Genomic DNA, 57671 nt, shown 5'->3' with positions numbered 1-57671 from the left:
GCGCGTGCTCAGCGGCACGCAGCGGGGCGCGTTCGGGCGATTGGCGCTGCCGGAGGATTTCGTCGCCGCGTTGCGCGCGCCGTCGGAGGGCTGAGGCGCGCGCTGCGCCCGCGGCGCGGATTTGGTGGACAATCGGGCCTTCCGATCTATGTGCTTCCTAACAGGATGTCAGGTGCCATGAAAGCCGCATCGCCGCCGCCCTTCGAAACCCACGTGGTCGACAACCAGCCGCCGGAGTTCGCGCCGCGCGACCTGTGGGCGGACGACGCGGCGCTGCGCGAGGGCGTGGCGCGCGAGGGCGCCGCCGCGTTCGCCGGGCGCATCGCCGCCTACGGCGCCGTCGCCGGCGGCGAGCAGTACGCGCTGAGCTTCGACGCGCACCGCGACAAGCCGCGCCTGCGCACGCACGACCGCTACGGCCACCGCATCGACACGGTCGAATTCCATCCCAACTACCACCGCATCATGCAGGCGGCGATCGAGCACGGCGTCGCCGGCCTGTCCTGGGCCGAGCGCGGCGCGGGATCGCACGTGGCGCGCGCGGCGCTGAGCTATCTGCACCATCAGGTGGAACCGGGCACCAGCTGTCCGCTGACCATGACCCATGCCGCGGTGCCGGTGCTGCGGCATGCGCCGGCGCTGCGCGAATGGGCGGAGAAGGTCGCCGCCTGCCGCTATGATGCGCGCGATGTCGCCATCGCCGACAAGCCCGGCGTCACCCTGGGCATGGGCATGACCGAAAAGCAGGGAGGCAGCGACGTACGCGCCAATACCACGCGCGCCACGCCGACCGCGGACGGCGAATACCGGCTGGTGGGACACAAATGGTTCTTCTCTGCGCCGATGTGCGACGGCTTCCTGGTGCTGGCGCAGTCGGCGGGCGGCCTGGGCTGCTTCCTGATGCCACGCCGGCTGCCCGACGGCAGCCGCAACGCGTTCCGGCTGATGCGCCTGAAGGACAAGCTCGGCGACTGGAGCAACGCCTCCAGCGAGGTCGAGTTCGTCGATGCGCTGGCCTGGCGCGTGGGCGAGGAAGGGCGCGGCATCGCCACCATCCTGGAAATGGTGATGCTCACGCGCCTGGACTGCATGCTCGGTTCGTCCGCGCAGATGCGCATGGCGCTGGCGCATGCGCTGCACCATGCCGCGCACCGGCGCGCGTTCGGCAGGGCGCTGATCGAGCAGCCGCTGATGCGCAACGTGCTGGCCGACCTGGCGCTGGAGGCCGAGGCCGCACTGGCCCTGTCGCTGCGCGTGGCCCGCGCGGTGGACGCCGGCGGCCGCGGCGACGCGCAGGAAGCCGCCTTCGCGCGCATCGCCACCGCCATCGGCAAGTACTGGATCTGCAAGCGCTCGCCGGCCTTCGTCAACGAGGCGCAGGAATGCCTGGGCGGCGCCGGCTACGTCGAGGAGTCGATCCTGCCACGCCTGTACCGGCAGGCGCCGCTGAATTCGATCTGGGAAGGCTCCGGCAACATCCAGTGCCTGGACGTGCTGCGCGCGCTCTCGCGCGAGCCGGAGACCGGCATCGCGCTGCTGGCCGAACTCGAATCGGCACAGGGCCTGCATCCGGCCTACGATGCCGCGCTGGTCGCGCTGAAGAGGGCGCTGGCGCCGGGCGGCAGCGACGAGGCCGGCGCGCGCGTGCTCGCCGAACGGCTGGCGCTGGCGCTGCAGGCCTCGGTCCTGCTGCGCACCGGCAGTCCCGCGGCCGAGGCCTTCTGCGTCAGCCGCCTCGGCGGCGGGCACGGCCTGGCGTTCGGCACGCTGGCCTCCGATACCGACTGCGGCGCGCTGATCGAGCGAGCGCGGGCCTCGGGGGCGGCCTGATGCGTCATCGGAGCAGAGGCGACGGCACGCAGGCGGGTGCGATGAACATGCGGCGATCGCGCCGCCGGTGGCTGCTGGCGTGCCTGCTGGCCGCTGTGCCGTTCGCGCTGCCGGCCCAGCCGCCGGCGATGGCCGCGGCCGCGCAGCGCGCCGACCGCATCCATGTCGACAAGTCGGAGCGGCGCATGGAACTGCTGCGCGACGGCCGCGTGCTGCGCAGCTACCGCGTGCGCCTGGGCGACGCGCCGGTGGGACACAAGCGCCAGCAGGGCGACGAGAAGACGCCCGAGGGCGACTACCGCATCAGCGGCCGCAATCCCAACAGCCGCTTCCACCTGTCGCTGCGCGTCTCGTATCCCGATGCCGCCGACCGCGCGCAGGCGCGCGCGCGCGGCGTCGATCCCGGCGGCGACATCTTCATCCACGGCGGCAGCTACGCGCAGTCGCTGCGCGACTGGACCGACGGCTGCATCGCGGTGACCGACGCGGAGATCGAGGAAATCTGGTCGCTGGTGCCCACCGGCATCCCGATCGGCATCGATCCCTGAGGCGCGATTTCCGGGCACGCCCCTGCGGGCGGCGGAGAAGCGGCGGCTTATTCCTTCTTGATCGCGTGCCCGCCGAACTCGTTGCGCATCGCCGCCAGCAGCTTGTCGCCGAAGGAGTCGTCGTCGCGCGAGCGCAGGCGTTCGAGCAGCGAGAGCGTGATCACCGGCGCGGCGACGTCGAGCGCGATGGCCTCGGCGGCGGTCCAGCGGCCCTCGCCGGAATCGGCCACCCAGGGCGCGATGCCGTCCAGCGCGGGGTTCTTGCGCAGCGCGTCGGAGGTGAGGTCGAGCAGCCAGGAGCGCACCACGCTGCCGGTGCGCCAGATCTCGGCGACCTGGTGCAGGTCGAGCGCGAACTCGCGCTTGTGCTGCATGATCGAGAAGCCCTCGGCGTAGGCCTGCATCAGGCCGTACTCGATGCCGTTGTGGACCATCTTGGTGAAGTGCCCGGCGCCGCTCGGGCCGACGCGGCCCCAGCCCTTGTCGGGGGCCGGCGCCAGCGTCTGGAAGACCGGCCGCAGGTAGTCGACCGGCGCTTCCTCGCCGCCGATCATCAGGCTGTAGCCCTCCTGCAGCCCCCAGATGCCGCCGCTGGTGCCGCAGTCGATGCCGTGCAGGCCGCGCGCGCCCAGTTCGCGCGCGCGCCGCACGCTGTCCTGGTAATAGGAATTGCCGCCGTCGATCACGATGTCGCCCGCCACCAGCAGCGGCAGCAGCGCCGCCAGCGTGTCGTCGACGATCTTGCCGGCCGGCACCATCAGCCAGAGCACGCGCGGAGCGGGAAGCGCCTGCACCAGGGCCTGCAGCGACTCGGCGGTCTCGACGCCGCGCTGCGCGGCGGCCATCGCGGAGGGGGGGTGGAGCCCGTGCAGGCCGCGCGCGCCCTGTTCGCGCGCGCGCCGCACGCTGTCCTGGTAATAGGATTTGCCGCCGTCGATCACGATGTCGCCCGCCACCAGCAGGGGCAGCAGCGCCGCCAGCGGGTCGTCGACGATCTGGCCGGCCGGCACCATCCCCCAGCGCCCGCGCGGCGCGGGACGCGCCTGCACCAGGGCCTGCAGCGACTCGGCGGTCTCGACGCCGCGCTGCGCGGCGGCCTCGCGCGCGGCCTGTACCGGATCGAAGCCGCGTACGCGATGGCCGCCGCGCAGCAGGCGCTCGGCCATGTTGGCGCCCATGCGGCCGAGGCCGATCATTGCGAGTTCCATGCTGACTCCGGATGTCGGGGGGAAAGCGATTCTCTCACGCCGCCGGTGAATTCCCCGCCGCGCGAGGGCACGGCGGGGAGCGCGCAGTGTTGTGCAGCGCGGCGTTGCGCAGCGGCCGTCAGTCCAGGAACTGCAGCCGCGCCAGTTCGGCGTACAGGCCGTCCTGCGCCAGCAGCTCGGCGTGCGTGCCCTGGGCGACGATGCGGCCGCGGTCCATCACCACGATGCGGTCGGCCTTGAGCACGGTGGCCAGGCGGTGCGCGATCACCAGGGTGGTGCGGCCGGCCATCAGGTTCTCCAGCGCCTGCTGCACGGCGCGCTCGCTCTGCGCGTCGAGCGCGGAGGTCGCCTCGTCGAGGAGCAGGATCGGCGCGTCCTTGAGCAGCGCGCGGGCGATGGCGATGCGTTGCTGCTGGCCGCCGGACAGGCGCGCGCCGCGTTCGCCGAGCTGCGCGTCGTAGCCCTCGGGCAGCGCGCGCAGGAACTCGTGCGCCTCCGCGGACGCGGCCGCCGCCTCGATCTCGGCCTGGCTCGCCTCCAGGCGGCCGTAGCGGATGTTGTCGCGGGCGCTGGCGGCGAAGATCGTGGGCTGCTGCGGCACCAGGGCGATGCTCTCGCGCAGCGCCGCCGGGTCGAGCGTGCGGATGTCGACGCCGTCGACGGTGATGCCGCCCGACTGCGGATCGTGGAAGCGCAGCAGCATCGAGAACACGGTGCTCTTGCCGGCGCCCGAAGGGCCGACCAGGGCCACGGTCTCGCCGGGCGCGACGTGCAGGCTGAAGTCCTCCAGCGCCGCCGCGTCCGGCCGCGAGGGATAGTGGAAGACCACGTCGTCGAAGCGCAGCTCGCCGCGCACCGGCCGCGGCAGCGCCGCCGGATGCGCGGGCGCCCGGATGTCGGTGCGTTCCTCCAGCAGCTCGGAGATGCGGCTCATGCCGCCGGCCGCCTTCTGCAGCTCGTTCCAGGTCTCGGCCAGCGCGCCGATCGAGCCGCCGCCGAACAGCGCGTAGAGCACGAACTGGCCGAGCGTGCCGGCGCTCAGGCGCCCGTCGATGACGTCGTGCGCGCCGGTCCAGAGCACCAGGATGATCGAGCCGAAGACCAGCGCGATCGCGGTCGCGGTGACCAGCGACTGCATGCCGATGCGGCGCCGCGCGGTGGCCACGGTGGCGGCGACGGCGTCGGCGAAGCGGCCGCGCTCGAAAGGCTCGCGCGCGTGCGCCTGCACGGTGCGGATCGCGCCCAGCGCCTCGGCGGCCAGGGTGTTGGCGTCGGCGACGCGGTCCTGGCTCTGCCGCGAAATCCGGCTCAGGCGCTGGCTGCCGAGCACGATCGGCAGCACGCACAGCGGAATGCCGATCAGGGTATAGCCGGCCAGGCGCGGACTGGTGACCACCAGCATCGCGATGCTGCCCAGCACCATCACGCCGCTGCGCAGGGCCACCGACATGCTCGAGCCGACCACGCTGCGCAGCAGCTCGGTGTCCGCGGACAGGCGCGAGACCAGCTCGCCGCTGCGGGTGCGTTCGTAGAAGGACTGCCCCAGCCCGACCAGGTGCGCGTACAGCTGCGTGCGCAGGTCGGCGACCACGCGCTCGCCCAGCAGCGAGACGAAGAAGAAGCGCGCGGCGGTGGCCAGCGCCAGCGCCACCGCCACCAGCAGCAGCAGGAAGAAGGTGGCGTCGATGTTGTCGCCGCTGGAGAAGCCGTGGTCGATCATGCCGCGCACCGCCAGCGGCAGGCTCAGCGTGGCGGCGCTGGAGGCGGCCAGGGCCAGCAGCCAGGCCACGAACAGCGCCTTGTGGCGCAGCACGAAGGGCCAGAGCGCGCCCAGGCTGCCGAGACGGGGTTTGGGCTTGGCGGGAGACTCAGGCGTTGCCGACATCGAGGATCCTGGTGGGGCGCGGACGCGGAAGCCGGGCGGGCGCCCGGACGCAGCGGCGGCGGTTATGGCTGGCCGAAGCGTACCCGGTCCCGGGTGGCGTCTCGCAACAGCGTTTTCAAGGCGTCGACGCGATCGGCGGGCAGGCGCAGGCGCAGCACGGCGCCGCCGACGTCGAAGCGTTCCTCGAGTTTTTCCGCCGCCAAGGCGCCCAGCGCCGCGTGCACGTGGCCGAGGTCGTCGAAGCCGGCGTGGACCTCCAGCTCGGCCAGGACGATCAGCTGCACGCGTTCGGCGCGGCGCAGGCACTCGGCCGCGGCGCCGCCGTAGGCGCGGATCAGTCCGCCGGCGCCGAGCTTGATCCCGCCGTACCAGCGCGTGACCACCACCACGGCGCCGTCGAGGCCCTGGCCGTCGATGGCGGCCAGAATCGGCCGTCCGGCGGTGCCGGCCGGCTCGCCGTCGTCGCTGGAGCGGTAGTGGTCGCCGATGCGATAGGCCCAGCAGTTGTGGGTGGCGTCGGCGGCCGAGACCGCCTCGACGAAGGCGAGCGCGGCCTGCGCGCTCGCCGCCGGCGCGGCCTGGGCGAGGAAGCGGCTGTGCTTGATCTCCACCGCATGGCTGGACGCGGCCGCGAGCGTGCTTCTGTCCGGCACGCCGCCGCCGGGCACGTGTCTGTCCGCCGCCATCGGCCTATTCCGGCAGCAGTTGGCGCAGGTCGTCCGGGATCTCGGCCTCGGGATAGCGGCGATGGTATTCGCGCAGGCTGTCGCGCGCGGCGTCGCGCTCGCCGCGCGCGACCAGTTCGCGCACGCGCCGCAGCCAGGCCTCGCGCACCTGCGGGGAGTCGGCGGAGGCGGGCGGCTCGTCGTCGAGCGGCTGGTCCTCGAAGCCGCGCACGACGCGCGCGCCGCTGACCTCGATCCGGTCCAGTTCCTTTTTCTGCTCGGCTTCCTGGCGCGGGGGCGGCGGAGGCGGAGGCACCGCGGCGCCGTACGCGCTGGCGGCCGCATTGCCGTCGGCGGAGGCATCGGCGGACGGCGCCACCGCCTCGGCCTGCGCAGGGGCGCGGCGGCTCTTGGCGCGCTGTTCGAGCGGTTCCATGGCCGGCGGCACCGCGGACAGTTCGGCCGGCATCTGCGCCGCGTCCCGCGCGGAAGCCTGCGGCGATGGCGGTGCCGGCGGCGCGGGGGGTGGGGCCGCGACCGGCGCCGGGGGGATCGGCGGCGCGGTCACGACGCGCTCGAGATCGGGTGCCGCGTCGGCTTGCGCAGGTTCGGGCGGCGCCGGCGTGTCGATGATGGCGGCCTGGGCGGCGGCCGCGCCTGGCTCGTCGCCGTTCTGTGGGGTCTCATGGGCCTCGGCGGGCTGCTCAGCGACCGGCGCCGGCTCGATCACGGGCGCGGCGTCGGCGGCCTGCGCGTCGGCCTCGGGCGGTGCCGCGGCATCGGCCGACGGGCCGCCCGCGGCTCCCGCGCCCGTCGGCGGGATCTCCGAGACGCTGACGATCTGCAATTCCTCGCTCGGGCGCAGCTGCCAGGCCAGGCCGAAGGCGAGCGCCAGCGTCGCGGCGACGCCGAACACAGCCGGCCAGCGCCGCCGCGCGCGCCGGCGCGCGGTCGCGGCGCGCGCGGCCGTCGAGGGCGGCGCAGGCTGCGGCGCGGCGACCGCCACGCGCGCGGCGCGCAGGATGCTGGCATCCAACGCCGGCGACGGCCCGCGCTGCGGCGCGGCGCGGGCGATCTGCGCGGCGAGCTCGCGCTCTTCGGGCGTCAACGCCGCGTCGGAATCGCGATCGGGGCCGGGAATGTCGTGCGGGGTGTTCATGCGTGCGAGGCCTCGGCGGGCCCCAGTCGGGTACGGAGCTTGTCCATCGCGTAGCGCAATCGCGATTTGACGGTTTCGCGGCCGACGCCGGTGACGGCGCCGATTTCCTCCAGGGTCAGTTCCTGCTCCAGGCGCAGCAGGATCACTTCGCGCTGTTCCTCGGGCAGCTCGTCCAGCGCCAGCTGCACCAGGCGCCGCTGCTCGAATTCCGACAGGCTACGCTCGGGCGTGTCGGGATCGGGTATACGCGCGGCGCGCTCGTCGGCGTTGTCCGGCGCCGGCGGACGGTGCTTGAGCGCGCGCCAATGGTCGCCGAGGCGGTTGTGGGCGATGCGGTACAGCCAGCTGGAGAAGGATCCGTCGGGTTTCCAGTCCAGGCGCGCGGCGATCACGCGCTGCCAGACGTCCTGGAAGAACTCGTCGGCCAGCGCCGCATCGCGCAGCTGGCGCAGCAGGAAGCGGTGCAGGCGCAGGCGGTGGCGGGCATAGAGCTGCTCGAACGCCGCCACGTCGCCGCCGGCGTAGGCCGCCATCAGCGATTCGTCGCTGGTGTCGTCATTGACTGCGGCGCTGGCGGCGGCGACATCGTCCATCCGCGGCAGGGTAAGCGTTGCCGCGCCCCAGGTGAAGCCCGGGGCACGGGCGCCGACGGGCCGCCGGCCCCCGCCGGCGGCGGCCGGGACGGGGGCGGCGAGGGCCGTGGAGTGCGCTGGCAGCGGCATGTGCTTGCGAATCGCTCGTTCGGGCCGGCCGGATTCACTCGGCGACCATGCCGACCTTCGGCGCGTCGCCGTCGGTCAGCGCGCGCGCCTGCTCGACCAGCTGCACGAATTCGGCGCGCTGCTGCGTGCGGTCCTCGCCCAGCGCGCCGCGCGCCTCGCGGGCGATGTCGCCCCAGTTCCAGTTCGCCAGGTGCGTGCCGCCGCGCAACGCGTCGGCGTAGGCGGCCACGGCGGCGGCGAAGCGCAGCGTCGGGCTCGGCTGCGCGCGCAGCGCGCTGCGCAGGATCGGCGTGGCGATCAGCTGGCTGGTCTGCTCTCCGGGACGCTTGTAGCGCAGGCGCAGTTCCGCCAGCTCGCCGGCCTTGGCGCCGGTCGCCGGCCCGGCCTCGGTACCGTAGCGCAGCGGCGGCAACTGCTCGGCGCCCGAGCCCGCCGGCGTGATCTCGTACAGGGCCGTCACCTCGTGCCCGGCGCCGATGTCGCCGGCGTCGACCTTGTCGTTGGCGAAGTCCTCGCGGCGCAGCACGCGGTTCTCGTAGCCGATCAGGCGGTACTCGGCGACCTGCGCCGGATTGAATTCGATCTGGATCTTCACGTCCTTGGCGATGGTGAGCAGGGTGGCGCCCATCTGCTCGACCAGCACCTTGCGCGCTTCGCGCGGCGTGTCGATGTAGGCATGGTTGCCGTCGCCGACGTCGGCCAGCTTCTCGGCCATCGCGTCGTTGTAGTTGCCCTCGCCGAAGCCGAGCGTGGTCAGCGCGATGCCGGACTTGCGCTGGTCGGCGACCAGCGTCTCCAGCGCGCCCTGGTCGACGGTGCCGACGTTGAAGTCGCCGTCGGTGGCCAGGATCACGCGGTTGACGCCGCCGGCGACGAAGCCCTGCCTGGCCGTCGCATAAGCCAGGCGGATGCCGTCGCCGCCGTTGGTGCTGCCGCCGGCCTGCAGGCGGTCGAGCGCGGCGAGGATCTCGCCCTGCCGGTCGCCCGGGGTGGGCGGCAGCACCAGGCCGGCGGAACCGGCATAGACCACGATCGACACCTTGTCCTGCGCCCGCAGCTCGCGCGCCAGCTGGGTGAAGGCCTGCTTGAGCAGCGGCAGCTTGTCGGGCGACTCCATCGAACCCGAGGTATCGATCAGGAACACCAGGTTGGCCGGCGGCAGCGTCGCCTTGGGCACGTCGTAGCCCTTGATGCCGACCATCAGCAGCTGGCGCTTGCCGTTCCAGGGGGCCGGACTGAGTTCGGTGGTGACGCGGAAGGGCGTCTGCCGCGACGCCGGCGCCGGATGGCCGTAGCTGAAGTAGTTGATCATCTCTTCCGCGCGCACCGCATCGGCCGGCGGGCGCACGCCCTGGCGCAGCATGCGGCGCACGTTGCTGTAGCTGCCGGTATCGACGTCGATGGAGAAGGTGGAGACCGGCTGCTCGCTGGCGCGGTGCACCGGGTTGTCCTCGTGATCGGCGTACTTCTCGGTATTGCTCGGCTGCCAGTACGGCGGCGGCGCCGGCATGGCGAGGGCGGCGGCCGGCGCGTAGGCCGGGGCGCCGCCATCGGCGACGGCGCGCTTGCTGCGCTTTGCGCCGGTGACCACGATGCGCTCGAGCGAGCGCTGTTCCGCCAGCGGCGCCGGCGGGGCGGGCGGAGCGGTCGGGGCGACGGCCGCGATATCCCGGTCGGCTTCGTCGGCGGGCTGCCGGGCGGTCGGTTGCTGTTTCTGGGCCGGCCCGACGGTCGTGCAGGCGGAGAGCGCCAGGGCGCAGAGCAGGGCGGAAGCGAGCGTGCGGCGTTGCATGGGTGTCTCCCGGAATGGACGGGAGAGCTAACGCGCGGCCGCCGCGAACGGGGTTGGCGATCGCGGCGCGCGGCCGCGATCGCCCGTTCAGGGCGCTCCGCGCCTCCGCCGTGGCGGACGGCGCGGACGCAAGCGGCGACTAGAACCTGAAATCGACCTTGGCGTAGTAGTAGCCGCCGTTGGTGCCGAAGGGCAGGGTTTCCCAGCCGTACTTGAAGCCCATCTGCGGGAACGGCGCGCCGCCGACCGGATCCCACTTGTCGGGATAGGCGTCGAAGACGTTGTTGGCGCCGACGGTCAGCTTGAGGTTCTTGTTGAAGCGGTAGCCGACCGCGACGTCGCCCAGCCACTCGCCGCCCCAGGTCTGCTTGACCAGGGTGAAGCCCTTGCCGGCGACGCTGCCGAAGTAGTTGGCTCGCGCCAGGAAACTCCAGTTGCCGGTGGTGTACACGCCCTGCAGCACGTGGTGCGCACGCGGCTGGCCGCGTTCGACCAGCAGCACCTGCTCGTCGCCGAACAGCTTGTCGACGCCGATGATGTCCGACTGCGACTTGCGCTTGGTGACCTCGGTCTTGTTCCAGTGCACCAGCGCGGTCAGGTCCAGGCGCGAGCCGCCGTCGAAATCGATGCCGTGCTCGGCGACGATGTCGATGCCCTGGGTCTTGGTGTCGATGGCGTTGGTGAAGAACTGTGCCTGGCCGACGCGGAAGGGTTCGAGCACGCCGCGGATCGGGCAGTTGCCGTTGTCGGGCCGGCAGGGCAGGTCGTCGGTGCCGACCGGCTCGGGGCCGATGCTGCCGGAGAAGATGATGCGGTCCTTGATGTCGATGCGGAACACGTCGACGGTGAAGGTGGTGTTCTCGCTCGGCTTGTAGACCAGGCCCAGCGTGCCGCTGGTGGAGGTCTCCTCCTTGAGCGGCTTGATGCCCAGCGCGCGCGTCACCGCGCTGTCCTGGCGCGCGGTCAGGGTGTCGGTGAGGTTGCCGGCGGTGTCGAAGTTGGTGGACACCTGGCTGTAGAACTGCTGCTGCACGCCAGGCGCGCGGAAGCCGGTGGACAGCGTGCCGCGGATGGCGAATTTCTCGGTGGCGTCGAAGCGCGCGGACAGCTTGCCGGTGGTGGTGTTGCCGAAGTCGGAATAGTCCTCGAAGCGCACCGCCGCGCCGAGCAGGAAGCGCTGGGTCAGCTTGGCCTCGGCGTCGAGGTACACCGCCATGCTGTGGCGGCCGTCGTCCACCGCGGTACCGGGCGTGAAGCCGGGGAAGCCCTGGATGCCGGGAGGCGCGACGGCGCCGCTCGGGGTAAGGATCGGGATCGCGCCGCTGTTGGTGCGGCCGTAGCTGTAGGAGACCGGATCGCCGGCCTTGATCTTGTAGTTGTCCTCGCGCCATTCGAAGCCGGCGGCCAGCGACAGCGGATTGTCGTTGAAGCCCTTGACGGTGCCGCGGAAATCCAGGTTGAAGGTGGTCTGGTCGAACTGCAGACCGCCGGTGTAGGCGCTGTTGGGCGACTGCGCATAGATGCCGCTGCCATCGGGCTTGGGCTCGTACCACCAGCTCACGTTGATCGAGTTGCCTTCGGCGAAGTCGAACTTGCTGCGGCCGCGGTTGACCGACACGTCCCAGTCCCAGTTCTCGCCCAGCGGCGCGCGGTAGCCGAAGGCCAGCGACGCATCCTCGACGCTGGTCAGCAGGTTGGGCAGGAAGCCGTCCGGGTAGACCTCGGGCACCGCGCGCTCGTCGCCGGCGGCGCGGAAGATGCCGGAGGAGTCGCCCTTGCGCTTGGAGTAGCCGCCGAACCAGTACAGCTCGCCTGGGCCGATCGGCACCGCCGCGTTGGTCCACAGGTAGGCGTCGGTGGAATCCGCGTCGCCCAGGCGCAGCGCCACGCGCGGCGGGTTCAGGTCGAGGTTCGGGCCGGCGCGGTTGGTCTCGCCGCGGTCGCGGTATTCGAAGGTGAAGTTCAGGAAGCCGCCGTCGGCCAGGCCGAAGCCGGTGTTGAGGCCGCCATGCAGCACCTCGCCGTCGCCGGCATAGGTCTGGCCGACTTCCAGCGATCCCGAGGTGTCGGTGCTGCGCTTGAGCACGATGTTGATGACGCCGGAGATGGCGTCGGAGCCGTACTGCGCCGCCGCGCCGTCGCGCAGCACCTCGATGCGTTCGATCGCCGAGATCGGGATCGCGTTGATGTCGGTGCCGGCCGAGCCGCGGCCGATGGTCTGCTGCACGTTGACCAGCGCCTGCTGGTGGCGGCGCTTGCCGTTGACCAGCACCAGCACCTGGTCGGGGCCGAGCGCACGCAGCGTGGCGGGGCGGATGATGTCGGTGCCGTCGCTGACGAAGGTGCGCGAGAAGTTGAAGCTCGGCTCCAGCATCTGCAGCGCCTGGCCGATTTCCTGCACGCCGGCGCTTTGCAGCTGTTCGCGGCTGATCACGTCCACCGGCGCCGCGGCTTCGGCGGCGGTGCGGCCGCGCGCGCGCGAACCGATGACCTCGATGGTGTCCAGTTCGGTGGGTTGCGCGGCGGCGGGCGGTTCGGCCTGCGTGGCCGTGGCCGTCTCCTGGGCGGCGGCGGGCAGCGCGGCGAGCAGTGCGAGGGCGAGCGTGCTCAGCGGCATCAACGCGCGTGCGGACGTGGCGTGGCGTTTGGACATCTTGGATTGGACTCCCGGTGGCAGCGCGCGCGAACGCCGGCGCCCGGATGGGCGCGCTCCCCGCGATCGCGGCGATGTGATGGATCCCCCTGCGCGCTAGATAGCATCCGCGTCGGCGATTGTGAAGCCGCGTTGACGCGCCATGCGTGTGCAGACGCAGCAATCATCGGAAACCGGCATTACACGCGCAGAAACGACATGCGCAGAATCATCACGATCGATGTGTAGACGAGGTGAAGGCGCGTGTCCGGCGATGCGCAGGCGCGCGACGCGGATCGTCACGCGCGCGCGAGGCATCGCCGGGATGTTGCGTGTCGGCCGTCACGGCGCAACGGTGCGCCGTGACCGTCCCGTCAGCCGCGGATCACCAGCAGGCGCGGCTCGGACATGTCCTCCATCGCGTAGCGCACGCCCTCGCGGCCGAGGCCGGAATGCTTCACGCCACCGTAGGGCATGTTGTCGACGCGGAAGCTCGGCACGTCGCCGACGATCACGCCGCCCACCTCCAGCGCGTCCCAGGCGCGCATGGCGTGCGCGAGGCGGCCGCTGAAGACGCCGGCCTGCAGGCCGAAGTCGCTGTCGTTGACGCGCGCGATGGCGTCCTCGAAATCGTCGAAGGGCTCCAGGCAGGCGACGGGACCAAAGGCCTCCTTGCGGTACAGGTCGGCCTCGCGCGGCACGTTCTCCAGCAGCGCGGCGGGCAGCAGGTTGCCCACGCGCTCGCCGCCGACCAGCACCTTGGCGCCGCTCTTCCTCGCGGCCTTGATCCAGGATTCGACGCGCCTGGCGGCCGCTTCGTCGACCATCGGGCCGATGAAGGTCTTTTCCTCGCGCGGATCGCCGGTCCTGAGCCCGGCGACCGCCGCCTTGAGCTTGCGCCGCAGCTTCTCGTAGATGTCGGCATGGACGAGGATGCGCTGCACGCTGATGCAGCTTTGTCCCGACTGGTAGTAGGCGCCGAAGACCAGGCGCTCGACCACGGCGTCGAGAGCGATGCCCGGGTCGTCATCGACGATGCACGCGGCGTTGCCGCCCAGCTCCAGCGTCACCTTCTTGCGGCCGGCGCGCGCCTTCAGGTCCCAGCCGACCAGGCCGCCGGTGAAGCTGAGCAGCCTGATGCGCTCGTCCTCCACCAGCAGGCCGGCGTCCTCGTTGCTGCAGGCCAGTACCGAGAACGCGCCGGCGGGCAGGTCGGTCTCGGCCAGCACCTCGCCGATGATCAGCGCGCCGATCGGCGTCTTCGGCGCCGGCTTGAGCACGAACGGGCAGCCGGCGGCGATGGCCGGGGCCACCTTGTGCGCGACCAGGTTCAAGGGGAAGTTGAACGGCGTGATGAACGCGCAGGCCCCGATCGGCACGCGCTTGACCATGCCGCGGTAGCCGCGCGTGCGCGGGGAGATTTCCAGGTCGATCACCTCGCCGCCCAGGCGCGTGGCCTCGCCGGCGGCGATGCGGAAGGTGTCGATCAGGCGGGTGACCTCGCCGCGCGCGTCCCTGATCGGCTTGCCGGCCTCGATGCACAGCGCCAGCGCGAGTTCCTCCTGGCGCTCGCTGAAACGGCGCACGCAATGCTCGAGCACGTCGCGCCGCGCGTCGTGCGGCATCGCCGCCATCGCCGGGGCGGCCTTGTGCGCGGCGACGATCGCCTTGCGCACCGCGACCGCGTCGGCGAAGGCCACGCGGGTGGCGCGCTTGCCCGAGTACTTGTCGAGTACCTCGAGGTCGGCATTGGCGGCCACCGGCTTGCCGGCGAGGTAGTAGGGATAGCGTTTCTTCAGCATGCGGGATCCGTTCGATGCGCGGAGGGGGCGTTCCGGCCGACAGGATCGCGCATGCGGCGTAAAAAGTCAGTGTGAAAATCCGGCGCCGCTTCGCATCGCCGAGCCTCGGCGGATCTTGTCAGCCGTCCTCGTCCCGCGCGGGGGATTCCACGCGCACGCGCAGATGCCCGTCGCTCAGGCGCGCATCGAGGCGATCGCCGGGACGCGCGTCGGCGACCGCGCGCACCACGCGGCCGTCCTCGTGCCGCAGGATCGCGTAGCCGCGCGCCACCGTCGCCAGCGGACTCACCGCCTCCAGCGAGCGCGCCAGCCCGCGCGCGCGCAGCGCCTCGCGCTGCAACTGCCGGACGATCGCCGCGCGCGGGCGCGGCGCGAGCCCGGCCAGCCGTTCGCGCAGCAGCGCCAGGCGCCGCCGCGGGTGCGTGGCGCGCAGCACGGCGTCGGCGTGGCGCAGCGCGGCGAGGTCGCGATCGGCGCGCGCGCGCCAGGCCGCCGACAGGCGCCGCAGCGCCTCGCGCTGGCGTTCGCGCAGCGCTCGCAGCCGCGCCTGCGGGCGCAGGGCGTTCAGCCGCAGCGCGGCGCGGTCGGCGCGCTGCATGGCGTTGCGCAGCCGGTGCAGGTGCAGGGTCTGCAGGCGCCGCTGCAGGCCGGCGAGCCGCGTCAGCAGGTCGCGCCGGTCGGGGGCCAGCAATTCCGCGGCGACCGAGGGCGTGGGTGCGCGCAGGTCGGCGGCGAAGTCGGCGAGGGTGAAATCGGTCTCGTGGCCCACCGCGGACACCACGGGCGTGGGCGAGGCCGCGATCGCGCGCGCCAGCGCCTCGTCGTTGAAGGCCCACAGGTCCTCCAGCGAGCCGCCGCCGCGCGCGAGCAGCAGCGCGTCGTAGCGGCCCGAGGCGTTGGCGCGCGCCAGCATCGCTGCGATCTGAGCGGCCGCCGTCTCGCCCTGCACGGGCACCGGCAGCACGTCCACCTCGAGCAGCGGGAAGCGCCGCGCCAGCACGCTCAGCACGTCGCGCACCGCCGCGCCGCTCGGCGAGGTGAGCACGCCCAGGCGGCGCACGTAGGCGGGCAGGGGGCGCTTGCGCTCGGCGTCGAACAGGCCCTCGGCCTGCAGCTTGGCCTTGAGCTGCTCGAAGGCGCGGCGCAGGGCGCCTTCGCCGGCCTCCTCCAGCGAATCGAGGATCAGCTGATAGTCGCCGCGCGCCTCGTACAGCGTGAGCCGGCCGCGCGCGAGCACGCGCAGGCCCTCGCGCGGCTGGAAAGGCAGCCACTGGCTCTTGGGCTTGAACAGGGCGCAGCGCACCTGGGCGCGCGCGTCCTTGAGGGTGAAATACAGGTGCCCCGAGGCCGGCCGCGACAGGTTGCCGAGTTCGCCTTCCACCAGCACCACCGGAAAGGCGTCCTCCAGCAGGCCGCGCGCCAGGGCATTGAGTTGGCTGGGGGTGAGGACGTCGCGGGAGGAAGGCTGCATCGCGACAGCCTAGCAGGCCGCTGGAAAACAGGCCGCCGGTGGGATGGCCGCGACGACCAGGCAAAGCGCGCAAGGGCTCGATTCGGCGCGAACGAGTCCGGGCATGGACCGGGCCGGCGACATGAAAAACGCACGGCGGGTGCGCTTTGAGCAATCCGCCGGATCAGGACGCCGCCGGCGTCATGCCTCAGGCGATGGCGGACCAGGCGACGGCCAGCACCTCGCCGCGCGCCATGCGGTTCAGGTGTTCGGCGACCACCGGCTGCAGTTGCGCCGCGCGCGCCGGATCGGCGGCGTCGATGACCGCCTCCAGCGCGGCGTCGGAGGCGTCCAGCCGCACCTGGGTGTGCGCGTCGAAGGCGATGCGACCATGACCCTCGCCGGATTCGACCTGAAACTTGTGGCCCCAGTGGGCGCACAGGCGCTTGACGAGGCGGGCGCCGTCGGCGGTGGGGATGGAGGCGGACGTGGTGGCCATGAACGGTTCCTGCGTGGGGGGCGTTCCCCTACATCTGGGGCGCGGCGGCGATTGCAAGGCCGGCCGCGGCACCGGGGCGGGAAGCTGCGTTGCAGACGCCTCCCCGCTTCCCGCATCGGAGCGCAACGGCGGCGCGCGCGCGGATTCCGGCGTCCATGTCCCAGGCTAGAATGTCGCCATGAACGCCCAGTCCTTGCCTTGCCACCGCGATCCCGCGCCGGCCTTCGGCCCGCAGCCGCGCCGCGCCACGCGCCAGGTGCGCATCGGCGGCGTGGCCGTCGGCGGGCAGGCGCCGGTGGTGGTGCAGTCGATGACCAACACCGACACCGCCGACGTCGCCTCCACCGTCAAGCAGGTGGCCGAGCTCTGGCGCGCCGGCTCGGAGCTGGTGCGGGTGACGGTGAACAATCCCGAGTCCGCCGCGGCCGTGCCCAGGATCGTCGAGAAGCTGGCGATGATGGGCATCCAGGTGCCGATCATCGGCGACTTCCACTACAACGGCCATCAGCTGCTCGCCAACGAGCCGGCCTGCGCGCAGGCACTGGCCAAGTACCGCATCAACCCGGGCAACGTCGGTTTCGGCAAGAAGAAGGACCTGCAGTTCGCGCAGCTGATCGAGTTCGCGATCCGCTACGACAAGCCGGTGCGCATCGGCGCCAACTGGGGATCGCTGGACCAGGCGCTGGCGGCGCAGCTGATGGACGAGAACCATCTGCGCGCCGAGCCCTGGGACGCCGGCCGCGTGCTGCGCGAGGCGCTGATCCGCTCGGCGCTGGACTCGGCCGCGCGCGCGGTCGAGCTCGGCCTGCCGGCCGCGCGCATCGTGCTCAGCTGCAAGGTCAGCGGCGTGCAGGAGCTGATCGCGGTGTACCGCGATCTGGCCTCGCGCTCGGACTTCGCCCTGCACCTGGGCCTGACCGAGGCCGGCATCGGCAGCAAGGGCATCGTCGCCTCCAGCGCGGCGCTGTCGGTGCTGCTGCAGGAAGGCATCGGCGACACCATCCGCATCTCGCTCACGCCCGAACCCGGCACCTCGCGCACGCAGGAGGTGGTGGTGGCGCAGGAACTGCTGCAGACCATGGGCCTGCGCGCGTTCACGCCGATGGTCACCGCCTGCCCGGGTTGCGGGCGCACCACGTCGGAATTCTTCCAGGAGCTGGCCAAGGTCGTGCAGCAGCACGTGCGCGACCGCATGCCGGAATGGAAGGTGAGCCATCCGGGCGCCGAGAACCTGACCCTGGCGGTGATGGGCTGCGTGGTCAACGGCCCGGGGGAATCGCGCCACGCCAATATCGGCATCTCGCTGCCGGGCACGGGCGAGGCGCCCGCCGCGCCGGTGTTCATCGACGGCGAGAAGGCGATGACGCTGCGCGGGGAGAACATCGCGCACGAGTTCGTCGGCGTCATCGACGACTACGTCGAGCGCAAATACCGCCGTGCCGCGCAAGCCGGCTGAGGCGTCCTCGGCCCTGCGCGAGGAGGCGCGGGCCGGCGCCGGCTTCCTGCGTCGCCGCGGCTGGCGGTTGCTGCTGCTGTTCGCCGGCGTGCTGCTGCCGCTGTGGCTGTTCGTGGAACTGGCCGACGAGGTGCACGAAGCCGAGGCTTTCGCCTTCGACGAACCCATGCTGCTGTTCGCCCACGAGGTCGCGCGCTCGGGTTTCGACCGCGTGTTCCTGGTCTTTTCCGCGCTCGGCTACGAGTACGGCGTGGTCCCGGTCGACCTGCTGCTGGTGCTGGGACTGGCGCTGCGCCGGCGCCTGGCCGAGGGCATCTTCGCCGCGGTGGCGCTGGGCGGCTCGGCGCTGCTGAATATCGCGGCCAAGCAGTTCTTCGCGCGCGAGCGGCCCAGCCTGTGGGAATCGATCGCGCCCGAGCACAATTTCAGTTTCCCCAGCGGCCACGCGATGGGCTCGATGACGCTGGCCCTGGTGCTGATCCTGCTGGCCTGGCCGACGCGCTGGCGCCGCTGGGCGGTGGCGGGGATGGCGGTGTTCGTGCCGATGGTCGGCTTGTCGCGGATCTACCTCGGGGTGCATTACCCGTCCGACATCCTCGCCGGCTGGGCCGCGGCGGCGGTGTGGACGGTCGGCGTCTATGCGCTGGTGTTCCGCGGCGGGCTGCGGCCGTGGCGGCAGCGCCCGGGCACCGCGCCCGGCTAGGCGTCGCGCCGGGCCGGCGCTACTGCCTGTAGGCCTGTTCGCGCGCCTGCAGCAGGCGCTGGCGCAGATACGCATCGCGGCTGAGGCCGCCGGGGATGTGCGGCATCGCCATCACCTCGGCGACGATCTCGCGTTCGCGGGATTTGTAGTCGCGGAATTTCGGATCGTGCTGCAGCTGCGCGTTCCATTCGGCCTCGCGCCGCTGCGCAGTGTCCCGGTAGCGCTGCACCAGCGCCGCCATCTGCTCGGCGCGCGCCGGCTCCTCGGCGCCGCTGGCCTGGATCAGGGCGGCGCGCAGCAGCAGCGCCTCGCCGGCGGAGAGCTGCCGCGCCCGCTCGTAGGCGTCGATCTGCGCGCTGAGCGCGCGCGCGCGCTCGGAGCGCTGCACGGCGTTCATGGCGGACGCCTCGCGCAGGTAGGCGCGGATGTCGGCGTCGAAAGCCCTGCGCGCGGCGTAGTCCCGCGCCTGCGGCGTGGCCCGCAAGGCGGCGAGCTCGGTGGCGGAGGCGGGCACCGCGGCGGGCGCGGCCGAGGGGCCGGCGTCGGAGAAGGCTCCGGCGGGCGCACGCGTGCGCAGCGCGTGCCAGCCGAACGCGCCGGACACGGCCAGGACCAGCAGGAAGATCAGCAATCGGATTTTAATGGGCGTTCGCGCGGGAGCGGATCCGGTCCGCTCCCGCGCGCAGGGTGGCGTCGCCGGTCAGATTAACTGATCGACCAGCCAATAGAGCAGGTTGAAGGGCTTGTTGCGGTCGGCGGTGTCGTCGTTCTCGGAGGCGTCGAGCACCTTGCCCTGGCCGTCGAGGACGCTGTCGATGAAGTTCTTCAGCTCCAGGTCCTGCGCCTGGATGTCGCCGTTCTTGAAGTCGACGATGGTGGTGCAGTGGCTTTCGTTGACGGCGCGGTACTGCGGGAAATAGCCGCCGAAGTTGTCCAGGCCGTCCAGGGTGAAGCGCAGGCGGCCGGTGTCGACGGACCACTTGGCGTGGATCAGCTGCTCCTTGGTGGCCTGGTCGGGCGCGTTCTCGATTTCGGGATAGAAGCGCTCGTAGGAATAGCTGGAGAAGTTCAGGTCCTGCCAGAAGTGGGTATGGCCGAGGCGGTCCTGGGCGAACTTGCCCGACAGCGCCGGGTACAGCGAGCCGAGGTCGTTGCGGTCGAGCTGGGGCAGCAGGCTCGACAGGTACCACAGCGGCCCGTCGGGCGCGTCCAGGCCCCAGGCGTCGCGAATCTTCAGGTTCAGCGGCTGCGAGGGATATTGCTGCGGATCGGCGTCGAGCGGCGCCGAATACACCGGGCCGGAATCGTCGATCAGGAAGCCCTTGTCGGGGGCGATGTCGTTGCGCAGGCCGACATAGTTGGTCAGGCTGCCGACGCCGCCGGCGCTGCAGCCGGTGGACAGCATCTGCGTCGGGCGCGGCAGGTTGTCCTTCAGCCACGCCGTCACCGCGCGCACGTTGCGCAGGCCGTTGTGGTGCCAGATCAGCGGCGCGTTCTGCCCGGTGGGATCGTCGTACACGGCGACCTTGTCGCCGCTGTAGATGTCGCCAGTGCAGTAGGGCACGTAGACCATGTTCCACTGCTGCGTCTTCACCGCGTCGAACGGGCTGACGCGGGTGACGAACGGGCTGACCAGGCTGGAGCCCGGGTTGAGCAGGCTCATGTAGTCGTCGGGGATGCCGTTGGGGTTGCGCGCGCCGCGGATGCCGGTCTGGCCGGTGCAGCTGGCGTAGTCCCAGCACGCGCCGCCGCCTTCCATGTAGATGATGGTGTTGCGCGTGTTGGCGACGCGGTTGACGAAGAACTTGTACGGCGAGCCGTTGCCGCACACCGCCCCGGTGCCCGGCGCGAGCTGCACGGTCTGCCAGGTGCCGTAGGCGCCGGGACTGAAGCCGTCGTCGAAGCCGGCGGTCGGGTTGCTGAGCAGCGGATAGGCGCCTTGCCGGTCACGCGGCTGGACCTTGTTGTCGGCGGCCGGCGGCGAGACCAGGTTCACCAGGGTTTGCCAGAAGCTGTAGTCGCCCGCCTCGGCATGCGCGGTTTGCGCGGCGAGCACGGTGACGGCGGCGGTCGCCAGGACCAGGGGCAGATGTTGGGGCGCGCGCTTGCGTAGGGCCATGATCCATACCTCCTGAAATGGATTGAATGACAGCTTGGGATGAGACGGATGCGTCGCAGTCCGATTGCCTGCATCCGTGTCGTACGGCGGCGTATGGAGTAGCACCGTCCTCGTGAAAGGGTCAACAAGGACGTGCGTTCGGAGCCTAGGTGTCCGGAAATGCCACGCTGCATTGCCGTTTTGCCCCCCGCCGGGGCCCAGGTCGCGGCGCCGGGCTTCGTGCGCTGCAACATGGTTTTGCGGCGATCACTCGCCGGGCTTGGCCGCCTCCACCGGGGCGGCGGTGGCCGCGCGCTGCGCCAGCACGGCCTCGCGGTGGGCGATGTAGGCGTTGGCGGCGAGGATGATGGCGGCGCCGATCAGGGTCGTCCGGCCGAGCGATTCGTCGAACAGCAGCCAGCCGGCCAGCGAGACGATCGGCAGCTGCATGAAGCTGATCGGCGTCAGCGCCGAGACGTCGCCGAGCTTGAGCGCGCGCGTCCACAGCAGCTGCCCGCCGGTGCCGAAGACGCCGGTGGCCAGCAGCCAGACCCAGGCGATGCCCTGCGGCCATTGCCAGACGAACAGCGCGGGCACGAACGACAGCGGCACCCAGAACAGGTAGGTGTAGAACACGATGGTGTCGGCGGAATCCACCGCCGAGAGCTGCTTGATCTGGATCGCGACCACCGCGCTGAGCACGGCCGCCAGCACCGCCACCAGGCTGCCGGCGCTGAAGGCGTGCGACCAAGGCTGCACCACCACCAGCACGCCGAGGAAGCCGACGAAGACCGCTGCCCAGCGGCGCATGCGCACGACCTCGTTGAGCCAGAGCACGGCGGCGATGGTGACGAACAGCGGAGTCGAGTAGGACAGGGAGATCGCCTGCGCCATCGGCAGGTGGCCGATGGCCCAGAAACCGGCCAGCATCGATCCCATGCCGATGGCGCTGCGCAGCAGATAGCGCGGCAGCTGCCGCGTGCGCGGCAGCGGGCGCCCGGCGCGCAGCAGCAGCGGCAGCAGCGCCAGCAGGCCGAAGGCGTTGCGGAAGAAGGCGATTTCCAGCGTCGGCAGCGTCTGCGAGGCGAAGCGGATCGCCACCGCCATCAGGCCGAAGCAGAACGTGCTCGCCAGCATCAGCAGGGCGGCGCGGACGGGCGTGGAGAGGGGGGCGGACATCGGAGGGTCTTCGGGCCGGCGCGCGCTTGCGTACCGGCGGGTGGGATTGGGAGGGCGTTCGCGATCGGCGTGTCCGGCCGCTCAGTTCCAGCTGTCCTGCACGATGCGTGGTTCGGGTTCCAGCGCCACGCCGAAGCGCTCGCGCACGGAGCCGGCGATCCGCCGCGCCAGCGCCAGCAACTGCGCGCCGGTGGCCCGGCCGTGGTTGACTAGCACCAGCGCGTGCCGGTCGGACACGCCTGCGTCGCCGTCGCGGAAGCCCTTCCAGCCGCAGGCATCGATCAGCCAGGCCGCGGAGAGCTTGCGCGTGTCCGTCCCCGCGCCGGGGAAGACGGGCAGCGTGGGATGCTCGGCCCGCAAGGCCTGCGCGAGCGCGTCGGGCACGATCGGATTCTTGAAGAAGCTGCCGGCGTTTCCGATCAGCGCCGGGTCGGGCAGCTTGCGGCGGCGGATGCGGATCACCGCCTCGGCGACCTGCGCCGCGCTCGGCGCGGCGATCTCCATCGCGGCGAGCTCCTCGCGCAGCCCGGCGTAGTCGAGCACCGGCGCGGCGCGGCGCGCGAGCGCGAACTCGACCGCGGTGACGATCCAGCGCTCCGGTTCGCGCTTGAAGACGCTGTCGCGGTAGGCGAAGGCGCAATCGCGCGGCTCGAACCGGCGCAGTGCGCCGGTGGCGCGCTCGAACGCCTCGACGCGGTGGATGCGCGTTTCCACCTCCACGCCGTAGGCGCCGATGTTCTGGATCGGCGCCGCGCCCACGGTGCCGGGAATCAGCGCCAGGTTCTCCAGGCCGGCCAGGCCGCGCGCCAGCGTGTCCATGACCAGGCCGTGCCAGGGCACGCCGGCGTCCGCGCGGACGATGACGCGGTCGTCGGCGTCGGCGAGGACGGAAATCCCGCGCGCCTCGATCGAGACGAGCGGCGCCTGCGGATCGCCGGCGAACAGCAGGTTGCTGCCGCCGCCCAGCACCAGCGGCGTGGCGCCGGCCAGCTCGGCGGCGAACAGCGCCGGCAGGCTGGCCACCTCGCGCACCTCGGCCAGCAGGCGCGCGCGCGCGGCCACGCCGAAGGTGTTGCGCGCGCGCAGGTCGGCGTCGGTGACCAGTCGATAGCCCGCGGTCATTTCACGATCGGCAGGTTGCCGCGGCTGGGCATTTCCTTGCGGCGGCGGATCGCGGCGTTGCACTCGGCGATCAGGCCCGGGCCGCGGTAGATCAGCCCGCTGTAGCACTGCACCAGCGTCGCGCCGGCGGCCATCTTCTGCACCGCGTCGGCGCCGGAGAGGATGCCGCCGACGCCGATCAGCGGGATCCCGTCGGGCAGGCGGGTACGCAGCATGCGCAGCACCGCGGTCGATTTTTCCATCAGCGGCGCGCCGGACAGGCCGCCGGCCTCGCCGGCGAGCGGGTGCTCCTGCAGGCCGGGGCGCGCCACCGTGGTGTTGGTCGCGATCACGCCGTCGACCTGCAGGTCGGCGAGCACGCGCGCGGCGGCGGCGATGTCGTCGTCGGAGAGGTCGGGCGCGACCTTCACCAGCATCGGCACGCGCTTGCCGTGGCGCGCGCCCAGCCGCTCCTGCGCCTCGCGCAGGGCGCCGACCAGGCGGCGCAGCGCCTGTTCCTCCTGCAGCTCGCGCAGGCCGGCGGTGTTGGGCGAGGAGATGTTGACGGTGATGTAGTCGGCCAGCGCATAGACGCGCTCCAGGCAGAACAGGTAGTCGGAGACGGCCAGCTCGTTGGGCGTGTCCTTGTTCTTGCCGATGTTGATGCCGAGCAGCCCGTTGCGGCGCCGGGCGCGCGCGACGTTGGCGACGAGCGCGTCGACGCCCTCGTTGTTGAAGCCGAGGCGGTTGATGATCGCCCGCTGCCCGGGCAGGCGGAACATGCGCGGCATCGGATTGCCCGGCTGCGCCTTGGGCGTGACCGTGCCGATCTCGACGAAGCCGAAGCCGAGCGCGAGCAGGGCGTCGATGTGCGCGCCGTTCTTGTCCAGGCCGGCGGCCAGGCCGACCGGGTTGGGGAAGGTCAGGCCGAAGGCGCGGGTGGGGAAGGCGGGCGGCCGCCGCGCCAGCAGCGGGGTCATCCCGGTGCGGTAGGCGGCCTCGAGCGAGGACAGGCCGATCCCGTGCGCGCGTTCGGCGTCGAGGCCGAACAGGAAGGGGCGGGCGAGCCGGTACACGGCGGGCCTAGTGCAGCGCGCCCGCGAAGACGCGGGTCCGGTAGTCGAAGTCGACGCAGCCATCGGTCGCGCTGGCGTCGAACAGTTCGCGCAGCGCCGCGAGCATCGGCTCGAAGCGGGGATGGCCGGGGCGCGGCGCGTAGGAGGAGGACAGCAGGCGTCCGCGCAGGCCGTCGAAATCCACGCGCTGGCGGTTGGGGAAGCTGGCCATGCCGTGGAAGCCGGCGCCGAACCAGCGCCGCATGGTCTCGTCGTCCTGGTAGCGTTCGGCGACGCTCTCGTAGTCGGTGCCGAAGTCGCGCAGCAGCCGCTCGTAGCCTTCCAGGAAGGCGGACCCCTCGAGCACGCGCGAGTTCCAGTAGACCACCGCCAGCCCGCCGGGCCGCAGGATGCGCGCCCATTCGCCGCGCACCTTGTCGGTGTCGAACCAGTGGAAGGCCTGCGCCGCCGAGACCAGGTCGACGCTGGCGTCGGCCAGGGTGGTGGCCTCGGCCGGCGCCGCGACCCAGCGCAGGCCGGGGAATGCGCGCAGCCACTCGCGCGCGGCCTCGCGCATCGCCGCGTTCGGTTCCACGCCGACCACCGGATGGCCCGCCTCCAGCCACATGCGCGTGGAGATGCCGGTGCCGGCGCCGATATCGGCGACCACCCGGTCCGGAGTGACGCCTTCGGCCTGGCGCAGCCAGGCCAGCAACGCCGGCGGGTAGCCCGGACGGTAGCGGACGTAGTCGTCGACGCGGTTGCTGAAACGCTCGGTGGGCTCGGCCGTCATGGTCTATCCATTCAACAACTGGCCGCCGTCGACGATCAACGTCTGCCCGGTGATCCAGCCGGCCCAGGGCGAGGCGAGGAAGACCGCGGCATTGGCCACCTCCTCCGGCGTGCCGAAGCGGCCGAAGGGGATCTTCGACAGCGTCGCGGCGTAGAGGTCCGGCTGCTCGCGCTTGAGGCGGTCCCACAAACCGTCCGGAAACTCGATCGACCCCGGCGCGATGGCGTTGACGCGGATGCGCTGCGGCGCCAGCGCCAGGGCCTGCGAGCGCGTGTACTGCACCAGGGCCGCCTTCAGGGCGGCATAGGCCGCGGTGCGGACATTGGGATGGAAGGCGGAGATCGAACTGGTGTGCAGGATGCACGGATGGGCGGAGGCCTGCAGGTGGGCAATGGCCGCGCGCGAGGCGCGTACCGCCGCCATCAGGTCGACCTGGAAATTGGCGCTCCAGTCCTCGTCCCGGCCGTCCCGGAAGCCGTAGCCGCTGGCGTTGTTGACCAGCACGTCGATCCCGCCCAGGGCCCGGGCGGCATCGCCGATGTACGCGGCGATCGCCTCGGCGTCGGCCAGGTCGCAGGATTGCGCATGCGCCGCCACGCCGCGGGCGGCGATCGCGTCCCGGGTGTCGGCCAGCGCCGCGGCGCCGCGCGCGCAGACCGACACCGACGCCCCGGCCGCGGCGAAGGCCAGGGCGATGGCGCGGCCGATCCCCCTGCTGCCGCCGGCCACGACGACCCGGTGCCCGCGCAGATCGAAGGGTGGGGGAGGGGGCGTCATGCGCTTGCGGCCGCGGAACTCAGAGGTCGAACTTGATGCCCTGCGCCAGCGGCAGCGCGTCGGAGTAGTTGATGGTGTTGGTCTGGCGGCGCATGTAGGCCTTCCAGGCGTCCGAGCCGGACTCGCGTCCGCCGCCGGTTTCCTTCTCGCCGCCGAAGGCGCCGCCGATCTCGGCGCCGCTGGTGCCGATGTTGACGTTGGCGATGCCGCAGTCCGAGCCGGAGGCGGCCAGGAACGCCTCGGCCGCCTTGAGGTTGGTGGTGAAGATCGACGACGACAGGCCCTGCGGCACGTCGTTCTGCAGGAAGATCGCCTCGTCCAGGTCGCGGTACTGCATCACGTACAGGATCGGCGCGAAGGTTTCGGTCTGCACCACCTCGGCGTCGTTGGACAGGCCGGTGACGATGGCCGGCAGCACGAAGTTGCCCTTGCGGTCCTCGAGCGCGCGGCCGCCGCTGGCGATGGTGCCGCCGGAGGCCTTGGCCTTCTCGATCGCGCCCAGGTAGGCCTTCACCGCGTCCTGGCTGTTGAGCGGGCCCATCAGGTTGGCCGGATCGGTGGGATCGCCGATCTTCTTCTCGACCTGGGCGTAGGCCTTGACCAGCTTCTCCAGCACCTCATCAAAGATCGACTCGTGCACGAACAGGCGGCGCGTGGTGGTGCAGCGCTGGCCGGCGGTGCCGACCGCGCCGAAGACGATGGCCGGGATCGCCAGCTTCAGGTCGGCGGTCTGGTCGACGATGATGGCGTTGTTGCCGCCCAGCTCCAGCAGCGAGCGGCCCATGCGCTGGGCCACGCGCTCGCCGACGTCGCGGCCGACCCGGGTCGAGCCGGTGAAGCTGATCAGCGGGATGCGGCGGTCGTCGACGAAGGCCTGCGCCAGCTCGGTGCCGGCGTCGTTGAACAGGAAGAAGATGTCGGGGAAGCCGCCCTTGCGCAGCGCCTCGTTGCAGATCTTCATCGAGGCGATCGCCGACAGCGGGGTCTTGGGCGAGGGCTTCCAGATTGAGATGTCGCCGCAGACCGCGGCCACGAAGCTGTTCCAGGCCCAGACCGCGACCGGGAAGTTGAAGGCGCTGATGATGCCCACCAGGCCGATCGGGTGCCACTGCTCGTACATGCGGTGGCCCGGGCGCTCGCTGTGCATGGTCAGGCCGTAGAGCTGGCGCGACAGGCCGACGGCGAACTCGCCGATGTCGATCATCTCCTGCACCTCGCCGTCGCCCTCGGGCTTCGACTTGCCCATCTCCAGCGCCACCAGCGAGCCCAGCGCATCCTTGTGCGCGCGCAGCGCCTCGGCGCACAGGCGGATCGCCTCGCCGCGGCGCGGCGCGGGCGTGGTGCGCCAGACCTTGAAGGCGGCCTGGGCGCGGCCGACCAGGGTCTCGTAGTCGGCCGCCGAGGAGGCCTGCACCTTCGCCAGCACGCTGCCGTCGGTCGGGTTGACCGGCTCCAGCACGCCGGCATCGCGGGTCTTGGACCATTCGCCGTTGCCGAGATAGGTGCCGGATTCGTTGTCGCCGAGGCCGAGGGCGGTGAGGACGGGGTGGGTCATGGCGCGATGGCTCCTGAAAACTGTGGAAAGCGTTGGAAAGCCCGTGCGCGGGCGCGCGCAGGCTCGTGGCGGAGGGGGCCGCAGGGCAGGTTCTCGTGGGGGAATCCGCCTATGGCGCCCCCGGCGCGATTCGAACGCACGACCTTTCCCTTAGGAGGGGAACGCTCTATCCAGCTGAGCTACGGGGGCTTGGCCGGCAATTTTCGCATGAACGCCGCTGCTCCGGGAACCGAAGCGCGGCCACGCGCCGGATGACCGGGGCGTGACAAGTGGCGGCCCGCGGCGTTCGGGTACTATCATCGCAGGCGATCCAAGGAGGACGACCCGATGACGGAATACAGGCATCCCATCCTCATCCAGGGCGGGTATCAGGTCATGGCCATCACGGACGGCCGGGAATACGATCCGAGCGAGATCCTCGCTTACGAGGTCATGACCCTGTCCGGCGCCAAGATCCGGCACGAGCTGACGCTGGAGAGCGCCCGGGTCTGGCTGGAGCGGCTGGCCGGGGAGGAGACCCAGCAGCAGGAGCAGGATCCGCAGCTGCCGCCGGTCGAGCGGACGAGCAAGCGGCGCGCCTCCAAGCGCGGCAAGGGTGTGGGCGTGGGCCGCAAGCTGCTGCGGTTCCTTGGCTAGGACGGCGGACGGGCTCAGGTCGAAGCGGCGCCAAGAATTTCGGGGATCGATACGTTGTGAATAAAGGCAAGGTCGTTTTCGCGGCAGCGCTGGGGCTGCTTGCGGTTTTCGTGGGGCTCTATCTTTCCGGCTATCTGACGCTGCTGTTCCTGAAGCTCAATTCGGGAGGCATGAAGTGGAACGTCTACTGGACCTACGTCCAGGCGATGGACCTGCCGCAGGTCAAGCCGTACGTGGGCAAGATCAAGGCGGCCGGCGCGATCGGCTTCGGGCTGCCATTGCTGGCCTATGCCACGCTGCTGATCCTGATCCTCAAGCCCAAGCCCAAGTCCACCCACGGCGAGGCGCGTTTCGCCACCAGCGGGGACCTGTCCAAGCAGGGCCTGCTCAAGCCCTCCAAGAACGGCGTGGTGGTGGGCAAGTTCAAGGGCGACCTGGTGCGCCTGGGCGGCCAGCAGTTCGTGATCCTGGCCGCGCCCACCCGATCGGGCAAGGGCGTGGGCGTGGTGATCCCGAACCTGCTCGACTACCAGGAATCGATGGTGGTGCTGGACATCAAGCAGGAAAACTTCGACCTGACCTCGGGCTGGCGCAAGTCGATCGGGCACGAGATCTTCCTGTTCAACCCCTTCGCCGAGGACCGGCGCACCCACCGCTGGAACCCGCTCAGCTACGTCTCCAGCGATCCGGCCTTCCGCGTCTCCGACCTGATGAGCATCGCTGCGATGCTGTACCCGGACGGCTCGGACGACCAGAAGTTCTGGGTCAGCCAGGCCCGCAACGCCTTCATGGCGTTCACCCTGTACCTGTTCGAGAACTGGGACGACGAGATCCAGACCGGCTTCCCCGGGGCGCACGGCGCGCCGACCCTCGGCGCGATCTACCGGCTCTCCTCGGGCGACGGCACCGACCTGAAGAAATACCTGACCGGCCTGTCGCAGCGCCGCTTCCTCAGCAGCAACGCCAAGAGCGCCTTCGCCAACATGCTCTCCCAGGCCGACGAGACGTTCGCCTCGATCATGGGCACGTTCAAGGAGCCGCTCAATCCCTGGATCAACCCCATCCTGGACGCGGCCACCGGCGCCGACGACTTCCTGCTCACCGACGTGCGCAGGAAGAAGATGACCATCTACATCGGCATCCAGCCCAACAAGCTGTCCGAGTCGCGGCTGATCATCAACCTGTTCTTCAGCCAGCTGATCAACGTCAACACCAAGGAATTGCCGCAGAACAACCCGGAGCTCAAGCACCAGTGCCTGCTGCTGATGGACGAGTTCACCTCCATCGGCAAGGTGGACATCATCGCCTCGGCGGTCTCGTACATGGCCGGCTACAACGTGCGCCTGCTGCCGATCATCCAGAGCATGTCGCAGCTCGACGCCACCTACGGCAAGGACGTCTCGCGCACCATCATCACCAACCATGCCCTGCAGATCATCTACGCCCCGCGCGAGCAGCAGGACGCCAACGACTATTCCGAGATGCTGGGCTACACCACCTTGCGCAAGCGCAACCGCTCGCGCTCGCACGGCCAGCAGGGCAGCGTGACCATCTCCGAGAGCGAGGAGAGGCGGGCGCTGATGCTGCCCCAGGAACTCAAGGCGATGGGGTTCGACCGGGAGGTGTTCCTGTACGAGGGCATCCCGCATCCGGTGATGTGCGACAAGATCAAGTACTACAAGGACAAGTACTTCACCCAGAGACTGCTGCCCAAGGTTGACGTCCCGAAGCTATCTTTCTGAGTCGAAACGGGGTTCCGGCGTCTCTTAACAATTAATGCATCTTGACCAACGGTTCACTTACAGGATAACTTCTCGTGAACATACCCGGCCGGATTGTGATAGTCGTCACGTTTGGCCGGCAGGATTTGTGGGCGAACAGGGAGCCGAGTTCGGCAGGGGGTTCAGTTGTACTTTCCAAAGCAGCGGCCAAGGGCACTGCAACAGGGGATGGCGGGTAGAACCCGAACGGCGGGACGTTCCGGCGCCTGGCGCTGCCGTCCGGCCCTGAAGGTCGACTCCCATGCGGCGTCCCTGGTTCATCCAAGACATCTTTCGGGCCTTGTCGGCGCGCTCGTCGCGACGTCCGGCTGGCGCCCCGCCATTCCCGCAACGCGCTTGCGGGCATTCCCTATTTCCAATCTTCGACCGGTGGAAGCGTGAAGAAACGTATCTCACTCCTGGCCCTCATCCCGCTCGCGCTCGTGCTGGCGAGCTGCGCGACGCGCCCCGCGCCGGACATCAGCGGGCGCTGGAAGCCGGTCAACCGCTTCTCCGAGACGACCGAGGCGATCCCGCTCTACCAGAACTACGCCTTCTACCCGTCGCCGATGGACGGCACGCTGAAGAACATGCTCACCCGCTGGGCGCGGGACTCGAAGCTGACGCTGTCCTACCTGCACCCGTCGGACTTCACCCTGTACGCGCAGGTCTCGGACATCCACACGCTCAACCTGCAGGAGGCGATCTCGCAGCTCAACACGGCCTATGCCGCGCAGGGCGTGTCGATCTCCAGCGACGGCAGGCAGATCGTGGTGCGCCCCTCGGGCGGTTCCGAGGCACAGGCCGCGCCCGCCGCGCCCTGACCGGCTTCCCGCCGAAGCCTCGCGCGCCCCGTGGCGCATGGCGATACGAGCCCCTAGCGGGACCTGCAGTCCGGAACCTCCAAGATGTCCAATAACAAGACAGCCACGTCGAAAGTCAAGGATACCGTCTCGAAGTCGGTCAACTTCGAAATCACGATCGCCGACATCGCGCGCCGCAGCGAGCGTCGTGCCTGGTGGGTGGCGGGCAGCGCGCTGGTGCTGTGCCTGATCATGGCGTGCAGCTATTTCTACGTGCTCCCGCTCAAGGAGAAGGTGCCGTACCTGGTGATGGCCGACGCCTACACGGGCACCAGCACCGTCGCCAGGCTGCGCGACGACTTCCGCAACAATTCGATCACCACCAGCGAGGCGATCAATCGCAGCAACGTCGCCCATTACGTGCTGGCGCGAGAGTCCTACGACTACTCGATCATGAACCTGCGCGACTGGACCACCGTCTACACCATGTCCGAGGGCGACGTGCTGTCGAGCCTGAAGCAGCTCTACGGAAGCGCCGCCAGCCCGTACAAGATCTACGGCAAGGAGCGCGCCATCCGCGTCAAGATCAACAGCATCGTGCTGATCGGCGGCAACGGCAAGCCCTACAAGGGCGCGACGGTGCGCCTGCAGCGCAGCATCTACAACAAGGTCAACGGCGGCACCTCGCCGCTGGACAACAAGATCGCCACGCTCGAGTTCACCTACGACTCGAACCTGCAGATGAGCGACCAGGCGCGCATCGAGAACCCGCTCGGCTTCCAGGTGACCAGCTACCGCACCGACAACGACTACGCCTCGCCGGCGGTGCCCGAGGTGCCGACGGCGCCGGCGCCCCAGGCCGCGCCGCCCGCCGCCGCCTCGCCCGACGCCGCCCAGCCGGCGGTCGGGGACGCGGGCGTGATCCCACCGCCCCCCGGAACTGTGCCGCAGCAGCCACTGCCGGCTACCAATTAATGTGAATGGAGCCACTGACCGATGAATCGTCTTGATCACCGCTGCCTTGCCGGGGTGCTGTTTGCGGCGCTGTCCAGCGCCGCGCTTCCGGCGGCCGCGCAGGCTATTCAGGAGTACGAGTACCAGCCGGGGCGCGTCTATCCGGTGCGCGCGGGCCTTGGAATCACCACGCAGATCGAGCTGAGTCCGAACGAGAAGATCCTGGACTACAGCACCGGCTATACCGGTGGCTGGGAGCTGATGCGCCGCGACAACGTGTTCTACCTCAAGCCCAAGAACGTCGACGTCGACACCAACATGATGGTGCGCACCGCGACGCATTCCTACGTCTTCGAGCTGAAGGTGGTCGCCACCGACTGGCGCTCGCTGGAGCAGGCCAAGGGCGAGGGCGTGCAGTACAAGATCACCTTCAAGTATCCCAACGAGACCAAGTTCGTCGCCGACGCCGCCAACGCGCCGGAACTCGACACCAGTCTCAACAAGGACCGGTCGTACAACTTCAACTACGACTACTCCGCGCGCAAGAAAGCGGCCTGGCTGGTGCCGGTCAACGTCTACGACGACGGCCGGTTCACCTACCTCAAGATGAGCGATCTCAAGAATATCCCCACGGGCAACTTCCCCGCGGTGTTCGGGCGTGAAAGGGAAAGCAGCGAAGACTTCGTGGTGAACACGACGGTCGAGAACAACACGATCATCGTCCACGGAACTTACAACTACTTGGTCATTCGCCACGGCAAGACCGTTGTCGGCCTGCACAGGAAGACTGAAAAGTGAACCAGAACCTACCGCCGAACGAAAACGAAAACGACACCAACAATCCGTACTACGGCGGCTCGCAGAACGAGGACGCCGCTCCGGATCTGGATGCCCAGGCGCCCGAGCTGAAGTCGAACGAGGACCAGCGCGTCAACCGCAAGGCAATGATCTTCCTGTTGCTCTTGCTGGTGCTGCTGATCCCGCTGATCTACTTCCTGTTCTTCGGCGGTTCCGGCGACAAGAAGGACGAGGCGCCGAAGAAGCCGCAGCAGGCCGTCGTCGTGCCCGACCTCCCGCAGGGCGCGCCGCAGGTGCCGGGGGCTGACACGGCGGAACCGATCGCGCTGCGCGAGGTGCCGCCGCTGCCGCCGCCGCCCGCCGGGGCCGGCCAGCAGCAGGACGCCTACTCGGACGGCCCGCGCCAGCCCACGCTGCTGGAGCGCCGCCTCCTGGCCGAAGGGAGCAACAACAGCCCGTCTTCCGGCGTCGCGCCGCCGCCGCAGGGCGCGGGTCCCGGCGGCCTCCTCGGAGGCGACGGCGAGGACGTCTCGCAGGCCCAGGTGATCCGCAACCCGGATACCCTGCTGGTGCGCGGCACCTACATCCGCTGCATCCTGGAAACCCGCATCATCACCGACGTTCCGGGCTTCACGTCCTGCATCGTCACCGAGCCGGTGTACTCGATCAACGGCCGCAAGCTGCTGCTGCCCAAGGGTTCCAAGGTGCTCGGCGCCTACGATACCGAGCCTTCCGGGCCGCGGATCGCGGTGATCTGGGACCGGATCACCACGCCGAACGGGTTCGACATCAGCATGCGCAGCCCCGGCGTCGACAATCTCGGCAGCGCCGGCCATCCCGGCAAGTTCAACGCGCACTGGCCGAGCAAGATCGCTTCCGCGCTGATGATCAGCCTGATCGCGGACGCCTTCAAGTACGCCGCGGCCGAGCATGGTCCGACCAGGAACGAGATCTCGCAGGGCGGCGTCATCGTGCAGTCGCCCTACGAGAGCGCGACCGCCCGCACCATGGAGAACCTGGCCAACCAGGCCCTGCAGCGCAGCATGAGCCGTCCGCCGACCGTCACCATCAACCAGGGAACGCTGCTGAACATCTACGTCTCCAAGGATGTGGACTTCGTCGGCGTGATCCCCAACGAGGGCTGATTTGCAGCGCGTAGCCTGATGGACGTCGATGATTCGCCCATAGCCAAGGTTTCCAACGAGTTCCTCGAATACCAATACGAGGTCCTCGGCATCCTTGGCTACATGGGCGATCCCAACGTCACCGAAATCTGCATCAACCGTCCGGGCGAGATCTACCTGGAAAACCGCGACGGCTGGCAGCGGGTCGAGGTGCCGACGCTGAATTTCGAGCGCGCCCGGCAGTTCTGCACCGCGGTCGTCAACGAAAGCAATACCGGCCAGCGCATCACCGACGCCGATCCGGTGGTGTCGCTGACCTTTCCGACCGGACAGCGCGCGCAGTTCGTGATCCCGCCGGCATGCGACGCGGGCAAGGTCTCGATCACCATCCGCCTGCCGTCCAAGCAGACCCGCACCCTGCAGCAGTACCAGGAGAGCGGCTTCTTCGACGAGATCATCGAGCAGACCGGCCAGGTCAGCGACCACGACCAGGAGCTACTCGAGCTGCGCCGCGAGCGCAAGTACGCCGACTTCTTCAAGAAGGCGGTCCTGTACAAGAAGAACGTGGTGGTCTCGGGAGCGACCGGCAGCGGCAAGACCACCTTCATGAAGTCGCTGGTGGAGCATATTCCCGCGGTCGAGCGCCTGGTGACGATCGAGGACGCGCGCGAGCTGTTCATCAACCAGCCCAACGTCGTCCATCTGCTGTATTCCAAGGGCGGGCAGAGCACCAGCAACATCACCGCCAAGAGCTGCATGGAAGCCTGCCTGCGCATGAAGCCCGACCGGATCATCCTGGCCGAGCTGCGCGGCGACGAATCCTTCTACTTCATCCGCAACTGCGCCTCGGGCCATCCGGGATCGATCACCAGTTGCCATGCCGGCAGCCCGGCCCAGACCTGGGACCAGCTGGCGCTGATGGTGAAGGCCTCGGCGGAGGGGTCGGGCCTCGAGTTCGCGGTGATCAAGCGGCTGCTGATGATGACCATCGACATCGTCGTGCACATCCAGGCCCACGGCGGCCGCCGCTACATCACCGGCATCGACTTCGATCCGGCCAGGAGCTTCGCGCAATGACCGCGAATGACGCCGATTTGCGGCCGTGGTCCGCTTTTCGCGGCCCCGCCTCCCGGCGGCCGTTGACATTTGGCGCCTGCCGTGGCAAAGCTGCCGGAAGGCTTCTCGGAAGCGGCGCGATTTGTTATCTTGATGTCGACGCCACCACGGCAGGAAGCCGTGAATCGTATTCGGGGGTGCGATTTGTTGCCTGATATGGACATGATGAATTGCCCAAGCATGGCGGTTTCGATGGACGTGATGCATCACGTCGTCACGGTCGAATCCTCCTACAACCCCTACGCCATCGGCGTGGTCGGCGGCCGCTTGGTCAGGCAGCCCAAGAATCTCCCGGAAGCGCTCGCCACCGTGCGCATGCTCGAGGAGCGCGGCTACAACTTCTCGCTCGGACTGGCCCAGGTCAATCGCTACAACCTGGCCAAGTACGGCCTCGACTACGCCAAGGCTTTCCAGGTCTGCCCGAACCTGCAGGCCGGCTCGCGCATCCTGGCCGAGTGCTACAACCGCTCCCGCGACTGGGGCAAGTCCTTCAGTTGCTACTACTCCGGCAATTTCACCACCGGCTTCCAGCACGGCTACGTGCAGAAGGTCTACGCCTCGATCCGCAAGGGCTACCAGCAGCGGGCCGCCGACCCCTACGGGGTGCCGGCGATCGCCCTGGCGGGCGAGCGCGCGCGGCCGCAGGCACAGGCCGCGACGGTGACGCGCCGCATCATTTCCGATGCGCCCGTCGCCCAGGCGCAGCAGATGCCGCAGGCTGCCCTTGCGGCGGCGCCGCAGAATGCCGCCAACGCCGCTTCCGGAGGGCTGAGCCAGGCCGACCTGATGGCCGCCATGGTGCAGCCGTCGCCCACCGCAATCCCGGCCCCGCAGGCCGCGCAGTCGGAAGTCGTCCGGCTGGCCGACCTGCAGCCCGGCGCCAAACCTGCGGCATCCCAGGTCTCGGGTGTCGACAACGCCTTCGTGTTCTAGCCCGGTAAGGATGCCGAGCGATACGACGAAGGTGCGGCACGCAACATCTACCGAGTTTTTCCACCACTCCACTGAGGGAACAGCAATGAAAATGATCGATACCAGCTACACGATGATGACCCGCCGCAATGCGCAGGCCGCCCGCACCAAGGCCCTGCTCAAGGCGCTGCTTTTCATGACCGTGGCGATGCCGCTGGCCGCCATGGCCGAAGGGCCCGGCTCGGGCGGTACCTTCACCGACACCGGCGAAAGGGTCTGCGGCTTCTTCACCAACATCAACACCATCCTCAACATGGTGTCGATCGTGGTCGTCACCCTGGCCGTGATCATCTGCGGCTACCAGATCGCGTTCGCCAACAAGCGCATCGCCGACGTGCTGCCGATCCTGCTCGGCGGCGTGATGATCGGCGCCGCGGCCCAGATCGCCACCATGCTGATCGGCGACACCGGCTCCAGCTGCGAAACCACCAGCGGTGGCGGCATGGCGATGGTGAGCAACCTCGCGCAGATGGTTTATGCATAAAAACGTACTGTTCCGCGGCTGCACGCGCCCGCCCATGTTCCTGGGGGTGCCCTACATCCCCTTCTTCATCGGGGCGGGTGGCGTGCTGCTGCTGTCCATGTACTCCGGCAACATGTTCTTCCTGTTGCTGATGCCGATCGTCATCTTCGTGATGCGGATGATGGCCAAGCGCGACGAAATGATCTTTCGTCTGCTCGGCCTGCGCCTGCAATTCCGCTTCAAGGTGCGCAATCAGCAGAAGCACGGAAAGATGTGGGTGTTCACGCCCAACGACTACCGCAAGACGGCCGCCAAGAAATAACGGCGGCAGTCCTGCGGCTCGCGTTGTCGCGCTGGGCCGGTTCCGCAACGGGTGCGCAAGCGCTCGTTGAGGTGCCGGCCCGGTTCCACAACTGAAAGTCCCTACCTACGGTTACCGACGCGCAGCCTCCGACACGATGTTCACTCCCGACGCCCCGATCAACGAGTTCATCCCGCTTTCCACCCACGTCGCGCCGAACGTGCTCAAGACCACGGGCGGCGACTTCCTGATGGTGTGGCGGCTGGGCGGCTTGCCGTTCGTGGGCCGGGAGGAGTGGGAGATCGAGCACCGCCACAACACCTTCAACCGCATGCTGCAGACGCTGCGCGCGCCGGACTACGTCAACGTGGCCTTCTGGGTGCACGACGTGCGCCGCCGCGGGCGGGTCAACGACCAGCCGAAGTTCGAGCACCAGTTCAACCAGTCGATGTCGGACGACTACTACGCCGCGCTGTCGGCGCAGAAGATCATGCAGAACGAGCTGTACCTGACGATGCTCTATCGTCCGGTGGTGGCCGGCAAGCGCTTCATCGAGAAATCCGGCGACACGACGCGACTGCAGTCGGAGCAGGACCAGGCGATTTCCAAGATCCAGGAGCTCGCGACCAATCTGGAGGCCGTGCTGAAGGATTATGCGCCGCGGCAGCTGGGCATGTACGAGGCGTCGAACGGCGTGGTGTTCTCCGAGGCGCTGGAGCTGTACGGCTATATCCTCAACCGCGTGGACGAGCCGGTTCCGGTGCTGAAGGCCCCGGTCGGCGCCTACCTGCCCGTCAGCAGGCTGATGTTCTCGGACAAGACCGGCGACTACGTCATTCGGACGCCGAACGGCACGAACCGCTTCGGCGGCATCCTCAACGTGAAGGAATACGCCGACAGCACCTATCCCGGCATCCTGAACGGGCTGAAATACCTCGATTTCGAATATGTCATCACGCATTCCTTCAGCCCGGTGGGCCGGCAGGACGCGCTCAAGGTGCTGGATCGCACGCGCGGCATGATGATCTCCTCGGGCGACAAGGCGGTCAGCCAGATCGTCGAGCTCGACTACGCCATGGACCAGGTGGCCTCGGGCAACTTCATCCTGGGCCAGTACCACTTCATCATCGCGGTCTACGCCGACAGCCAGCAGGCGCTCGCGCAGCAGCTGGCGACCACACGCGCCGAATTGTCCAACGCCGGTTTCGTATCGGCGAAGGAAGACCTGGCGATCGTGTCCTCCTTCTATTCGCAGTTCCCGGGCAACTGGAAGTTCCGCACCCGCCTGGCCAACGTGAGTTCGCTGAACTTCCTCGGCCTGTCGCCGCTGCACAACTTCGCCACGGGCAAGCAGACCAACAATCCCTGGGGCGACTGCGTCACCACGCTGCAGACCACCAACGGCCAGCCGTACTACTTCAATTTCCACGCCACGCACCCGGGCGAGAATTCGCTCGGCGAGAAGGCGATCGCCAACACGATGGTGATCGGTAAGTCGGGTACCGGCAAGACCGCGCTGATCAATTTCCTGCTGAGCCAGGTGCAGAAGCTCGAACCGTCGCCGACCATCTTCTTCTTCGACAAGGACCGCGGCGCCGAGATCTTCGTGCGCGCCTGCGGCGGCAACTACCTGTCGCTGGAGAGCGGCCAGCCCACCGGGTTCAACCCGTTCCAGTGCGAGCGCAACGAATCGAACGTGCAGTTCCTGGCCGACCTGATCAAGGTGCTGGCCGGCAAGACGGTGTACACCTCGCGCGAGGAGGAGGACATCTACCGCGCGGTGGAGAACATGCTCGATACGCCCATGCGGCTGCGCAGCATGACCAATTTCCAGAAGAGCCTGCCGAACATGGGCGACGACGGCCTGTATTCGCGCCTGCGCAAATGGACGACGGGCAACTCGCTGGGGTGGGTATTCGACAACCCCGTGGACAGCATCGACCTGACCAAGGCGAACATCATCGGCTTCGACTACACCGATATCCTGGAAAACGACGAAGTCCGCGTGCCAGTGGTGAACTACCTGCTGCACAGGCTCGAGGAGCTGATCGACGGCCGCCCATTGATCTACGTGATGGACGAGTTCTGGAAGATCCTCGACGGCGGCGGTGCGCTGAAGGAATTCGCCAAGAACAAGCAGAAGACCATCCGTAAGCAGAACGGCCTGGGCATCTTCGCCACGCAGAGCCCGGAGGACGCGCTGCAGAGCGACATCGCCGCGGCGTTGATCGAGCAGACGGCGACCCTGATCCTGCTGCCGAACCCGAACGCGAACCGGGACGACTACGTCGACGGCCTGAAGCTGACCGACGCCGAATACCAGGTGGTCAAGGGCCTGGACGAGCGTTCGCGCTGCTTCCTCGTCAAGCAGGGCCATGCTTCCAGCGTCTGCCAGCTCAACCTGCGCGGTCTGGACGATGCGCTGTCGGTGATCTCGGCGAGTACCGACAACATCGAGATCATGCATCGGGTCCTGGCGCAGCAGGCCGAGCGCTATGGCAAGGCGGCAGACGACCTTACGCCGGACGAATGGCTGCCGCAGTTTTACGAGCAACGCAAAGGGTCGGGCAAAGGACGCCCGTCGAACACGCGATTGGGGAACGCGGCATGAGCATGCAAACAGCCGTGACGCCGACTCCTTCAACCACACGGTGGCGCGAAGCCACGCCGAATCAGACTCGGATCCAACAGGTGACTCTCATGGAAGCCAAAGCTATCACCCGTCAACGCTCCCTGCCGCTGCTGCTGTGCATGGCCGTGGCCGGCGTCCTCATGTCCGCCGCGGCTCCGGCCAGCGCGGACTGGAAGGTCTCGGACGACAAGGCGCAGAACAAGCTCGAGGACATCAAGGGCAAGATCGACAAGACCAACGACTACCTTGGCAATGAGGATGGCAAAAGCATCAATCAGCGCCTGAAAGATCTCTACGAGCAGCAGACGTTCAAGAACGCCAAGAAGTCGGAAGTGTACAAGGACAATCCCAAGGACGAGATCCAGGATTACCCGACTTTCACGATCGACAAGGACAAGCCCGAGGGCGATGCCCAGAAGGTGGAGCTGGACAAGCGTTGCAAGAGCGGCGACAAGATTTGCGAGCTGATCTACAACACCGAGATGGCGAAGTACAACTATTCCGTTGCCGTCTACAAGCACATCACGCAGAAGCGCATCAAGGAATTGAAGGAAATCCAGGAGGAGCGCAATAACATCGGCGACGAGGAGCAGGGCAAGATCCAGGCCAACACCAATCGACTGATGACGCTGATGGCCAAGATGGAAGTCGACAAGCAGCAACAGCAGTCGGCGATGTATGCCTTCGATGCGCGCATCCGCTATCTGCAGACGGCGCGCGACACGCTGGCGAACGCCGCAACCAACGGCCCGGTGAACAAGACGCTGACCGACATGGGCAGCGATGCGCTGACCGGCGTGGCATTGCAGGCCATCTTCAGCAGCATGGACACGGTTCGATAGGAACCGACGCGGCATTACAGGCGCAACGGACAGATAGACGAACAGCCGCGCAGCGTGCGCGGCGGAAGGCGAACGACGATGGATATGACGGGCGGATTGTTGGACTTGCTGCACGGGATGCAGGCAAGCCTATGGGGCAACATCGGGCAGTGGGTGTTCTTCGACGCCCTGTTTTCGTATCTGGATCGGGAGGTCATCGCCTTCCAGCAGGCCTTGAGCCGCGATCTGGGGCGATGGGTCGGCAGCGTCGCGCTGGTCCTTCTGAGCATCTGGATCATGTGGCAGGGCTTCTTGATCGTCACCGGCCGGTCGAAGGAATCGATGATGGCGCTCGTGGCCAATTCCGGGCGTCAGGTGGTGATCGTGGTGGCGGCCACGACGCTGGCCATCAGCGGCGGCCCTCTCTATCAGATGCTGTGCGGATTCAGCCAGAGCGACAATGACGTGAAGACGTCCCTGCTCGGGTTGATCACGAGTTCCGTTGTCGGCGAGGGGAAGGAAAATCCCTACAAGAACATCGACAACATGATGACCCAGGTGCAAGCGGCGATGACCGCGATCGATGCGGTGCCTGCGATCGCCGCCTCGATGGACGCCAACAACGTCGATGCACTGAAGGGCGACAAGGACGATGCGCAGATGTGGCTTGGTCTTGGCGTGGCCGGACCTTCGGTGGTCTCGGGCGCATTGCTGTTCATGTACAAGATGGCAATGGCGCTGTTTGTCGGCCTGGGGCCGATATTCATCCTGAGTCTGCTCTTCGAGCAGACAAAGGGCATGTTCCAACGATGGCTATGGTATGGCGTAGGCACTATGTTCAGCCTGGCGGTGCTGGCGCTGATGGTGGCCATCGTGCAGAAGGTCATGCTCGGCGTGCTGGGCGTCATGCTGGTCAAGATCATCGCCGCCGCCGCGATTGGCGCCATGAGCAGTGGCGGCGGCGGGATCAGTCTGGGTGACGGCGTTCCCGGCGGCGTGACGAGCCTGGCGATGCAGCAGGGCGGGCTCGGAATGCTGATGACGGTCATGCTGATTTCGATCCCGCCGATGGCTGCTGCCTTCTTCCAGGGCGCGGTCGTGAACGGATTCAGCGCATATTCTCAGTTCGGCCAAGCGCCACGAGGGGGGGCTGATCCGAATACCCCGGCCGGCCGGGCTGGCATGGGAGGGGGAGCGCCGTCAAATCCTAATACCCAAGGCGGGTCAGGGGGAGGAACCGGAGGTGTTCAGAATAGCTCTTACAGCTCTCCGACCAATATCCATGGCAATCGCGCCTCCAACCAAAATTCCAATGGGTGACCCTCTTCAGCGATAGCTCAGGGAGAAGGCAGTAGATAGCATGGGAAAGCCACAGCACGGTTGAGGTTAGTGATGAAAAGGCAAGCTTGGCCGGTGATTGGTCTCATGTTGGCGACAGGTACTGTTGCTGCCCAGGAAAATCCCAACTCGGCGGAATACCACGCGCGCCACAACACAAACTCGTCGTACTATGTGGGTGGAACGACGCAACAGCCGGCCGCGCCGCAGCCGGTCTGGGCAGACCGTTGGGGTGCGATTGCGGCAGATGGCAATGGCGTCTTCGGTATCGTCAGTGACATGACGAGCAAGCGAAAAGCGCAGAAGTCCGCTATTCAAGAATGCAAGAACAGAGGCGGCGGGGCATGTGTCGTTGATCTTGCTTACTACAATCAATGTGCCGCTGTCGGCGCGAACTCGAAGAACTCCTTTTCTTTTAGTGCGCCGACGCAAAAAGAGGCTGAAGATCTGGCGGTTGGACGATGCGAGAAGAGCACGGGCGAAAAGTGCAACGTCTACTACTCGGGTTGCAGTACGGCAGTTCAAGTCAATTGAGACCGATTGGTTGGGTAAGGATAGGCGGATCAGTGACATCGAAATTGGACTTCTCTCGGCCCGTACAGGTGCTGCTGCTTTGCGCATTGTCAGTCGCGTGCAGCGCGGAAACGCCTGCGCCAACGGCTGCGCAGGCCGGCGTTTCCGAGCAGCCGCAGCCGGCCGCCAACGCAGCGCCTGAGGCGGCGCAGCCTTCCGAGCGCCCCCAGGACGGAACGATGGATGATCTGAACGCCTTCGCCACCGACGGCAAAACACTTCTTGCCTCCAAGACGGGCGATCTCAACGGCGACGGCAGGCCTGACGCCATCCTCGTTCTGGATCCGGCCACGGCCGGGAAGCCGGACGAGCGCGCGTCGCGCACGGTGCTTCTGCTCGTCCGCGATGCGGGCGGACGGCTGCAGAAGGCCGGGCAGAACGACAGGATCGTGCCCTGCGCGAAGTGCGGAGGCATCGCCGGCGATCCGTTCGGCTATGTCCGCATCGACAAGGACGGCTTCACGGTGCTGATCGAGGGCGGTTCGCGCCAGCGCTGGTCGAGCGAGTACAAGTTCGAGTACGCGGCGGCATCGAGCGATTGGCGCCTTCAGAAGGTGGAGCGCACCGCATACGATCAGATTTCACAGGAGAGCGTCTCGAAGACGTTCACATCGAAGGACTTCGGGCAGGTTGCCTTCGCGGATTTCGATCCCTCGACAATCCCGGAGGTGGTCCTGCCCTAAGACCTCTTTCATGACGAAAGAGGCAATGAACCACGGATGGGTTCATTTTTTCCATCACTACCATGAGGAGTTACTGACATGGCGACAGATCGCGAAGCACTGTTGTTGAAGGCCGCCTATGCGGCGGGCATCACCTCGCCGAAGGAATTGGCGAATTTCATGGCGCAGGTCAGCGCCGAGTCCGGCGGCCTGAGCCGCTTGAACGAGGGGTTCCGCTATACGGGCGGCCCCGAGACCGTCGAAAAGAACGTGAAATCCGCGGGGCGTGAGGGTCCGGAAGCCCTGAAGGCGGCGTGGCAGGAGGCCATGAACGGCAAGCCGGAGAAGCTGGCGGAGCTGATGTACGGCGGCCGCATGGGCAACACCGAGCCCGGTGACGGCTTCAAGTACCACGGCCGCGGCTACATCCAGCTCACCGGAAAGAACCAGTACCGCGAGGCCGGCGAAGCGCTCGGCATGGATCTCGTCAACAAGCCCGAACTCGCCGCCGATCCCGAGAACGCGTCGAAGATCGCCGTCTGGTATTGGAAGCAGAACGTCCAGAAGCTGGCGCCGGAAAGCGTGAAGGAAGCCGGCTCGATCATCAACACCGGCGAGATGGGCAACACCCCGAACGGCCTGAAGCACCGCCAGGGCGAGTTCGACAAGTGGGAGCGTGCCCTGACGCCGGAGATCATGGAAAAGCTCTCCAAGGGCGAAGTCGGCCTGCCCATCACGCAGTCCTCCAAGCAGGGAGGCGGCGGCCCGCGCGCGGAAGACGGCAACGGCGTGCTCGAACGCAACGAGCAGGGCCCCGCGGTGAAGGAGCTGCAGGAGAAGCTGGCCAAGCTCGGATACATGGAACCGAAGGACGCCATCGGCACCTACGGCCCCAAGACCGAGGCGGCGGTGGAGAAGTACCAGCAGGACAACAACCTCAAGGGCGTGGACGGCAAGGCCGGCCCGGAGACGCTGAAGTCGATCGACCAGAAGCTGCAGCAGCAACAGGGGACGCAGCAGGAAACCCGTCAAGGCGCCCCGCAGGAGACCCAGCAAGGCACTGACCAGCTGCGCCGCGACAACCCGATGTTCGACCAGGCGGTGAAGGAGCTGGAGAAGCAGGGCCCGAACGGCGGTTTCAAGAGCCGCGAGGACATGGAGCGGGCTGCCGGCCAGATCGCGTTCGAGGCGAAGATGGGCGGCATGTCGCGCATCGACGAGCTGGTGCCGAGCAGGGACGAGAAGGGCCTGATCGCGGTGGAGCGCAATCCGAACAATCCGCTCGACGTGAACCGGGCCTACGTGGACAAGGAGCAGGCGGCGCAGGTGCCGCTGGAGCAGAGCCAGCAGCAGTTCAACGCCGAGGCGCAGCGCCAGACGCAGGAAGCGCAGACCCGCCAGCAGTCCCAGCCCACGCAAAGCGGCCCGACGCAGTGATGTCCGGATAGATCCTGTCCGCTGCGAATGCCCCCGGCATGTTCGGGGGCATTCCGTTGCCGACGGATCGCGGGACAGGGGCGAGTGGCCGGCTGTGGACATGCCGATCGGAGTGACTGGTGCCGGGCTGTGGAACTGATTAAGATGCCTGGGCGGGCCTGACGATCAGGCGAGTCATTTTCGCGAGCGGCATGGAATGCTGCACTCGCCCGGGCGCCGGAACGGATTGCCGGTATGCGGTCATGCCAGTCCCGTGGCGATACGAATCGTCGTATCCATCAGTGATCGTGGCTTCTCAATCCAACCGGCTATGTCGTGGTTCCGATCCGCCGATCGAGCCACGCCGGTTTCCCGTGTGTTGCATGGCAAGGAAGTTTCCATCATGACGACCATCAAGGCTTTTCAATTCTGCTGCCTGCTGACGCTGTGCGGACTGGCGGCATGCGGTGGCGACTCTCCCGCCGCGGGCCAGGTACAGGCGCCGGAACCCGCGCCGGCGCCCGCCGCAGCGGCGGCCGAGCCGGCGCCGACCATGCCCGCCGACAGCGCGCAGCCTGCTTCCGACCCGTCGTCCTCCCAGGAGGAGGCCGCAGCGCCGGAGCCGCAGCCCGCAGAGGATTCGGCCGTGCTGCGCCCGTCCTACGACGAATGCATCGGCGCCGCCGGTGCGGTGACGCCGGCGATGCAGGACTGCATCTCGAAGGAGTACGAATACCAGGACGCGCGCCTGAACAAGGCATACAAAGTCCTGATGGCGAAGCTGCCGGACGCGGAGAAGACGAAGCTGCGCGAGGAGGAGAGAAAGTGGCTTGCCGAGCGCGATGCCGCCTGTCCTCTCGAGCCTTATGGCGGCCAGGCGCAGCGCCTGGAGTCGAACGAGTGTGCGTTGAAAGTGGTGGCAAAGCGAGCAGCCGAATTGGAAGCGCGCTGAGGGCGACATCGCCGGCCGATGGGCAGGCGGATCGCGCGAGGCGAAAAATCTAACGAAAGGAGACAGACGTGGCTGATAGAGAATGGCATCTCGGGATCACTTCCGAAAAATATGAAAGCAGCAAGGCCGGCCCCGGAGCGGTGTCGAGCGGCGTCGGCGATCACGGCGGCGTGTCCTACGGAACGCACCAGTTGTCGACCAACGAAGGCAGCGTGCAGGAGTTCGTCAAGCAATCCGCCTATGCCGACGATTTCGCGGGCATGAAGCCGGCTACCCCGGAGTTCAACGCGAAGTGGAAGGAGCTGGCGGCGAACGATCCGGGTTTCGGCAAGGCCCAGGACCAGTTCTTCAAGGACAAGTACTACGGGGTGATGGTCGACAACCTCAAGGAAAAGGGCATCGACCTGTCGGATCGCGGTCCCGCGGTCCAGGACGCGATGTGGAGCACCGCTATCCAGTTCGGCCCCAACAACGCCAAGAAAAGGATCGATGGGCCGGAGCTTTTCCAGAAGGCGCTGAACGAGAAGTTCGGCGACGAATACAAGCTTTCCGATCTGTCGGACAAGCAGATCATCGAAGCGGTCCAGGACTACAAGATCGCGCACAACGAGTCGCTGTTCCGCAGTTCCTCGGACGAATGGCGGAAGAATCTGCTCGATCGGGCCAAGAACGAGAAAGACGACCTCCTGTACCTGGCCGAAAACGGCAAGGTGCGCGAGGAGGCCGCGCGTGGCAAGGGAGGCGGGAGCAGTTGGCGTCCGGAGAACGGTGACGGCGTCCTTCGTCTCAAGGAAGAAGGCCCCGCGGTGAAGGAAATGCAGGAGAAGCTGGTGAAGCTCGGCTTGCTGGAAGCGGCAGGCGCGGACGGGAAGTACGGCAAGGACACCGAGACGGCAGTACGGAAATTCCAGGAAGACAACAATCTCAAGGGCGTGGACGGCAAGGCCGGCCCGGAGACGCTGAAGTCGATCGACCAGAAGCTGCAGCAGCAACAGGGGACGCAGCAGGAAACCCGGCAAGGTGCCCAGCAGGAGACCCAGCAAGGCACCGACCAGCTGCGCCGCGACAACCCGATGTTCGACCAGGCGGTGAAGGAGCTGGAGAAGCAGGGTCCGAACGGCGGCTTCAAGAGCCGCGAGGACATGGAGCGGGCCGCCAGCCAGGTGGCGTTCGAGGCGAAGGTCAGCGGCATGTCGCGCATCGACGAACTGGTGCCGAGCAAGGACGAGAAGGGCCTGATCGCGGTGGAGCGCAATCCGAACAACCCGCTCGACGTGAACCGGGCCTACGTGGACAGGGAGCAGGCGGCGCAGGTGCCGCTGGAGCAGAGCCAGCAGCAGTTCAACGCCGAGGCGCAGCGCCAGACGCAGGAAGCGCAGGCCCGCCAGCAGTCCCAGCCGACGCAGAGCGGTCCGACCCAGTAAGCCTGGGCGGCCGAACCGGCGTGGCCGAATGCCCCCGCCCCGAGCGGGGGCATTTCGTTGGGATGGGGATGGGGAGGCCGTCCTGGCCGGGATCACCGGATCCCCTCAGGCTGTTTCGGTCCATGGGACGTGGCGGCAGGGGGCCCTGTCCCGATCGTCTTGCCAGGTCGTCGCTTCTCGGCCGGCGGGGAGGGGGCAGCTGGCTGGCGCCCCTGGTGCCCGTCGCAGGACCTGAGTAAGATAATCGGACGGGGCCTGATGATCAGGCGGGTTTCTTCGTGAGCGGCATGGGATGCTGCGCTCGCCCGAAAGCCGGACAAGGATGACCGGTCTGCGGTCTGCCATGCGCAGCCGCCATCGCCGCCTCGAACTCGGGGTGGGCCGTATTCCTTTTCCGCCCCGAAGGCCGAGTCCGCGAGATCTGCCGCGCGGGCGATGCCGTGTCCGCGGGATGGGCGATGGGCCGCCTCCCGGCGGGCGCGCCGGTGCGCAGGGCGTCAGCCGGTTTTTGGGACGGAACAGGGGTGTCGGAAATGATCAGCAGACTCGCCGCAGCGACCGAGGTGCCCATTTCCGGATGGCGTGTTTATGATCCCGGCTGGCGAGTCTTCGCCAGGGGTGCTTTCATCCTCTCTTTCTTTCGGGATGCAACGGCATGACGCAGAGTAAAACGCTGGTCCTCGCGCTGGTGGTATTGCTGTCAGGCGCCTGCGCCAAGGCGCCCGAGGGCAGTACCGCGGCTGCGGAGAGCGGGGCCACGGCCTCGCAAGCCGACAGCCCCGCTTCTTCAACAAAAAAACAGGATGTTCCGACCGTGCCGAACGACAACCAGAATGCCACCGCCATCAAGCCGCCCGCCGCGGACAGCGTGCTCTACGTCATCTACAAGAAGGATGGAGACGGGGCCACTTCCTACGAGGTCGACTTCGGCAGCCGGGTGACGTACTGGTACGGCCATCAGTTCGACTTCAAGGGCAAGCATTACTTCACCGGCTTCGCCTACAAGACCGCGGAAAAGGTCGGCGAAGAGGAAAAGGAGGCGCCCGAGGGCAAGGTAGCGATCTCGCAGGCGACGTTCGAGCTGACCAAGCCGCAGGACAAGGCGCCGTGGAAGCTGCTGGAGACCGACGGCTTCGTCGGCGAATTCGGCGACAACGGCAAGGCCGTGGACATCGACGACCAGCGCCAGCCGCAGACCTTCGAGACCCAGGACGGGCGCCTGCTGCTGGCCGTGCCGACCAGCGGCTTCGCCTCGGGCGTGGCGACCACCGGTTTCGCCTTGTTCGTCTTCGACCCGTCCGAGGTGGACAAGCTGCGCGACCAGCATTGGGCCTACGTGGGCAGTATCGTCGCCGGCGAGGACAACGCGGCGGCCTGCGACGAGGGCAAGGTGATGCCGTGCGTGTCCAGCACCGGAACGCTGGCGTTCCAGGCGGCGAAGGACGGCGGCGGCCTGCCGGCCCTGCATGTGGCCAAGTCGGGCACCACGATCGAGGCACCGGGCAAGACCCGCGCGCTGGGCGCGCAGGATGCGGCCACGTATGCCTACGACAAGGAACAAAACAGCTACAACCCCTGATCGAATTCTATGTTGACCGAGAACACGCAACTCACGGAAGAGTTCGGTTGGCGCATCGTGGCGAAAGCCGCATATCACTGAGAGGAGCCAGCGATGGCACGCGATTACAGCAGAAGGGAAGTTCTCGACATCGTAGAACGCGAAGCGAACGAGCGCGGCATTCCGCGCGACGATTTCCTGCGCTTCGCCTATATCGAAACCGGCGGCGGCTTCAACGAGCGCGCCCGCAACGACAGCGGCGCCAAGGGCCTGTTCCAGTTCATGCCGAGCACGGCGGCGCAGTACGGCATCAGCGGCCGCGAGTTCGACCCGGTGGTCAACACCGACGCCGCGGCGCGCCTGTACCTGGACAACCGCCGCGACCTGGTCAATGCGCACACGCGCAACGGCCGGCCGTACCTGTCCGGCGAGGGTCAGCCCAACGGGCTGGACATGTACCTGGCCCATCAGCAGGGCTCGGGCGGCTACCGTTCGCTGCAGAACGCCATCGCCACCAACGAGTTCAGCCTGCCCAGCACGCGGCGCAACATCCTGGCCAACGTCAGCTCGGACGATTTCGAGCGCCTCACCGGCCATCGCTACAGCGAGTTCCGCGGCATGCAGCCGCGCGAGATGGCGACCGCCTTCACCCAGTACTGGGACGCCAAGTTCGATCGCGTGCGCATCCCGGAGAAGGGCATCGAGCCGGTCACGGACGGCCGCCAGCCGACCCAGGGCCAGCAGCAGAGGCAGACGCCCGGCCAGCCTGCGGCATCGCCGCTCGCCGACGACGTCCTGCGCAAGGGCGAGCGCGGCGCGGAAGTGGTGAGCCTGCAGCAGTCGCTGAACCAGCTCGGTTTCCACGACGCGCGCAATCGACCGCTGGAGACCAGTTCCGGCATCTACGGCGACCGTACCGCCGAGTCGGTGCGCAGCTTCCAGCAGGCGAACAACCTGGAGCCCACGGGCGTGGCCGACCGCCGCACCCGCGATGCCATCGGCGCGCAGCTGCAGCTGCCCGAAGCCAGCCGCAATCGCCCGGCGCCGCCGGCGCAGGCCGAAGGCACCTGGCCCGCGCCGGGCAACACCGGCATCAACCGCGCCGACAAGGCCGGCGAAGGGCGCGGCGAGTTCGGCACCTCGCGCGGCGGCGGCGCGCGTACGCACCGCGGCGTCGACATCCAGGGCGATGTCGGCGATCCGATCGTGGCCTACGGCAGCGGTACCGTCCGCGTCCAGCCCAACAACGGCGCGGCGGGCAACACGGTGACCATCGATCACGGCAACGGCGTGGTGACGCGCTATTTCCACCTGAAGGACATCAACGTCGAGGACGGGCAGCAGGTGCAGGCCGGCCAGCAGGTCGGCACCATGGGCCGCACCGGCAACACGCCGCGCCAGGGCGATACGCACCTGCATTTCGAGATGCATCGCAACGGCCGCGCCGTCGACCCGATGGACTACCTGACCGTGCCGGGCCGCGAGCAGCGCCAGGGCGCCGTCCAGCCCACGCCGCAGCAGCCGGGCAACGCCGAACTGGGGCGCGACAATCCGCTCTACAACCAGGCGCTGTCGCAGCTGGAGCGCCTGGGCGCCAACGGCGGCTTCCGCAACCGCGACGAGATGCAGCGTGCGGCGGCCACCACCGCCTTCGAAGCCAAGGTCAGCGGCCTGGAGCGGATCGACGGGCTGGTGCCCAGCACCAACGGCCAGGGCCTGATCGCCACGCAGACCAACCCGAACAACCCGCTGGATACCCAGCGCGTGTACGTGGACCGGCAGCAGGCGGTGGCGCAGCCGGTGGCCGAGCGCCTGCAGAGCTTCGATGCCGAGGCGCGCGCGCAGGAGCAGAGCAGGAACGACCAGCAGCAAACGCAGAAGTCGTCCGGGCCGACCTTGCCGGCCTGACCTGGACCTTCCCGCCCGACCGCCACGCCTCAGGAATAGGACGTCCCATGACCATGAAGTTCCGCTCGCCCCTGTCCGTGCCCATGGCTGCGAAGGGATTCGCGCTCCTGCTGTCGGCGCCCATGATCCTGGCCGCCTGCGACAGCGGGGCGGGCCAGGCACCGCAGGCGGCGGAACCGAAGGCGGCGGCGGAAGCGCCGGCACAAGCGGCCCCGGCCGCGCCGGCGGTCGCCGCCAAGCTGAAAGCGGGCGCTTCCTATGCCGACACCCGGGATGCGCTGACGGCGGAAGGCTGGTTGCCGCTGCAGGATTGGGAAGGCTGCCGGAAAGGGCTCGGCGCCCGGCGCGATCTGTGCGAGCAGACGCCCGAGCTCGCGTCCTGCGGCGCGGAAACGCAGACCTGCGTGGTGCAGTTCGCCGATACGGCCAGCCAGCAGGTCGCGGTGCTCAGCGTTGCCTGGCAGGAGGGCGGCTCGGGCTTCGGCGCCCTGCGGTCCTGGAAGTTCGCGGCCGCGCCTGCCGCGCCCGCGAGCGGGCAGTGTCCGGCCAAGGACTTCAACGGGTTCCTGAAGGCGTTCGCGGGCGACGAGAAGCTCCGCGCCAGCTACACGGCGCCGGTGCTGCAGGTCGCGCAGATGTCCGACCAGGGCGAGGCCGGCTATGTCGAGCAGAAGATCGCCGTGGCGGCGAAGGACTACAACGAGTTCTTCCTCCGCTACCGCGACGGCGCCTTCCGCATCGTCAACAGCGCCGGCGAGATGGGGCCCGATCCGATCACGCTGGACATCAAGCCGGAGGCTGGCGGCGCCTATCTCGTCGGCATTCCCGACGACGTCGAGGGGATTTCCTACCGATTCGAACCCTACCGGGGCTGCTGGAGGATGACCGCGGATCCTGTCGCCGCACCCTGATGCCGGTCCGCGGCTGGCGCAAGGCCGGAACGGACACCACTTAATTTCACTTCAAGGAATGGAGCATTACTCATGCCGAACGATCGCATCACAGTAATCGAGCCGTATGGAAACGTCAGCAGCAACCGCACCGTCCCGCACGGGATGACCGGCGCGCAGGCGTACGATCTTCTGAAGATCCATCATCCGAATTCCAATGCGCGCGCCGAGCGCACGCAGGACCCGGACCTGATGGAACGCAACAGCAAGGGCGTCCCGCGCACGGGCCGCGTGGTCGAGGGCGCGATGGAGGAGGTCTCCTTCGTCGGCGACAAGGACGGCATCCCGCTGGTGAAGAAGGACCTGATCCTGCAGACCGACCGCGGCAGCCGCAACATGATGGTGCCGAGCCCGGTGGAAGGCTACGTGCAGTTCACCGGCGACAGCTCCAACACGATCAATATCTGGAGCGGACCGCCGACCGATCGCAACCGGGAGCTGGTCGGCCGCGTGCTGCACGGCGCCAAGGGCAGCTCGCCCTTCACCGAGGGCCAGTTCGTGCCGTACGGCGCGCCGCTGGTGACCCAGTCCAACACCGGCACCAAGGCCGTGCACGCGCATGTCGAGGTCGAGCCGGACCAGTTCCGCCGCTATCTGGGCGACGTCCTCAACGACCGCATCACCCGTTCGCAGTGGCCGGGCCAGAACGGCCGCCAGCAGCCGGAGGGCGCGCAGCAGCCCGGCGGCAGCCAGACGCAGCCGGGCGGCCAGTCGCAGCCGGCGCGCGCCCCGGCTGATCCGATGGCCGACGGCATGCTGAAGAAGGGCGAGGAGGGCAAGTCCATCGAGGAGCTGCAGAAGACGCTGAACCAGCTCGGCTTCCGCGACGCCCGCAACCAGCCGCTGGAGACCGACGGCAAGTACGGCCAGCACACCAAGGAAGCAGTGGAGGCCTACCAGCGCGCGCATCCCGGCCTGGCCGTGGACGGCATCGCCGGCAAGGATACGCTGGGGTCGATCAACCGCACCCTGCTCGAAGGCAAGACCACCGCCAGCACCGAGGTCGAGGGCGTCAACAAGCCGGCGCAGAACGGGGGCAGCGCGGGCATCGACAATCCGCTGTACCGCCAGGCCGTCGAGCAGCTGGAAAAGCAGGGCCCGAACGGCGGCTTCAAGAACCGCGACGAGATGCAGCGCGCGGCCGGGCAGGTGGCGTTCGAGGCGACGGTGCGCGGCATGTCGCGGATCGACGAGGTGGTGGCCAGCACCGACGGCAAGGGCATCATCGCGGTCGAGCGCAACCCGAACAACGCGCTCGACGTGAACCGCACCTACGTGGACAGGCAGCAGGCCGCTGCCGTGCCGCTGGAGCAAAGCCAGCAGCAGATCAGCGCCGAGATGCAGCGCCAGACGCAGGAGGCGCAGACGCGCCAGCAGCCGCAGCCGACGCAGTCCGCGCCCACGCCCGGCGGCCCCTGATCCGCGCCGGTCCGGTCGCCACCAACAGGCCCCCGCCTCGGCGGGGGCCTTTTTGTTTGCGTCTCCGGCGCGCGTGCCGGGATTCTTGCCGGCGTTTCGCGACGCATTTCCGCGTCCGGGCAGCCGGCGCCGCCGCATAATCGCGCCAGGCGGGATGCGGGCGCGGCGTCGGGGAAACGGCGCGTCCGCGGCGATGTCTGCTTTGCCCGCCGGACTGCGTTGACTCTATCGAGGTGGAAGTTCCGTCAAAACGATCTCCTGGGGGGAGAGATGCACATTCGAACGATCGTCTTGCTGGGCGCCCTGTGGCTGTCCGGCTGCAGCGCCATGGCCGTGCGCGACGCGCGGCCCGACATCGGGCCGCTTGCGGTCTCCACGTCCGTCGACATCGCCAGCAAGGATCACGACGTGCTGCGCTACTACGGCGATCCTTCGCAGCTGATCGGCAATTTCCAGGATGCCGAGCGCAAGGCCTGGGCCCCGGCGCCGGCCAGCGCGGACCTGCAGCGCTACCTGCACCTGGGGCTCGCCCTGTCCGATGTCTATTGCGCCGTCTACCTGGGACAGCTCGGCAATGCCGAGAACCACCAGCGCTTCGCGCGCAGCACCACCTCGGACGTCGGCGGCCTGGCGGCACTCGGATTGGGGCTGTTGAAGAACTCGGCGCAGATCGTTTCGCTGACCGCCGGCGGCTTCGCTTTCGCGGACAACCTCTTTCGCAACTACTCGACGGCGTACATGCCGTCCGAGAGCGTGAGGAAGAACTACGATCTCTTCCGCAAGGCGCGCGGACAATTGCTCGACAGCCTGAGCACGGCCCAGGTCGGCAATGTCGCCCAGGCGCAATCGCGGATCAACTTCTACGCTTCCACCTGTACGCTGGGCTGGATGGAGAAACTGACCGCCTCGGTCGCCGAGAAGGTGACTTCGGCGCAGATCGGCGAAGTGCTGGAGGCGTCCTCGCCGGTGCCGGTGCGGGTGGAGGACAAGCTGCAGGCGATTCCGGATGCGAAGCAGGCGGCGCCTGTCGCGCCACCCGTCACGCCGGACAAGAAGACGTAGCGACGCCCAAAAAAGAAGCCGCGGATGACCGCGGCTTCCGGTGTCGAGCGATGTCGGTCGGCGGTTACGCCAGGCCGGCCTGCTTCATCACTTCGGCGGCGTAGTCCTCGACCACCTTCTCGATGCCTTCGCCGACGGCCAGGCGCTGGAAGGAGACGACGTCCGCGCCGGCGGCCTTGAGCACGGCCTCGACGTTCTTGTCCGTGTCGAGCACGTAGGGCTGGCCGTACAGGGTGACCTCGTTGACGATCTTGGCGATCTTACCGCCGATGATCTTCTCCAGGATCTCGGCCGGCTTGGCCTTGTCCTTCTCGGACATCTTGGCCAGCTCGATTTCCTTTTCCTTGGCGATGAAGTCGGCCGGGACATCGGAGGCCTTGTTGTGCGGCGGGTTCATCGCCGCGATGTGCATGGCCAGGCCGCGCGCCAGTTCGGCGTCGCCGCCCTTGACCTCGACCAGCACGCCGATACGCCCGCCGTGCACGTAGGCGGCGACATTGTTGGCGCTGTCGATGCGGGCCAGGCGGCGCACCTGCACGTTCTCGCCGACCTTGGCGATCAGCAGCGCGCGCGCTTCCTCGACGGTGTTGCCGCCGGAAGTCTTGGCGGCCTTCAGCGCCTCGGCGTCCTGGGCGCCGCTGTCGAGCGCGGTCTTGGCGACCTCGTCGGTGAAGGCAACGAAGTTGCCGTCCTTGGCGACGAAGTCGGTCTCGGAGTTGATTTCCACCAGCACGGCCTTGCCGCCGTCCTGCGCGGAGGAGATGCGGCCCTCGGCGGCGACGCGGCCGGCCTTCTTGTCGGCCTTGGCCAGGCCCGACTTGCGCAGCCACTCGGCGGCGGCGTCGATGTCGCCGTTGTTTTCGGTCAGCGCCTTCTTGCACTCCATCATGCCGGCGCCGGTGCGCTCGCGCAGTTCCTTGACCAGGGAAGCGGTGATTTCAGCCATTGTGGACCTCGATATGTTTCGGTATTCGTGAGCGGCCGCACCAGGGCGGCCGGCGATGAGAGCCGTCTGCTTCGCGCGGGCGGGGAGCGGGTGGGCTCCGCGCCGGCGCATGGCCGGGGCGCCTGCGGCGCGTTCGGCGATGGAGACGGCCGTGGCGCAGCCGCGCACTATCGCGCGGCCGCGTGACGCGCCGATTACTCGGCGGCCGGAGCCTCTTCGGCTTCGGACTGCGCGGCGGCCTTCTTGGCCGGCGCCTTCTTGGCCGGGGCGCGGCGCGACTTGTCGCCTTCCTCGCCTTCGGCGAACTCGTCCTCGCGCACGCTGGCGACGTTCGGCGCGGCGGCCTTGCCTTCCAGCACGGCGTCGGCGGCGGCGCGGGCATAGAGCTGCACGGCGCGGATGGCGTCGTCGTTGCCCGGGATGGCGTAGTCGACCAGGGCCGGATCGTAGTTGGTGTCGACGACCGCGATCACCGGGATGCCGAGCTTCTTGGCTTCCTTGATGGCGATGTCTTCATGGCCGATGTCGATCACGAACAGGGCGTCGGGCAGGCGGTTCATGTCCTTGATGCCGCCGAGCGAGGCGTCGAGCTTCTCGCGCTCGCGGCGCAGGCCCAGCACTTCGTGCTTGACCAGCTTCTGGAAGGTGCCGTCGGTTTCGCCGGCTTCCAGCTCCTTCAGGCGCGAGACCGACTGCTTCACGGTACGGAAGTTGGTCAGCGTGCCGCCCAGCCAGCGCTGGGTCATGTACGGCATGCCGCAACGCTCGGCCTCTTCCTTGATCGCCTCGCGCGCGCTGCGCTTGGTGCCGACGAAGAGGATCATGCCGCGCTTCTGCGCGATCGCGGAGATGAAGTTCATCGCGTCGCCGAACAGCGGCACGGTCTTCTCGAGGTTGATGATGTGGATCTTGCCGCGGGCACCGAAGATGTACGGCGCCATCTTGGGGTTCCAGTAGCGGGTCTGGTGGCCGAAATGCACGCCGGCTTCCAGCATCTGGCGCATGGTGATCTGGGGCATTGCTTGGTAACTCCTGATGGGGAATCGCCGGCACAGCGGGCTTTGCATTGATTCGAGTCCGCACGATGGGAGTGCGCGGGCTCTTGCAGAGCAACCTGTGCAAGACAATTCCGGGGTTGGGCCTCCCCTGCGCGCCGCAGCCAGATCCGCCGGTACTCAGACCAGTGGACACCCCGGTGCGGTGGTGTGCGAAGGGTGTGGATTCACCGGTTGACGCCCGGTGTCGGCGGTCGGCCGGCGAAAAACTGCCGATCGAACCTGTTCATGTTAACCGTTTCTTGAAATTCACGCAAGTTCGCCGGTGTTCAAGCGCTTGATCGCCAAGGACGCCTTCGCCAAGCAGACCGGCCAGGCATACCCACCCGGGGACGCCCGCAGGCGCGTGCCTGGATTTCGGTGGTGCGGCAGGCCATCGGCGCGCCGCAGGGCGGCGTCGCCGAACCGGGAACCCCGCCACCGGGCGATTACATCAGTGTGCGCTTCGCCGTCCAGTTCGCGTCGGGTCAGGTGGGAACGGAACTCATCACCACCTATCGCCAGGAAGCGCCCGGAACCTGGCAGCTGGCCGGCTACGTCCTGCAGTAGGACCGTGCGGGACGAGGCCGAGCGGCGCCAACGCCGGCAGGCGCGGTGCCGTCCGTCGCGCGACCGGCCACTCAATAGGTGATGGTGACGGTGATGACGTCGCTGTAGCTGCCGGCTGCCGGCGCCTGCGCGGGCGGAACGCGGCCATAGACCACCAGTGTCTGCGCCGCGCCGGTCCCGGTGCCCAGGACGCTGTCGGTGCCGCCGTTGCCCCAGCGCTGGGTGCGGCCGACGTCCTGGTAGAGGTCATAGGAGACATAGTTCGCCGTCGTCCCCTGGCGCATGCGGCGGATGCCGCCGCTGGCGTTCTGGCCGTCGTTGAGGCCGATCAGCCAGCTGGTGCGGCCGGTGCAGGTCAGGCCGATGGTCGAGGTCTGATCGATCGCGCTGTCGATCACGCCGGGAACGCTGCCGAAGTCCAGGTCGGTGGTGGCATAGGCCCGGCAACTCGCGGGCACCCGGGCGGAAGTCGTGATCGGGAACGCGCCGTTCACGCTCGTGCCGCCGTCGCCGCCGCTGGTGCAACTGGCCGGATAGCTGGAGCCGCCCAGCAAGGACGGCTCGTCGAAGCGGTAGTCCATCGAGGTGTGGTTGCCGGAGAAGGCATTGCCGTAGATGCCGGCGAAGAAGGTCTGCGCCCCGGGGACGCGCCCATAGATCGTGACCGTGGTGCTGCCGCTGCCGATGCCGGTAAGCACGCTCACGGGATATTCCATGTCCAGCAGCAGCGGAGTAGGAATGCTGCTGACCAGCCGCGAACCCCAGATCTGGGAGCGTGCCGGATCGGTGTACATCTGGAACTGCAGCGCGTCCAGGGTGCTGGTCATGCGCCTGGGATTGAAATTGCCGCCGCCCTGCGCGCCATCGCCGATGTTCAGGCACAACCGGACCCGGGTTCTGCCGGCGAGGCTGAGGGTGAGGCCGGACGAGGAGCACGTCACGGTGAAGGTCGTCGAGGTGTCCGTGTTGGTGCTGGTGGAGACATTGCCGAAGGCCAGGGTGGAGGAGGTGGCGCTGCAATTGGTGGCGGCGCTCGCGGCCGGCAGCCACGCCGCGCCTGCTGCGAGCAGGAGCAGGGACAGCGCCGCGCGCAGGCAGGATGCGGATATCGTCATGGCGAGGGCTCCTTCGCGCACTGCAACGGTCCGATGCGGGGAATCGAGGGCTGGCCGGACGGATAATCGAAGTCCACGGCGCAGCCGCCGCCTTCCGGGAAATCGATGCGCAGGCGATTGTGCGGCTGGAGCGCGTCGAGGTAGGTCTCGCCGTCGTAGCCCACCACCGCCGGCTCGGCCGAGCCGGGCGCGTGCACCCGGCTGCCCAGCGGCAGCGGCGCGCCGGAGGCGTCGCGCAGGACGAGCACGGCCGCCCGCACCGGCGTCAGGCCGAAGCGAACGCCGACGCCCGAGCGGTCGCGCGGCGCGGCCAGGACGTCGACGCGGTCGATGCGCAGGTTGGCCGGCAGGTCGAGCGGATCGATCGAGAGCTTGTTGTCCTGCCAGGCCTGCAGCGGCGTGACCAGCAGCATGCCGTCGGCGTCGGTGCGGCCCACCAGGCGGTTCTCCAGCTTCACCGGCACGCCGGCGATGCCGTCGGTGGAGACCACCGCGAAGGCGTCGGTGATGCTGCGCGCCGCGAAGGCATGGCCCCCCATCCACACCAGGCTGCCGCTGGCGCTGGCGTAGCCGTAGGCGTGGCCGTCGAAGCTGGCGACGCCGGCACCGTAGCGGCCGACCGGGGAAATCCAGCCGACCTCCGCCAGTCCGCCCTCGCCGTCGTCGCCGCCGCGCGCCTGCAGGCGCCAGCCGTAGCCGCGATCGATGTCGCCGTCGCCCGGCACCGGCTTGGAAACGTCGAGCACGGCGTTGTCGCGCCGGCCGTTGCGCTGGAAGGACACGCTGGCCTGGCGCTCGTCGCCGAGCGCGATGCTGACGCCCAGATAGAGCGTGCGGTCGTCGTGGTCGTCCAGGTTCTGGTTGTACGACAGGTTCGCCGCCCAGCCGCGATCGAAGGTCTGCGTCCAGAACACGCCGGCGTAGCGCGTGTCCTCCTGGTCGGGATAGCGCAGCCGCAGATAGCTGGCGCTGAAATTGCCCAGCCGCGACAGGTTGACGCCGGCCAGGGCGCGCTCGCTGATCTCGGCCGGCGGCACGCCGTAGAGCGAGGCGATGTCGCGGTAGTCGCCGTGCGTGCGCTGGCTTTGCAGGGAAAGGTTGAAGCGGTTGTTGTTCCAGCTGTAGCCGAGCGAGGTCTGGCCGCCCTGCAACCCGTCCAGGCTGCTGCGCGCGTAGGACGCGCTGGCCACGCCGGCGCGGCCGAGCAGCCATAGTCCGCCCAATCCGGCGCTGGCGAGGCCGCCGCCGCCCTCGGCATGCGCCTCGAAAGTGAAGTCGTCGCTGATGCCGTAGCGCAGGTTGCCGCTGGCCACCGGATCGTTGCCGTAGGAGAAGGAGCGTATGCCGTAGTCCTCGCGCACCACGCCCAGGGCCAGCGACCAGTCCGAGAGCCCCTTGGCCAGCAGCTGCTGCGTGGCGTAGAAGGGGAAATCGATGCTGCGCGTGCGGCCGAAG

50 protein-coding genes, 1 tRNA gene and 2 pseudogenes (2 of these 53 running past the window's edge) are annotated in these 57671 nt (G+C 68.5%); 29 read left to right on the top strand and 24 right to left on the bottom strand.

All coding sequences use genetic code 11. The features are described from left to right. From MD221_RS04375 to MD221_RS04365, 3 genes are all read left to right on the top strand, one after another. Window positions 1-94, top strand: partial view of an FAD-dependent oxidoreductase gene (locus tag MD221_RS04375; RefSeq protein ID WP_425602217.1) — the 3' end only. It extends 1130 nt beyond the left edge of the window; only the last 94 of its 1224 coding nucleotides appear in the window; the start codon falls outside the window, past its left edge; its stop codon occupies window positions 92-94. A gap of 83 nt (window positions 95-177) precedes the next feature. Beyond that, window positions 178-1830, top strand: coding sequence for an isovaleryl-CoA dehydrogenase (locus MD221_RS04370; protein WP_425602198.1), 1653 nt, complete (start codon window positions 178-180; stop codon window positions 1828-1830). A gap of 41 nt (window positions 1831-1871) precedes the next feature. Further along, on the top strand, window positions 1872-2378 hold the full coding sequence (locus MD221_RS04365) for a L,D-transpeptidase family protein (protein WP_242108088.1): 507 nt from the start codon (window positions 1872-1874) through the stop codon (window positions 2376-2378). A 47-nt stretch (window positions 2379-2425) separates the two neighbouring features. Here the strand turns inward: MD221_RS04365 and gnd are convergent, their stop codons facing one another. From gnd to MD221_RS04310, 11 genes and pseudogenes are all read right to left on the bottom strand, one after another. Beyond that, window positions 2426-3322 carry a phosphogluconate dehydrogenase (NAD(+)-dependent, decarboxylating) gene (gene gnd, locus MD221_RS04360; protein WP_425602216.1) on the bottom strand — a complete coding sequence of 299 codons (897 nt, stop codon included), beginning with the start codon at window positions 3320-3322 and terminating at the stop codon, window positions 2426-2428. 171 nt (window positions 3323-3493) lie between these two features. Beyond that, window positions 3494-3574, bottom strand: a pseudogene (locus MD221_RS17495) (NAD(P)-binding domain-containing protein); the annotation flags it as partial. Between the two features lie 130 nt (window positions 3575-3704). Beyond that, window positions 3705-5471 (bottom strand): ABC transporter transmembrane domain-containing protein, encoded by a 1767-nt coding sequence (locus tag MD221_RS04350; RefSeq protein WP_242108087.1) that lies wholly within the window; start codon window positions 5469-5471, stop codon window positions 3705-3707. Window positions 5472-5533: 62 nt separating this feature from the next. Further along, window positions 5534-6157, bottom strand: a complete 624-nt coding sequence (locus MD221_RS04345; RefSeq protein WP_242108085.1) for an IMPACT family protein — start codon at window positions 6155-6157, stop codon at window positions 5534-5536. A gap of 4 nt (window positions 6158-6161) precedes the next feature. Continuing rightward, the gene (locus MD221_RS04340; RefSeq protein WP_242108083.1) at window positions 6162-7295 is read right to left on the bottom strand and encodes a hypothetical protein; all 1134 of its coding nucleotides are present in this window, start codon (window positions 7293-7295) and stop codon (window positions 6162-6164) included. After that, window positions 7292-7888 (bottom strand): RNA polymerase sigma factor, encoded by a 597-nt coding sequence (locus MD221_RS04335; RefSeq protein WP_242108082.1) that lies wholly within the window; start codon window positions 7886-7888, stop codon window positions 7292-7294. The genes MD221_RS04340 and MD221_RS04335 overlap by 4 nt, the downstream gene beginning before the upstream one ends. Window positions 7889-8051: 163 nt before the next feature. Further along, entirely contained in the window at window positions 8052-9809 is a 1758-nt protein-coding gene (locus MD221_RS04330) for a vWA domain-containing protein (protein WP_242108081.1), read from the bottom strand. 139 nt (window positions 9810-9948) lie between these two features. After that, the gene (locus MD221_RS04325) at window positions 9949-12462 is read right to left on the bottom strand and encodes a TonB-dependent receptor plug domain-containing protein (RefSeq protein ID WP_242108080.1); all 2514 of its coding nucleotides are present in this window, start codon (window positions 12460-12462) and stop codon (window positions 9949-9951) included. 353 nt (window positions 12463-12815) lie between these two features. Then, window positions 12816-14243: an aldehyde dehydrogenase family protein gene (locus tag MD221_RS04320; RefSeq protein WP_242108079.1), complete on the bottom strand. Its 1428-nt coding sequence runs from the start codon at window positions 14241-14243 to the stop codon at window positions 12816-12818. A gap of 118 nt (window positions 14244-14361) precedes the next feature. Continuing rightward, window positions 14362-15714: an exodeoxyribonuclease VII large subunit gene (xseA, locus tag MD221_RS04315; protein WP_242108078.1), complete on the bottom strand. Its 1353-nt coding sequence runs from the start codon at window positions 15712-15714 to the stop codon at window positions 14362-14364. 187 nt (window positions 15715-15901) lie between these two features. Further along, on the bottom strand, window positions 15902-16192 hold the full coding sequence (locus MD221_RS04310; RefSeq protein ID WP_242108076.1) for a DUF2218 domain-containing protein: 291 nt from the start codon (window positions 16190-16192) through the stop codon (window positions 15902-15904). Between the two features lie 178 nt (window positions 16193-16370). Here MD221_RS04310 and ispG point away from each other — a divergent pair, with 178 nt between their 5' ends. Both ispG and MD221_RS04300 read left to right on the top strand, forming a co-directional pair. After that, on the top strand, window positions 16371-17648 hold the full coding sequence (gene ispG, locus MD221_RS04305) for a flavodoxin-dependent (E)-4-hydroxy-3-methylbut-2-enyl-diphosphate synthase (RefSeq protein ID WP_242108074.1): 1278 nt from the start codon (window positions 16371-16373) through the stop codon (window positions 17646-17648). Further along, on the top strand, window positions 17629-18351 hold the full coding sequence (locus MD221_RS04300; protein ID WP_425602197.1) for a phosphatase PAP2 family protein: 723 nt from the start codon (window positions 17629-17631) through the stop codon (window positions 18349-18351). The genes ispG and MD221_RS04300 overlap by 20 nt, the downstream gene beginning before the upstream one ends. Window positions 18352-18370: 19 nt before the next feature. On the opposite strand, the gene MD221_RS04295 is transcribed toward MD221_RS04300, so the two are convergent. From MD221_RS04295 to MD221_RS04255, 9 genes are all read right to left on the bottom strand, one after another. Further along, entirely contained in the window at window positions 18371-18982 is a 612-nt protein-coding gene (locus MD221_RS04295; RefSeq protein ID WP_242108073.1) for a hypothetical protein, read from the bottom strand. 69 nt (window positions 18983-19051) lie between these two features. Further along, window positions 19052-20470 carry a pectinacetylesterase family protein gene (locus MD221_RS04290; RefSeq protein WP_242108072.1) on the bottom strand — a complete coding sequence of 473 codons (1419 nt, stop codon included), beginning with the start codon at window positions 20468-20470 and terminating at the stop codon, window positions 19052-19054. Between the two features lie 246 nt (window positions 20471-20716). Next, entirely contained in the window at window positions 20717-21628 is a 912-nt protein-coding gene (locus tag MD221_RS04285) for a DMT family transporter (protein WP_242108071.1), read from the bottom strand. Window positions 21629-21709: 81 nt separating this feature from the next. Next, window positions 21710-22750, bottom strand: a complete 1041-nt coding sequence (gene murB / locus MD221_RS04280) for a UDP-N-acetylmuramate dehydrogenase (protein WP_242108070.1) — start codon at window positions 22748-22750, stop codon at window positions 21710-21712. Next, window positions 22747-23805, bottom strand: a complete 1059-nt coding sequence (locus MD221_RS04275) for a quinone-dependent dihydroorotate dehydrogenase (protein WP_242108069.1) — start codon at window positions 23803-23805, stop codon at window positions 22747-22749. Before MD221_RS04275 ends, murB begins: the two co-directional genes overlap by 4 nt. 7 nt (window positions 23806-23812) lie before the next feature. After that, a complete protein-coding gene (locus tag MD221_RS04270) occupies window positions 23813-24577 on the bottom strand; it encodes a class I SAM-dependent methyltransferase (RefSeq protein WP_242108068.1) in 765 nt (254 codons plus the stop codon). Between the two features lie 3 nt (window positions 24578-24580). Next, window positions 24581-25354 (bottom strand): SDR family NAD(P)-dependent oxidoreductase, encoded by a 774-nt coding sequence (locus MD221_RS04265; protein WP_242108067.1) that lies wholly within the window; start codon window positions 25352-25354, stop codon window positions 24581-24583. Window positions 25355-25373: 19 nt separating this feature from the next. Then, complete coding sequence (gene amaB, locus MD221_RS04260) at window positions 25374-26909, bottom strand: L-piperidine-6-carboxylate dehydrogenase (protein ID WP_242108066.1); 1536 nt, start codon at window positions 26907-26909, stop codon at window positions 25374-25376. 112 nt (window positions 26910-27021) lie between these two features. Beyond that, window positions 27022-27098: transfer RNA gene (locus MD221_RS04255), tRNA-Arg, on the bottom strand. Between the two features lie 138 nt (window positions 27099-27236). Here MD221_RS04255 and MD221_RS04250 point away from each other — a divergent pair. From MD221_RS04250 to MD221_RS04140, 23 genes and pseudogenes are all read left to right on the top strand, one after another. Then, on the top strand, window positions 27237-27545 hold the full coding sequence (locus MD221_RS04250; RefSeq protein ID WP_242108065.1) for a hypothetical protein: 309 nt from the start codon (window positions 27237-27239) through the stop codon (window positions 27543-27545). Between the two features lie 56 nt (window positions 27546-27601). Continuing rightward, complete coding sequence (locus MD221_RS04245) at window positions 27602-29287, top strand: type IV secretory system conjugative DNA transfer family protein (RefSeq protein ID WP_242108063.1); 1686 nt, start codon at window positions 27602-27604, stop codon at window positions 29285-29287. Window positions 29288-29703: 416 nt separating this feature from the next. Beyond that, on the top strand, window positions 29704-30129 hold the full coding sequence (locus MD221_RS04240) for a toxin co-regulated pilus biosynthesis Q family protein (RefSeq protein ID WP_242108061.1): 426 nt from the start codon (window positions 29704-29706) through the stop codon (window positions 30127-30129). Window positions 30130-30213: 84 nt separating this feature from the next. After that, window positions 30214-31083, top strand: a complete 870-nt coding sequence (locus MD221_RS04235) for a VirB8 family type IV secretion system protein (RefSeq protein ID WP_242108060.1) — start codon at window positions 30214-30216, stop codon at window positions 31081-31083. A gap of 21 nt (window positions 31084-31104) precedes the next feature. Further along, window positions 31105-31860 carry a TrbG/VirB9 family P-type conjugative transfer protein gene (locus MD221_RS04230; RefSeq protein ID WP_242108058.1) on the top strand — a complete coding sequence of 252 codons (756 nt, stop codon included), beginning with the start codon at window positions 31105-31107 and terminating at the stop codon, window positions 31858-31860. Further along, window positions 31857-33005, top strand: a complete 1149-nt coding sequence (locus MD221_RS04225) for a TrbI/VirB10 family protein (RefSeq protein WP_242108056.1) — start codon at window positions 31857-31859, stop codon at window positions 33003-33005. Before MD221_RS04230 ends, MD221_RS04225 begins: the two co-directional genes overlap by 4 nt. An 18-nt stretch (window positions 33006-33023) precedes the next feature. Continuing rightward, window positions 33024-34061, top strand: coding sequence for a P-type DNA transfer ATPase VirB11 (gene virB11 / locus MD221_RS04220; RefSeq protein WP_242108054.1), 1038 nt, complete (start codon window positions 33024-33026; stop codon window positions 34059-34061). A gap of 183 nt (window positions 34062-34244) precedes the next feature. Beyond that, window positions 34245-35033, top strand: a complete 789-nt coding sequence (locus tag MD221_RS04215; RefSeq protein WP_425602196.1) for a lytic transglycosylase domain-containing protein — start codon at window positions 34245-34247, stop codon at window positions 35031-35033. Between the two features lie 85 nt (window positions 35034-35118). Next, entirely contained in the window at window positions 35119-35556 is a 438-nt protein-coding gene (locus MD221_RS04210) for a TrbC/VirB2 family protein (protein ID WP_425602195.1), read from the top strand. Beyond that, complete coding sequence (locus MD221_RS04205) at window positions 35549-35857, top strand: VirB3 family type IV secretion system protein (RefSeq protein WP_242108050.1); 309 nt, start codon at window positions 35549-35551, stop codon at window positions 35855-35857. Before MD221_RS04210 ends, MD221_RS04205 begins: the two co-directional genes overlap by 8 nt. A gap of 136 nt (window positions 35858-35993) precedes the next feature. Further along, a complete protein-coding gene (locus MD221_RS04200) occupies window positions 35994-38447 on the top strand; it encodes a VirB4 family type IV secretion/conjugal transfer ATPase (protein ID WP_242108048.1) in 2454 nt (817 codons plus the stop codon). A gap of 89 nt (window positions 38448-38536) precedes the next feature. Next, on the top strand, window positions 38537-39310 hold the full coding sequence (locus tag MD221_RS04195) for a hypothetical protein (protein ID WP_242108047.1): 774 nt from the start codon (window positions 38537-38539) through the stop codon (window positions 39308-39310). A 78-nt stretch (window positions 39311-39388) separates the two neighbouring features. Next, entirely contained in the window at window positions 39389-40609 is a 1221-nt protein-coding gene (locus MD221_RS04190; protein WP_242108045.1) for a TrbL/VirB6 family protein, read from the top strand. Between the two features lie 72 nt (window positions 40610-40681). Continuing rightward, window positions 40682-41161, top strand: coding sequence for a DUF4189 domain-containing protein (locus MD221_RS04185; RefSeq protein ID WP_242108044.1), 480 nt, complete (start codon window positions 40682-40684; stop codon window positions 41159-41161). Window positions 41162-41193: 32 nt separating this feature from the next. Beyond that, the gene (locus tag MD221_RS04180; protein WP_242108043.1) at window positions 41194-41883 is read left to right on the top strand and encodes a hypothetical protein; all 690 of its coding nucleotides are present in this window, start codon (window positions 41194-41196) and stop codon (window positions 41881-41883) included. Between the two features lie 78 nt (window positions 41884-41961). Continuing rightward, on the top strand, window positions 41962-43299 hold the full coding sequence (locus MD221_RS04175) for an XVIPCD domain-containing protein (protein WP_242108042.1): 1338 nt from the start codon (window positions 41962-41964) through the stop codon (window positions 43297-43299). A gap of 382 nt (window positions 43300-43681) precedes the next feature. Continuing rightward, entirely contained in the window at window positions 43682-44230 is a 549-nt protein-coding gene (locus MD221_RS04170; protein ID WP_242108041.1) for a lysozyme inhibitor LprI family protein, read from the top strand. Window positions 44231-44298: 68 nt separating this feature from the next. After that, window positions 44299-45654 carry a peptidoglycan-binding domain-containing protein gene (locus MD221_RS04165; protein ID WP_242108040.1) on the top strand — a complete coding sequence of 452 codons (1356 nt, stop codon included), beginning with the start codon at window positions 44299-44301 and terminating at the stop codon, window positions 45652-45654. A gap of 655 nt (window positions 45655-46309) precedes the next feature. After that, on the top strand, window positions 46310-47233 hold the full coding sequence (locus MD221_RS04160; protein ID WP_242108039.1) for a hypothetical protein: 924 nt from the start codon (window positions 46310-46312) through the stop codon (window positions 47231-47233). Window positions 47234-47326: 93 nt separating this feature from the next. Then, a pseudogene (locus tag MD221_RS04155) lies at window positions 47327-49024 on the top strand (peptidoglycan DD-metalloendopeptidase family protein); the annotation flags it as partial. A 218-nt stretch (window positions 49025-49242) separates the two neighbouring features. Next, complete coding sequence (locus MD221_RS04150; protein ID WP_242108038.1) at window positions 49243-50031, top strand: hypothetical protein; 789 nt, start codon at window positions 49243-49245, stop codon at window positions 50029-50031. A 72-nt stretch (window positions 50032-50103) separates the two neighbouring features. Continuing rightward, a complete protein-coding gene (locus tag MD221_RS04145; protein WP_242108036.1) occupies window positions 50104-51489 on the top strand; it encodes a peptidoglycan-binding domain-containing protein in 1386 nt (461 codons plus the stop codon). A 270-nt stretch (window positions 51490-51759) separates the two neighbouring features. Next, window positions 51760-52551, top strand: a complete 792-nt coding sequence (locus MD221_RS04140) for a hypothetical protein (RefSeq protein ID WP_242108034.1) — start codon at window positions 51760-51762, stop codon at window positions 52549-52551. Between the two features lie 64 nt (window positions 52552-52615). On the opposite strand, the gene tsf is transcribed toward MD221_RS04140, so the two are convergent. Beyond that, window positions 52616-53497 carry a translation elongation factor Ts gene (gene tsf / locus MD221_RS04135; RefSeq protein ID WP_242108032.1) on the bottom strand — a complete coding sequence of 294 codons (882 nt, stop codon included), beginning with the start codon at window positions 53495-53497 and terminating at the stop codon, window positions 52616-52618. A gap of 194 nt (window positions 53498-53691) precedes the next feature. After that, complete coding sequence (gene rpsB, locus MD221_RS04130) at window positions 53692-54516, bottom strand: 30S ribosomal protein S2 (protein WP_242108031.1); 825 nt, start codon at window positions 54514-54516, stop codon at window positions 53692-53694. A 399-nt stretch (window positions 54517-54915) separates the two neighbouring features. Here rpsB and MD221_RS04125 point away from each other — a divergent pair, with 399 nt between their 5' ends. After that, window positions 54916-55101 (top strand): DUF4019 domain-containing protein, encoded by a 186-nt coding sequence (locus MD221_RS04125; protein ID WP_242108030.1) that lies wholly within the window; start codon window positions 54916-54918, stop codon window positions 55099-55101. Between the two features lie 71 nt (window positions 55102-55172). Here the strand turns inward: MD221_RS04125 and MD221_RS04120 are convergent, their stop codons facing one another. Further along, complete coding sequence (locus MD221_RS04120) at window positions 55173-56216, bottom strand: Csu type fimbrial protein (protein WP_242108029.1); 1044 nt, start codon at window positions 56214-56216, stop codon at window positions 55173-55175. Then, window positions 56213-57671 carry the 3' portion of a fimbria/pilus outer membrane usher protein gene (locus MD221_RS04115; RefSeq protein WP_425602215.1) on the bottom strand. The gene runs 884 nt beyond the window's last position, so only the last 1459 of its 2343 coding nucleotides appear in the window; the start codon falls outside the window, past its right edge; its stop codon occupies window positions 56213-56215. The genes MD221_RS04120 and MD221_RS04115 overlap by 4 nt, the downstream gene beginning before the upstream one ends.

The sequence above is a fragment of the Luteimonas aquatica genome, assembly GCF_022662575.1.
GTDB classification, from domain to species: Bacteria; Pseudomonadota; Gammaproteobacteria; order Xanthomonadales; family Xanthomonadaceae; genus Luteimonas; species Luteimonas aquatica.
Note: the sequence above shows the minus strand (reverse complement) of the source record. Positions and strands in the feature narration are given on the sequence as shown.

Bases quoted from the DNA above. Each gene is read 5' to 3' on its own strand.
- MD221_RS04265 (WP_242108067.1), bottom strand. From the start codon at position 25,354: ATGACGCCCCCTCCCCCACCCTTCGATCTGCGCGGGCACCGGGTCGTC.
- MD221_RS04340 (WP_242108083.1), bottom strand. From the start codon at position 7,295: ATGAACACCCCGCACGACATTCCCGGCCCCGATCGCGATTCCGACGCG.
- MD221_RS04235 (WP_242108060.1), top strand. From the start codon at position 30,214: ATGTCCAATAACAAGACAGCCACGTCGAAAGTCAAGGATACCGTCTCG.
- MD221_RS04345 (WP_242108085.1), bottom strand. From the start codon at position 6,157: ATGGCGGCGGACAGACACGTGCCCGGCGGCGGCGTGCCGGACAGAAGC.
- MD221_RS04325 (WP_242108080.1), bottom strand. From the start codon at position 12,462: ATGTCCAAACGCCACGCCACGTCCGCACGCGCGTTGATGCCGCTGAGC.
- ispG (WP_242108074.1), top strand. From the start codon at position 16,371: ATGAACGCCCAGTCCTTGCCTTGCCACCGCGATCCCGCGCCGGCCTTC.
- MD221_RS04145 (WP_242108036.1), top strand. From the start codon at position 50,104: ATGCCGAACGATCGCATCACAGTAATCGAGCCGTATGGAAACGTCAGC.
- MD221_RS04195 (WP_242108047.1), top strand. From the start codon at position 38,537: ATGGAAGCCAAAGCTATCACCCGTCAACGCTCCCTGCCGCTGCTGCTG.
- MD221_RS04350 (WP_242108087.1), bottom strand. From the start codon at position 5,471: ATGTCGGCAACGCCTGAGTCTCCCGCCAAGCCCAAACCCCGTCTCGGC.
- MD221_RS04310 (WP_242108076.1), bottom strand. From the start codon at position 16,192: ATGGCCACCACGTCCGCCTCCATCCCCACCGCCGACGGCGCCCGCCTC.
- amaB (WP_242108066.1), bottom strand. From the start codon at position 26,909: ATGACCCACCCCGTCCTCACCGCCCTCGGCCTCGGCGACAACGAATCC.
- MD221_RS04175 (WP_242108042.1), top strand. From the start codon at position 41,962: ATGGCGACAGATCGCGAAGCACTGTTGTTGAAGGCCGCCTATGCGGCG.
- MD221_RS04330 (WP_242108081.1), bottom strand. From the start codon at position 9,809: ATGCAACGCCGCACGCTCGCTTCCGCCCTGCTCTGCGCCCTGGCGCTC.
- MD221_RS04290 (WP_242108072.1), bottom strand. From the start codon at position 20,470: ATGGCCCTACGCAAGCGCGCGCCCCAACATCTGCCCCTGGTCCTGGCG.
- murB (WP_242108070.1), bottom strand. From the start codon at position 22,750: ATGACCGCGGGCTATCGACTGGTCACCGACGCCGACCTGCGCGCGCGC.
- MD221_RS04335 (WP_242108082.1), bottom strand. From the start codon at position 7,888: ATGGACGATGTCGCCGCCGCCAGCGCCGCAGTCAATGACGACACCAGC.
- MD221_RS04210 (WP_425602195.1), top strand. From the start codon at position 35,119: ATGAAAATGATCGATACCAGCTACACGATGATGACCCGCCGCAATGCG.
- MD221_RS04120 (WP_242108029.1), bottom strand. From the start codon at position 56,216: ATGACGATATCCGCATCCTGCCTGCGCGCGGCGCTGTCCCTGCTCCTG.
- MD221_RS04185 (WP_242108044.1), top strand. From the start codon at position 40,682: ATGAAAAGGCAAGCTTGGCCGGTGATTGGTCTCATGTTGGCGACAGGT.
- MD221_RS04170 (WP_242108041.1), top strand. From the start codon at position 43,682: ATGACGACCATCAAGGCTTTTCAATTCTGCTGCCTGCTGACGCTGTGC.
- MD221_RS04320 (WP_242108079.1), bottom strand. From the start codon at position 14,243: ATGCTGAAGAAACGCTATCCCTACTACCTCGCCGGCAAGCCGGTGGCC.
- tsf (WP_242108032.1), bottom strand. From the start codon at position 53,497: ATGGCTGAAATCACCGCTTCCCTGGTCAAGGAACTGCGCGAGCGCACC.
- MD221_RS04230 (WP_242108058.1), top strand. From the start codon at position 31,105: ATGAATCGTCTTGATCACCGCTGCCTTGCCGGGGTGCTGTTTGCGGCG.
- xseA (WP_242108078.1), bottom strand. From the start codon at position 15,714: ATGCAGCCTTCCTCCCGCGACGTCCTCACCCCCAGCCAACTCAATGCC.
- MD221_RS04160 (WP_242108039.1), top strand. From the start codon at position 46,310: ATGACGCAGAGTAAAACGCTGGTCCTCGCGCTGGTGGTATTGCTGTCA.
- virB11 (WP_242108054.1), top strand. From the start codon at position 33,024: ATGGACGTCGATGATTCGCCCATAGCCAAGGTTTCCAACGAGTTCCTC.
- MD221_RS04190 (WP_242108045.1), top strand. From the start codon at position 39,389: ATGGATATGACGGGCGGATTGTTGGACTTGCTGCACGGGATGCAGGCA.
- MD221_RS04365 (WP_242108088.1), top strand. From the start codon at position 1,872: ATGAACATGCGGCGATCGCGCCGCCGGTGGCTGCTGGCGTGCCTGCTG.
- MD221_RS04140 (WP_242108034.1), top strand. From the start codon at position 51,760: ATGCACATTCGAACGATCGTCTTGCTGGGCGCCCTGTGGCTGTCCGGC.
- MD221_RS04205 (WP_242108050.1), top strand. From the start codon at position 35,549: ATGCATAAAAACGTACTGTTCCGCGGCTGCACGCGCCCGCCCATGTTC.
- MD221_RS04370 (WP_425602198.1), top strand. From the start codon at position 178: ATGAAAGCCGCATCGCCGCCGCCCTTCGAAACCCACGTGGTCGACAAC.
- MD221_RS04150 (WP_242108038.1), top strand. From the start codon at position 49,243: ATGATCCTGGCCGCCTGCGACAGCGGGGCGGGCCAGGCACCGCAGGCG.
- MD221_RS04270 (WP_242108068.1), bottom strand. From the start codon at position 24,577: ATGACGGCCGAGCCCACCGAGCGTTTCAGCAACCGCGTCGACGACTAC.
- rpsB (WP_242108031.1), bottom strand. From the start codon at position 54,516: ATGCCCCAGATCACCATGCGCCAGATGCTGGAAGCCGGCGTGCATTTC.
- MD221_RS04285 (WP_242108071.1), bottom strand. From the start codon at position 21,628: ATGTCCGCCCCCCTCTCCACGCCCGTCCGCGCCGCCCTGCTGATGCTG.
- MD221_RS04200 (WP_242108048.1), top strand. From the start codon at position 35,994: ATGTTCACTCCCGACGCCCCGATCAACGAGTTCATCCCGCTTTCCACC.
- MD221_RS04250 (WP_242108065.1), top strand. From the start codon at position 27,237: ATGACGGAATACAGGCATCCCATCCTCATCCAGGGCGGGTATCAGGTC.